Origin of the sequence: uncultured Thiocystis sp., from assembly GCF_903866365.1 — a bacterium.
Lineage (GTDB): Bacteria > Pseudomonadota > Gammaproteobacteria > Chromatiales > Chromatiaceae > Chromatium.
In genome coordinates this window covers 1-55,865 of record NZ_CAIPNF010000217.1, presented here as the reverse complement: position 1 = coordinate 55,865, position 55,865 = coordinate 1, and the positions used below count along the sequence as shown (strand labels likewise).

51 protein-coding genes are annotated in these 55,865 nt (G+C 63.4%); 13 read left to right on the top strand and 38 right to left on the bottom strand.

All coding sequences use genetic code 11. The features are described from left to right. Nucleotides 1-477 precede the first annotated feature (477 nt). The 3 genes from kdsB to QZY07_RS12445 form a co-directional block, all read right to left on the bottom strand. Nucleotides 478-1,248 (bottom strand): 3-deoxy-manno-octulosonate cytidylyltransferase, encoded by a 771-nt coding sequence (kdsB, locus tag QZY07_RS12455; RefSeq protein ID WP_295403016.1) that lies wholly within the window; start codon nucleotides 1,246-1,248, stop codon nucleotides 478-480. Beyond that, nucleotides 1,241-2,296: a tetraacyldisaccharide 4'-kinase gene (lpxK, locus tag QZY07_RS12450; RefSeq protein WP_295403014.1), complete on the bottom strand. Its 1,056-nt coding sequence runs from the start codon at nucleotides 2,294-2,296 to the stop codon at nucleotides 1,241-1,243. The genes kdsB and lpxK overlap by 8 nt, the downstream gene beginning before the upstream one ends. A gap of 240 nt (nucleotides 2,297-2,536) precedes the next feature. Next, nucleotides 2,537-3,451, bottom strand: a complete 915-nt coding sequence (locus QZY07_RS12445; protein WP_295403012.1) for a sulfite exporter TauE/SafE family protein — start codon at nucleotides 3,449-3,451, stop codon at nucleotides 2,537-2,539. A gap of 175 nt (nucleotides 3,452-3,626) precedes the next feature. On the opposite strand from QZY07_RS12445, the gene QZY07_RS12440 reads away from it, so the two are divergent. Continuing rightward, nucleotides 3,627-5,180 (top strand): sigma 54-interacting transcriptional regulator, encoded by a 1,554-nt coding sequence (locus QZY07_RS12440; protein WP_295403009.1) that lies wholly within the window; start codon nucleotides 3,627-3,629, stop codon nucleotides 5,178-5,180. Nucleotides 5,181-5,290: 110 nt separating this feature from the next. On the opposite strand, the gene QZY07_RS12435 is transcribed toward QZY07_RS12440, so the two are convergent. The 6 genes from QZY07_RS12435 to QZY07_RS12410 all read right to left on the bottom strand — a co-directional run bounded on the left by QZY07_RS12435 (nucleotide 5,291) and on the right by QZY07_RS12410 (nucleotide 12,352). Beyond that, complete coding sequence (locus QZY07_RS12435; RefSeq protein WP_295403006.1) at nucleotides 5,291-7,288, bottom strand: methyl-accepting chemotaxis protein; 1,998 nt, start codon at nucleotides 7,286-7,288, stop codon at nucleotides 5,291-5,293. A gap of 92 nt (nucleotides 7,289-7,380) precedes the next feature. Then, nucleotides 7,381-8,706, bottom strand: a complete 1,326-nt coding sequence (locus QZY07_RS12430; protein ID WP_295403003.1) for a transposase — start codon at nucleotides 8,704-8,706, stop codon at nucleotides 7,381-7,383. A 59-nt stretch (nucleotides 8,707-8,765) separates the two neighbouring features. Further along, a complete protein-coding gene (locus QZY07_RS12425) occupies nucleotides 8,766-9,395 on the bottom strand; it encodes an IS607 family transposase (protein WP_295403000.1) in 630 nt (209 codons plus the stop codon). A gap of 100 nt (nucleotides 9,396-9,495) precedes the next feature. Beyond that, nucleotides 9,496-11,280 (bottom strand): lipid A export permease/ATP-binding protein MsbA, encoded by a 1,785-nt coding sequence (gene msbA, locus QZY07_RS12420; protein ID WP_295402997.1) that lies wholly within the window; start codon nucleotides 11,278-11,280, stop codon nucleotides 9,496-9,498. Next, nucleotides 11,277-11,729, bottom strand: a complete 453-nt coding sequence (locus QZY07_RS12415) for a biopolymer transporter ExbD (protein ID WP_295402995.1) — start codon at nucleotides 11,727-11,729, stop codon at nucleotides 11,277-11,279. The genes msbA and QZY07_RS12415 overlap by 4 nt, the downstream gene beginning before the upstream one ends. After that, nucleotides 11,726-12,352 (bottom strand): MotA/TolQ/ExbB proton channel family protein, encoded by a 627-nt coding sequence (locus QZY07_RS12410; protein WP_295402992.1) that lies wholly within the window; start codon nucleotides 12,350-12,352, stop codon nucleotides 11,726-11,728. Before QZY07_RS12410 ends, QZY07_RS12415 begins: the two co-directional genes overlap by 4 nt. 457 nt (nucleotides 12,353-12,809) lie before the next feature. On the opposite strand from QZY07_RS12410, the gene QZY07_RS12405 reads away from it, so the two are divergent. The 7 genes from QZY07_RS12405 (at nucleotide 12,810) to QZY07_RS12375 (ending at nucleotide 16,977) form a co-directional block, all read left to right on the top strand. After that, nucleotides 12,810-13,349 carry a glycine cleavage system protein R gene (locus QZY07_RS12405; protein ID WP_295402989.1) on the top strand — a complete coding sequence of 180 codons (540 nt, stop codon included), beginning with the start codon at nucleotides 12,810-12,812 and terminating at the stop codon, nucleotides 13,347-13,349. 112 nt (nucleotides 13,350-13,461) lie between these two features. Continuing rightward, nucleotides 13,462-13,944 (top strand): peroxiredoxin, encoded by a 483-nt coding sequence (locus QZY07_RS12400; RefSeq protein WP_295402986.1) that lies wholly within the window; start codon nucleotides 13,462-13,464, stop codon nucleotides 13,942-13,944. 112 nt (nucleotides 13,945-14,056) lie between these two features. Further along, on the top strand, nucleotides 14,057-15,475 hold the full coding sequence (locus QZY07_RS12395) for a PhoH family protein (protein ID WP_295402983.1): 1,419 nt from the start codon (nucleotides 14,057-14,059) through the stop codon (nucleotides 15,473-15,475). A 96-nt stretch (nucleotides 15,476-15,571) separates the two neighbouring features. Further along, nucleotides 15,572-15,823 carry a hypothetical protein gene (locus tag QZY07_RS12390; protein ID WP_295402980.1) on the top strand — a complete coding sequence of 84 codons (252 nt, stop codon included), beginning with the start codon at nucleotides 15,572-15,574 and terminating at the stop codon, nucleotides 15,821-15,823. Continuing rightward, nucleotides 15,823-16,224, top strand: a complete 402-nt coding sequence (locus QZY07_RS12385) for a PIN domain-containing protein (RefSeq protein ID WP_295402979.1) — start codon at nucleotides 15,823-15,825, stop codon at nucleotides 16,222-16,224. Before QZY07_RS12390 ends, QZY07_RS12385 begins: the two co-directional genes overlap by 1 nt. A gap of 156 nt (nucleotides 16,225-16,380) precedes the next feature. Next, the gene (locus QZY07_RS12380; protein ID WP_295402976.1) at nucleotides 16,381-16,659 is read left to right on the top strand and encodes a type II toxin-antitoxin system RelE/ParE family toxin; all 279 of its coding nucleotides are present in this window, start codon (nucleotides 16,381-16,383) and stop codon (nucleotides 16,657-16,659) included. A gap of 12 nt (nucleotides 16,660-16,671) precedes the next feature. Further along, nucleotides 16,672-16,977 (top strand): HigA family addiction module antitoxin, encoded by a 306-nt coding sequence (locus QZY07_RS12375; RefSeq protein WP_295402974.1) that lies wholly within the window; start codon nucleotides 16,672-16,674, stop codon nucleotides 16,975-16,977. A gap of 144 nt (nucleotides 16,978-17,121) precedes the next feature. Here the strand turns inward: QZY07_RS12375 and QZY07_RS12370 are convergent, their stop codons facing one another. From QZY07_RS12370 to QZY07_RS12355, 4 genes are all read right to left on the bottom strand, one after another. Beyond that, the gene (locus tag QZY07_RS12370; protein ID WP_295402971.1) at nucleotides 17,122-20,298 is read right to left on the bottom strand and encodes an EAL domain-containing protein; all 3,177 of its coding nucleotides are present in this window, start codon (nucleotides 20,296-20,298) and stop codon (nucleotides 17,122-17,124) included. A gap of 43 nt (nucleotides 20,299-20,341) precedes the next feature. After that, nucleotides 20,342-21,226 (bottom strand): cysteine synthase CysM, encoded by an 885-nt coding sequence (cysM, locus tag QZY07_RS12365; RefSeq protein WP_295402969.1) that lies wholly within the window; start codon nucleotides 21,224-21,226, stop codon nucleotides 20,342-20,344. A gap of 313 nt (nucleotides 21,227-21,539) precedes the next feature. Beyond that, nucleotides 21,540-25,997: a response regulator gene (locus QZY07_RS12360; RefSeq protein ID WP_295402966.1), complete on the bottom strand. Its 4,458-nt coding sequence runs from the start codon at nucleotides 25,995-25,997 to the stop codon at nucleotides 21,540-21,542. Next, a complete protein-coding gene (locus tag QZY07_RS12355; protein ID WP_295402963.1) occupies nucleotides 25,994-27,130 on the bottom strand; it encodes a two-component system response regulator in 1,137 nt (378 codons plus the stop codon). The genes QZY07_RS12360 and QZY07_RS12355 overlap by 4 nt, the downstream gene beginning before the upstream one ends. Nucleotides 27,131-27,327: 197 nt before the next feature. Between QZY07_RS12355 and QZY07_RS12350 the strand changes: the two genes are divergently transcribed. Both QZY07_RS12350 and QZY07_RS12345 read left to right on the top strand, forming a co-directional pair. Further along, nucleotides 27,328-28,212 (top strand): Rpn family recombination-promoting nuclease/putative transposase, encoded by an 885-nt coding sequence (locus QZY07_RS12350; RefSeq protein WP_295402960.1) that lies wholly within the window; start codon nucleotides 27,328-27,330, stop codon nucleotides 28,210-28,212. A 103-nt stretch (nucleotides 28,213-28,315) separates the two neighbouring features. Beyond that, the gene (locus QZY07_RS12345) at nucleotides 28,316-28,666 is read left to right on the top strand and encodes an Hpt domain-containing protein (RefSeq protein WP_295402957.1); all 351 of its coding nucleotides are present in this window, start codon (nucleotides 28,316-28,318) and stop codon (nucleotides 28,664-28,666) included. A 20-nt stretch (nucleotides 28,667-28,686) separates the two neighbouring features. On the opposite strand, the gene QZY07_RS12340 is transcribed toward QZY07_RS12345, so the two are convergent. Further along, a complete protein-coding gene (locus QZY07_RS12340; RefSeq protein ID WP_295402954.1) occupies nucleotides 28,687-28,983 on the bottom strand; it encodes a hypothetical protein in 297 nt (98 codons plus the stop codon). A gap of 119 nt (nucleotides 28,984-29,102) precedes the next feature. Here QZY07_RS12340 and QZY07_RS12335 point away from each other — a divergent pair, with 119 nt between their 5' ends. After that, the gene (locus QZY07_RS12335; RefSeq protein WP_295402951.1) at nucleotides 29,103-29,528 is read left to right on the top strand and encodes a flagellar basal body-associated FliL family protein; all 426 of its coding nucleotides are present in this window, start codon (nucleotides 29,103-29,105) and stop codon (nucleotides 29,526-29,528) included. On the opposite strand, the gene QZY07_RS12330 is transcribed toward QZY07_RS12335, so the two are convergent. The 13 genes from QZY07_RS12330 to QZY07_RS12270 all read right to left on the bottom strand — a co-directional run bounded on the left by QZY07_RS12330 (nucleotide 29,518) and on the right by QZY07_RS12270 (nucleotide 44,524). Continuing rightward, on the bottom strand, nucleotides 29,518-31,290 hold the full coding sequence (locus tag QZY07_RS12330; protein WP_295402948.1) for a SpoIIE family protein phosphatase: 1,773 nt from the start codon (nucleotides 31,288-31,290) through the stop codon (nucleotides 29,518-29,520). The genes QZY07_RS12335 and QZY07_RS12330 overlap by 11 nt on opposite strands. A gap of 30 nt (nucleotides 31,291-31,320) precedes the next feature. Then, complete coding sequence (locus QZY07_RS12325) at nucleotides 31,321-32,970, bottom strand: fused response regulator/phosphatase (protein ID WP_363184138.1); 1,650 nt, start codon at nucleotides 32,968-32,970, stop codon at nucleotides 31,321-31,323. Nucleotides 32,971-33,076: 106 nt separating this feature from the next. Next, the gene (locus QZY07_RS12320; protein WP_295402943.1) at nucleotides 33,077-33,382 is read right to left on the bottom strand and encodes an STAS domain-containing protein; all 306 of its coding nucleotides are present in this window, start codon (nucleotides 33,380-33,382) and stop codon (nucleotides 33,077-33,079) included. A 55-nt stretch (nucleotides 33,383-33,437) separates the two neighbouring features. Then, nucleotides 33,438-34,517, bottom strand: coding sequence for a chemotaxis response regulator protein-glutamate methylesterase (locus tag QZY07_RS12315; protein ID WP_295402940.1), 1,080 nt, complete (start codon nucleotides 34,515-34,517; stop codon nucleotides 33,438-33,440). A 57-nt stretch (nucleotides 34,518-34,574) separates the two neighbouring features. After that, complete coding sequence (locus QZY07_RS12310) at nucleotides 34,575-35,768, bottom strand: methyl-accepting chemotaxis protein (RefSeq protein WP_295402937.1); 1,194 nt, start codon at nucleotides 35,766-35,768, stop codon at nucleotides 34,575-34,577. A 65-nt stretch (nucleotides 35,769-35,833) separates the two neighbouring features. After that, on the bottom strand, nucleotides 35,834-36,445 hold the full coding sequence (gene cheD / locus QZY07_RS12305) for a chemoreceptor glutamine deamidase CheD (protein ID WP_295402935.1): 612 nt from the start codon (nucleotides 36,443-36,445) through the stop codon (nucleotides 35,834-35,836). A 12-nt stretch (nucleotides 36,446-36,457) separates the two neighbouring features. Then, on the bottom strand, nucleotides 36,458-37,300 hold the full coding sequence (locus tag QZY07_RS12300; protein WP_295402932.1) for a CheR family methyltransferase: 843 nt from the start codon (nucleotides 37,298-37,300) through the stop codon (nucleotides 36,458-36,460). Then, nucleotides 37,278-39,512: a methyl-accepting chemotaxis protein gene (locus QZY07_RS12295; RefSeq protein WP_295402929.1), complete on the bottom strand. Its 2,235-nt coding sequence runs from the start codon at nucleotides 39,510-39,512 to the stop codon at nucleotides 37,278-37,280. The genes QZY07_RS12300 and QZY07_RS12295 overlap by 23 nt, the downstream gene beginning before the upstream one ends. 106 nt (nucleotides 39,513-39,618) lie before the next feature. Further along, on the bottom strand, nucleotides 39,619-40,122 hold the full coding sequence (locus QZY07_RS12290; protein WP_295402926.1) for a chemotaxis protein CheW: 504 nt from the start codon (nucleotides 40,120-40,122) through the stop codon (nucleotides 39,619-39,621). 28 nt (nucleotides 40,123-40,150) lie between these two features. After that, nucleotides 40,151-42,424: a chemotaxis protein CheW gene (locus QZY07_RS12285; RefSeq protein WP_295402923.1), complete on the bottom strand. Its 2,274-nt coding sequence runs from the start codon at nucleotides 42,422-42,424 to the stop codon at nucleotides 40,151-40,153. Between the two features lie 34 nt (nucleotides 42,425-42,458). Next, nucleotides 42,459-42,824 (bottom strand): response regulator, encoded by a 366-nt coding sequence (locus QZY07_RS12280; protein ID WP_295402920.1) that lies wholly within the window; start codon nucleotides 42,822-42,824, stop codon nucleotides 42,459-42,461. A 237-nt stretch (nucleotides 42,825-43,061) separates the two neighbouring features. Continuing rightward, complete coding sequence (locus tag QZY07_RS12275; RefSeq protein WP_295402916.1) at nucleotides 43,062-43,379, bottom strand: PilZ domain-containing protein; 318 nt, start codon at nucleotides 43,377-43,379, stop codon at nucleotides 43,062-43,064. A gap of 497 nt (nucleotides 43,380-43,876) precedes the next feature. After that, nucleotides 43,877-44,524 (bottom strand): response regulator, encoded by a 648-nt coding sequence (locus QZY07_RS12270; protein ID WP_295402913.1) that lies wholly within the window; start codon nucleotides 44,522-44,524, stop codon nucleotides 43,877-43,879. Nucleotides 44,525-44,746: 222 nt separating this feature from the next. On the opposite strand from QZY07_RS12270, the gene folK reads away from it, so the two are divergent. Next, nucleotides 44,747-45,247, top strand: coding sequence for a 2-amino-4-hydroxy-6-hydroxymethyldihydropteridine diphosphokinase (folK, locus tag QZY07_RS12265; RefSeq protein WP_295402912.1), 501 nt, complete (start codon nucleotides 44,747-44,749; stop codon nucleotides 45,245-45,247). Nucleotides 45,248-45,267: 20 nt separating this feature from the next. Here the strand turns inward: folK and QZY07_RS12260 are convergent, their stop codons facing one another. Genes QZY07_RS12260 through QZY07_RS12235 form a run of 6 tightly spaced genes read right to left on the bottom strand, consistent with a single transcriptional unit; the run spans nucleotide 45,268 to nucleotide 52,111 of the window. Further along, on the bottom strand, nucleotides 45,268-47,079 hold the full coding sequence (locus QZY07_RS12260; protein WP_295402909.1) for a BatD family protein: 1,812 nt from the start codon (nucleotides 47,077-47,079) through the stop codon (nucleotides 45,268-45,270). Beyond that, nucleotides 47,079-49,109: a VWA domain-containing protein gene (locus QZY07_RS12255; protein WP_295402908.1), complete on the bottom strand. Its 2,031-nt coding sequence runs from the start codon at nucleotides 49,107-49,109 to the stop codon at nucleotides 47,079-47,081. Before QZY07_RS12255 ends, QZY07_RS12260 begins: the two co-directional genes overlap by 1 nt. 49 nt (nucleotides 49,110-49,158) lie before the next feature. Continuing rightward, nucleotides 49,159-50,142: a VWA domain-containing protein gene (locus QZY07_RS12250; protein ID WP_295402905.1), complete on the bottom strand. Its 984-nt coding sequence runs from the start codon at nucleotides 50,140-50,142 to the stop codon at nucleotides 49,159-49,161. Continuing rightward, on the bottom strand, nucleotides 50,139-50,633 hold the full coding sequence (locus QZY07_RS12245; RefSeq protein WP_295402903.1) for a DUF4381 domain-containing protein: 495 nt from the start codon (nucleotides 50,631-50,633) through the stop codon (nucleotides 50,139-50,141). The genes QZY07_RS12250 and QZY07_RS12245 overlap by 4 nt, the downstream gene beginning before the upstream one ends. Further along, nucleotides 50,630-51,613: a DUF58 domain-containing protein gene (locus QZY07_RS12240; protein WP_295402900.1), complete on the bottom strand. Its 984-nt coding sequence runs from the start codon at nucleotides 51,611-51,613 to the stop codon at nucleotides 50,630-50,632. Before QZY07_RS12240 ends, QZY07_RS12245 begins: the two co-directional genes overlap by 4 nt. Nucleotides 51,614-51,628: 15 nt before the next feature. Continuing rightward, nucleotides 51,629-52,111: a DUF29 domain-containing protein gene (locus tag QZY07_RS12235; RefSeq protein ID WP_295402898.1), complete on the bottom strand. Its 483-nt coding sequence runs from the start codon at nucleotides 52,109-52,111 to the stop codon at nucleotides 51,629-51,631. 118 nt (nucleotides 52,112-52,229) lie between these two features. Between QZY07_RS12235 and QZY07_RS12230 the strand changes: the two genes are divergently transcribed. After that, nucleotides 52,230-52,820, top strand: a complete 591-nt coding sequence (locus QZY07_RS12230; RefSeq protein ID WP_295402895.1) for a Uma2 family endonuclease — start codon at nucleotides 52,230-52,232, stop codon at nucleotides 52,818-52,820. Here QZY07_RS12230 and QZY07_RS12225 read toward each other — a convergent pair. From QZY07_RS12225 to QZY07_RS12205, 5 genes are all read right to left on the bottom strand, one after another. After that, nucleotides 52,817-53,773, bottom strand: a complete 957-nt coding sequence (locus QZY07_RS12225) for a MoxR family ATPase (RefSeq protein ID WP_363184147.1) — start codon at nucleotides 53,771-53,773, stop codon at nucleotides 52,817-52,819. The two genes, QZY07_RS12230 and QZY07_RS12225, sit on opposite strands and share 4 nt — an antisense overlap. 154 nt (nucleotides 53,774-53,927) lie before the next feature. After that, nucleotides 53,928-54,332, bottom strand: coding sequence for a PIN domain-containing protein (locus QZY07_RS12220; protein WP_295402890.1), 405 nt, complete (start codon nucleotides 54,330-54,332; stop codon nucleotides 53,928-53,930). Continuing rightward, a complete protein-coding gene (locus QZY07_RS12215; protein ID WP_295402888.1) occupies nucleotides 54,329-54,577 on the bottom strand; it encodes a hypothetical protein in 249 nt (82 codons plus the stop codon). Before QZY07_RS12215 ends, QZY07_RS12220 begins: the two co-directional genes overlap by 4 nt. Before the next feature lie 36 nt (nucleotides 54,578-54,613). Further along, complete coding sequence (locus tag QZY07_RS12210) at nucleotides 54,614-55,249, bottom strand: HAD-IA family hydrolase (RefSeq protein WP_295403019.1); 636 nt, start codon at nucleotides 55,247-55,249, stop codon at nucleotides 54,614-54,616. Between the two features lie 54 nt (nucleotides 55,250-55,303). Beyond that, on the bottom strand, nucleotides 55,304-55,865 hold a 562-nt coding region (locus QZY07_RS12205; protein ID WP_363184131.1), incomplete at its 5' end, for an SPFH domain-containing protein.

Genomic DNA, 55,865 nt, shown 5'->3' with positions numbered 1-55,865 from the left:
TGGGCGATAGCCTTTTTCATTAACCGCATTCACGGCTATCTTCCGAAGATAGCTCATGACTTCATCAGGAATAAGCCGAGCGTCTGATAACCAATTAGGTTTCATGATACACCCCGTCATTCTAAATCGATTCAACTTATATTGCTGTAGACAGATGTTTATGAGTTTTGTTCCCATGAAATGTCTGGATGATAAATAGAGATCTATATGCGATAAGCAAATTGCCAGCCACTGATCGCGACGATCAACGTGACGGCATGTCCGAGTAAAACAATCTGGATGGTTTCGGTCATCGCGTGTCTGGCGGTTGATCCGTGGAGATGCCGGGTTGCCAAATACTAACGTGCCCAGGCAACCTGATTCCGCACCCGCGAACCACCGCTTTTCAGCATTTGGGCCTGCTCCTGCTCCGAAATATGCAGACTTCAAAAACTGCGTCAGTCACTTCTTTCGCATGTGGGCCTTTGGTCTTCTCCATCAATAGGCCCCCATCCGCCGCGCCACCCGCGCCAGATCCTCCGCCGTATCCACCCCCTGCCCTGGCTCCTCGGCGGCCACGCCGACATGGATCCGTTCGCCATGCCAGAGCACGCGGAGCTGTTCGAGCGCTTCGGCCTGTTCCAGCGGCGCGGGCGGCCAGGCGACATAGCGCTTCAGGAAGCCGGCGCGGTAGGCATACAAACCGATGTGCCGCAGAAAAACCACCGACGACGGCAGAACGAACTGCCTGCTGCCCAGAAACTCGTCGCGGTGCCAGGGGATGGGCGCGCGGGAGAAATAGAGCGCGAATCCGGCGGCATCGGTCACGACTTTCACCACATGAGGATCGAACAGATCGCTGCTGTCGTGGATGGGATAGGCCAGGGTGGCCATCCCGGTTCCATCGAGTGACGCAAGATTCGCGGCAACCTGGTCGATCAGCGCGGCGGGCATACAGGGCTCGTCGCCCTGGAGATTGACCACGATGGTGTCGTCGTCCCAGCCCAGCCGTCCGATCGCCTCGGCGATGCGGTCGCTGCCGCTGCGATGCTCGACGCTGGTCATGACGGCTTCGACGCCCAACCCGGCGCAGGCCGCGACGATCCGCCGATCGTCGGTCGCCACCACGACCTCGGCAGCCGTGCTCACCAGCGCCCGCTCCACGACATGCTGGATCATGGGTTTGCCGGCAAGCTCGATCAGCGGCTTGCCGGGCAGTCGGGTGGAACCGTTGCGAGCCGGGATGACGATCTTGAAGCGGTTAGACATGCGCGTGTCCTGAGCGGGGGTGAAGGGCCAATGCCGCCAGTTTAGCCTCGAAACGTGCCAGAAACGCCGCGTCCAGGACCGCCCCCACGGGGATAGACCAGTGGTTGTCGCCGGCAAAGGCCGCGCACTTGACGGCGTCCTTTTCGGTCATAACCACCGGACCCTCCGGCCACCGCGCCAGATCGCGGGCCGTGAATTTGTGATGATCCGGGTAGGGCCGCGCGTCGATGTCGAGTCCGGCGTCTGTCAGCAGCGCGAAAAAACGCCCCGGATGACCGATGCCGGCGACCGCGAGCACCCGCTGTCCGCGAAAGTCGGCGAGCGGACGGGTCAGCTCGGGGCGGCGTAGATTCACCGCCGCGCCGGGGACCAGCCGCATCCGGGGTTCAGGACCGGTCCCGCCGTGATAGAGCACCAGATCGACGCGCTTCAGTCGGCTCGGCGGCTCGCGCAACGGACCGGCGGGCAGACAGCGGCCGTTGCCGAAACCGCGGTCGCCATCGACCAGCGCGATCTCCAGATCCCGCGCCATCCGACTGTGCTGGAGCCCGTCGTCGGTGAGCAGGATGTCGCAGCCGCCCAGACGCAGCGCCAGCGCGCCCGCTTCGGCGCGATCCGGTCCCGCCACCACGGTGCAGCCGCTGCGACGCGCCAGCAGGACAGCTTCATCGCCGACCATCGCTGGGTCGCTCTCCGCCTGCACCGGTCGCGGCCAGGTCGCGGACAGACCGCCATAGCCGCGAGTGACGATGCCGGGTGTCCAACCGCGTTCGCGCAGCAGGGACGCAAGCCTTAGCGCCAGCGGCGTCTTGCCGGTCCCGCCCACGGTCAGGTTGCCGACCACGATGACCGGCACCGGCAGACGCCGGGCCTTGAGCCAGCCGAGCCGATAGCCGAGCCGCCGCAGCCGCACGACTGCGCAATAGAGCCAGGACAACGGTAAGAGCAGCAGCGAGAGTAAGAACCAGCCGTGAGCGGCGCCGAAGGGCTTGCCCGGAGCAAGGTCTAAGGGTCGACCATACCAGAACGGGGTGGGATCGATGCGCATGAAGGGCGTCCTTGAAGCGGGCTGGGGTCCGACATCAGATCGGTTCGCGCCGCGTTTTCGTTGTCGGTCTGCGTTTGGGATGGCGTGCGTGCTGGATGAGGAATGACGGTCAAAAGCCGCGATGACTCACTGATCACGCGGCTGCCGGAAGCTTAGCAGACTTGGCCGGAGACGGATGACCCAAACCGTCCCGCTTTTGCATGGGGCTGATCGCCGAGACGAACTCGGATCATCGGCGGATCAGCCGAGAAGCTTGGCCATCAGCACAAACCCCAGAACGAGGGTCAGGACACCCACGGCGCGCCGGAGCACCGTCTCGGGGAGATGTCTGACCGTGGCCGTCGCGATCGGCACCGATAAGAGCGCCCCCGTGGCGAGGGGCAGTGTCAGCGACCAGTCGATCCCGCCCTTGAGCACCAGGTAGGCGCCAAGCCCCACCGCGCAGGTAAAGGATTCGGCCAGGGACGTGATCGCCACCGCGTGTTTTGCGGGCACGCCCGAGACCACCTGCCCGGAGGTAACGAGCGGCCCGTAACCGCCGCCGCTGAGCCCTTTGTTAAAGGCGGCCACCATTCCGATCGCGAGGATGCCACCAGCCCGGTAACGGATCTGTCGACGCGCGGTCAGGATCGTGACCACCCCCATCGCCAGGACGATCCCGGCGATCAGGATCGAGAACCAGTAGGCCGAGATCTTGATCGCGATCAGGACGGCGCCGATGGCGCCCACCGCACTCAGGGCGGCCAGCAGGGCGAAGGTACGACGCGCCTCGCGGTTGCGCAGCAGGTCGATGTTGCCGTCGCGATGATGCATGGCTCCGGCCGCGAGGCCCGTGAGCAACTCCGAGAAGAGCACGGCCGGGACGATCTGCAAGGGCTCGAATCCAGCCAGCAGCAACAAGGGCGTCAGCGTTGTGCCATAGCCCATGCCCAGGCTCGAATCCAGATATTCGCAAGCCAGGGCAGCCACAAAGACAGCCAGCAAGGCGCCGGTTGCGAGCGTCTCCCCGGAGATGACCAACCACCCGGCGTCTTGCAGGGCTCCCTGCAAGAGAATGGCGATCATGGTCAGACCAACCAGCGCGGCCCAGAGATGCAGGCGGCGGCGATAGGCGTCATAAAAAGATTCAACGGCAGAGACAGCGGAACGGACCATGGTTAACTCCTGACAATGAAGATGGATCGGCACTGCCAGAGCTTCAGCATAACCCGTACCAGCATGCTCTTGGTCGAGTTGCCAAGGCGTCGATCCGTCTTGCCGTCGCTGACTGTTTTGTATATCAGGGAAATATCGGTATATTTAACGGAAATACCGTTTCCGACCGACAGCCATGGAACATTTTATCCCCGTCCTCCTAGAGATCTGGCGCCAATGCGCCACTCGTCACCGCATTGACGAGGCGGTGGCCGAGATTGCCGAGGTCATTCACCGACGCATCCCCTTCGATCGCCTGCTGATCCTGCAACTGGATGCCGATCGCGCCTGTTTCCACGCGGCGGCGAGAGTCGGCTGGCCGCTCCTCGCGCCCGAGCCCCCGCCGGTCTCGGGCGCGGGGATCGACTCCTTGCTACGCTGGTGTCTCACCGGTCAAACCATCCGTGGCGCGGCCCTGGACGTCAGCGCTGAAGCGCCCGGATTGCTGCCGCCCAACTGGACGGGAGAGACGCTCGCGATCGGCCTTGTCAGCGATGGGGAGCCACTCGGCGCGCTGATTCTCGGCGCCCAACCCGTCGGAACCTTCACCCTCGATCATGAACCGCTGATGCGCGCGCTGCGTGAGCCCATCGCGGTGAGCCTGCGCAACGACCAACAGTGGCGTGAGCTGACCTCGCTGCGCGAGGCGGCGGAGGCCGATCGACGCTCGCTGCTGACGCGGCTGGGTCGCCAGGACATCACGGACACCCTGATCGGCGCGGGGTCGGGGCTGAAGGAGGTCATGCGAGGTGTTGAGCTGGTCGCCCGATCCAAGGCGCCGGTGTTGATCCTGGGCGAGACCGGTTCTGGCAAGGAGGTCGTGGCGAGGGCCGTGCATGCCGGCTCGGATCGTCCCAAGGGTCCATTTCTGCGCGTCAATTGCGGCGCGATCCCGGCCGAGTTGGTTGACTCCGAGCTGTTCGGTCACGAGCGAGGCAGCTTCACCGGCGCCACGGGGCGGCGCCTGGGCTGGTTCGAACGCGCCGACGGCGGAACCCTCTTTCTCGACGAAATCGGCGAGTTGACCCCCGCGGCGCAGGTGCGATTGTTGCGTATCCTCCAGGACGGAACCTTCGAACGGGTCGGCGGACAACAGGAATTGCATGTGGACGTCCGCGTGATCGCGGCGACCCATCGCGACCTACAGGCCATGGCGGGCGATGGTCGGTTCCGCGAGGATCTTTGGTACCGGATCAACGTGTTTCCCATCCGGTTGCCGGCACTGCGCGAGCGACCGCGGGACATTCCGGCCATGGCGAGCCACTTCGCGCTGCGCGCGGCCGAACGCCTCGGCCTGACACCCCGCCTGCCCACGCCCGAAGACCTGGACCGCCTCATCGACTACCCCTGGCCAGGCACTGTTCGCGAACTCGCCGCCGTGATCGAGCGCGCCGCCATCCTCGGCGGCGGTCACCGCCTGGAGATCGCGCGCGCACTGGGCGCCAGTCCGGTGACTCCAGCGCCCGCCCTCGACCTTCCGCCCGCATCCGCATCCGCCTCCGCGACGATCGAGCCACTCGATGCGATGAACCGACGCCACATTGAGAAGGCCATCGCCCACACACTGGGACGGATCGAAGGTCCATTCGGCGCGGCTCGCCTGCTCGGCATCCATCCGGACACCTTACGCGGGCGCATGCGCAAGCTCGGGATCGACCGGAAGGGTGTTCGTTGCCGAACCGACGGCTGACCGCTGGCGGGTGATCCAGATCGTCCCGCCGCGCGTGGAAACCTCGGCCGCCCAAGCCGGGCCTGCACGCATCGGCGAGAGGCGCGCGGGAAGCAGCCATGCGCCGTCTCTCAGAGCCTGAATTGCCCGACGTTTTCCCTTAGCACGGCGGCCAGGCGTGCCAACTCCTCGCTGGCGGCGGCAATCTGATTGGAACCATCCGCCGTTTGCCCGACGACTTCGGCGATCGCCTGCAGATTCCGATTGATTTCCTCGGCCACGGCGGACTGCTCCTCGGCGGCGCTGGCGATCTGGGTGTTCATGTCATTGATCGCCGTGACCGAGCGCGTGATGGCTCGCAGGGAATCGCTGGTCAGCCGCGCCTTTTCCACACCTCGCCCAGCCTTCTCACGCCCCTTTTCCATGGCCTGCACGGCGCTCGCCGAGCCGCCTTGCACGCGCTCGATCTTTTCGTGGATATCCTGGATCGACGCCTGCGTGCGACTGGCCAAGGTTCGCACTTCCGCCGCCACCACGGCGAAACCCCGCCCCTGTTCCCCAGCACGCGCGGCCTCGATCGCGGCGTTCAGCGCCAGCAGATTGGTCTGCTCCGCAACGCCCCGAATGACGTCGAGCACGGCCCCGATTTCCTGGCTGTCCTCGGACAATCGAGCGATGACCTGGCCGGCATATTCGATGTCCTGGGCCAGGACATCGATAGCCTCAATGGTCTCGCCAACCACCTGACCGCCGGCGTTTGCGGCCCGGTCGGTCTCGCGCGCCGCGCTGGCCGCGCTCGCCGCGTGACGCGCGACCTCCTCGACGGTCGCGGTCATTTCGTTCATGGCGGTCGCCACCTGATCGGTTTCGGATTGTTGCCGCCTGACCTGAGCGCGGGTCTCCTCGGTGGTGGCCGAGAGTTGCTCCGCCGCCGCGGCGACCTGCGAGGACGCCGCGGCGATCCTGTGCATCAGGGTTCGCAGACCGCTCAACATGACTGAAAAGGCGGCGAGCAAACTGTCGGAGTCCCCGGGACGTAGCGGGATATCCAGACTGAAATCCCCCGTGGCGACACGCTGGACGATGGAGACGGCCAATGCCGGCTCGCCGCCCAGTTGGCGAAGCGTGCCCCGGGTAATCAGAAGCGCGACGCCAATGCCCGCCAGGAGCGCGATCAACAGGCCGCCGATCAGTACGCGCCTCGCGAATGCGATCCCTTCCAGCGTGACGCCCGCGCCAGTGAGCGTCGCCTGTTTGGTCTCCTGGATAAAATCATTCGCATGGGCGAGCACCGTCTCATAGATCTTGATTCGTTCCGCGCGGGTCGCCGCCCCCTCCCGCTCGGCCCCGAGCAGTTCGTCGACCGAGGCGCGGTAATCCAGAACCGCCCGCCGGACGATGGCCAGACGCTCAAGATTGACTGGCTGGCGCGTGACACCGATCAGCTCGTCGATCCAGGCCAGGAGGCGCTCCGCATTCTCGGCGGCGCTCTCGATTGCCGCATCGTCACGCGCCGCGATCGCACTCCAGGTTCCGATCAATATCTGATGTGACAGATCAAGAATCCGCGTCGCCGCGCGGATCCGATCCTGCCTGATCTCAAGCTCCTCGGGCGTGTCTCGCGCCTGAATCTGCTGGGACATCGCCTCATACTGAGTCTGCCGATAGGCGACGATGGCCTCCTCGAACAGATTTCCCTGCGTTTCGATTTGCTTGTGTGCCGCCAGCACCCGTTTGACATTCTGCTCTGCGCGGTCGACGCTTTCGCGGTAGCGTTGCACCTCCCCTTGCATGTCTTGCAGTACCGGGAGCAGGCTCGTGTGGCGGTTCGTCTCGGATGCGTCCTGGACACCGCGCTCCAACCGGGCGCTCAATTCAGCGAGCGCGGCGCGACCGTCCCGCAACCAGGCATCGCTATAATTAAAACTGAAGGCCGTGAGATGGTAGCCGGTCAGGAACTGGAGTTTCTGGATCTCGTCAGCCAGATCCCAGTCCGGAATATGCTCATCGGCCAATAAGCGGCTTTCGCTCTTGATGCGCTCCATGCTCAGGATGGCGACGAGGCCAAGTAAAAAGGTGATGAATAGCAGCAGCCCGAACCCGAGACTGAGTTTTGTACCAAGCTTCATTTTCCTCGGCATGTCCATGGTTCCTCCTCTGGTACGCGTCAATAATCAATCAATGATTCTCTACAAACAGATCAGGAAACTGTTCCATTTATTTATCTTGAGCAAACTTGCTCAATGGACTTATCCGCACTTGGTGGACGCGACGGATCGCCCCACTCAAGCCTCTTGACGCTCAGTGGCGCCGGAGAACGTGCCAACAGCAACCGCTTGACGTCCCGATACGGGGTAAACCGCGTAATCTCGGGATCGGCGAGGCGTGCCAGCACATTCAAAGCCGCGTTGTGGTCCGCCTGAAGAACGTCCCCGGTGATCCGGTAAAACTTGTCGCCTACCCGCTTGCCTTGCAGCAAGCCGGTCGACGAGTCCATTTGCGACGTATAGGAAGAATTAACCAAGAGATGCTTGGCACCACGCTGCTCACAAACGGAGTCGATGGCATCGGCTAATGCGCCTTTCGCCCATCCACTCATCCGACGGTTGTATCGCTTCCATTGCACTTTGCTGGCAATCGGCGACGTTAAATCTTCGGAGACCACCAGCGCCGCCTTATCCACGATGGAATGCGCGGACTGATAAGCAATCGTGCGTAAACGTTTTTTCGCGCGCGCCCGGCGCGCATCGATCTTTTTGCGTCCCAGGTTGCAACGACAAATCCGGTCCGCTTTGGCGATTCGACCTGCCGTGCGATGCTTCTTCTCCAGCGCATGCAGTTGATTGCGCGACCGTCCAGTCTGGGCAGCGGCATCGCTGTAATCGGTCAGAACGGCTCCGAAGGTTACGCCATGCGCCTCGCCATCCGAATCCGTAAACGCCTCGGTGTAGCCCTTATCGATCCCAAGTGCCTGTTCGCCGTGCGGACGCCCGGTGGCCTTCTCGGTGGCAGAGTGGATCTCGGTAAAGCCGTCCTTCACGCAAATGCGCAGATTGCAGCCGGTGAGATTGACGTGTTTTCCGTTGCTGGTCGTGATCAGACGGATGTCGCCGCCGACCTGTTTGGCGATCCGAATCGTGATGACCAACCGCCCGTCCACAACGGACGACGACTGTTTGTCGGAGCGCACGATGAATTGATTGGCCGTGTGGCTAACGCCATGCCGGAAGTGCTTGCGCATTTGCCGATGCAAAAAGGGATCGTCCAGCCAGCGGTCGTTCTTGAGCGCGGTATAGAGTCGTTTGCGCTCGACTTGATCGGTCGTGTGAGCGGCGATGGCCTGCCGGACCTTGAGCTTGGCGGCGGCTTTGTAGGTCAGAATGTCATTGACCACATCCTTCGTGGTCTCGTTGCGAATGGTCCCGTCCACTGACAGCCTGCCGTACAGATTCCGCTCGATGATGTCCTTGCGAATGTCCAGGGCAGAGCGCCCGACATTGCCGAGCGCGCCATAGCGCCGCCAGATGTCCCCGCGCAGATCGCCCATCGCCTGACAGATTGGCGTGAGTTCAGGCGGAACATCGGCGCGCAGGGTGCGCGTCACCTTCATTCGCAAAGCGCCTTGGGTTGGATGGCGGAGCATTCCGGAAAATCGGCCTTGATGTCGTGCTTGTATTTACGCAGACCGTACAGGCGGCAGGAAAAGGTGTGCACGATGGCCAACAAATCCTCAACCATTTCCTGCTGGGGCGAGAGCGATTCCTGATTCACCACCACCACCTCGCAGCCGTTGTGTCGGGCGATATGCTCGAACAGGTCAAATCCAAAACGCATGAGCCGGTCCTTGTGAGCAATGAAGAGTTGGCGAAGCTCGCCGCGTTCGATCTGCTCGACCAGGGCGAGAAACCGTTTGCGCTTGAAGTTCATCCCGCCGCCGATTTCCTGTATCCACTCGTCGACCGCGATCCCCGCGCCCAGGCAGTAGGTCTCCATCGCCTTCACCTGCGAGGCCAGATCGTCTTTCTGCCCGGCACTCGACACGCGGCAGTACACCACCACCGCGCGCCGCTCCGGGGCGCCGCCTGTGAGCAGGCGCACGTCCGCTTCGTCGAAGTAGCGATGCCCGGACGGATGACGCTTGGCCACGAGCTTGCCCTCGCGCTCCCAGCGCCGGATCGTCGAGGGCGCTTTCCCGATCCGTTTCGCAAATTCGTTGATGCGGTATATCTTGCTCATAAGAGCAATGATAAATAATTATGGAAAATAATCAAGGAACAGTTGATTGCTCCTCGCCCGCGGTCGGAGTTTTTAACTCGTTCAAGAGGTCGATCTAACGTCAAACCAGCGCCGCCGGAGGTTCGCCTCCGTCATGAAACTGTAGCCGATGCAGCCGGGCGTAATAACCGCCCAGCGCCAACAGCTCGGCATGCCGCCCCTGCTCGACGATCCGCCCGTCCTGGAGCACCAGAATCCGGTCGGCGTTCTCGATGGTGGACAGCCGATGGGCGATCATCAGCGTGGTGCGGCGCGCCATCAATTCGGCCAGCGCGGCCTGGATGTGACGCTCGGACTCGGTATCCAGCGCGGAGGTAGCCTCGTCGAGGATGAGGATCGGCGCGTCCTTGAGCATGGCCCGCGCGATCGCGAGCCGCTGACGCTGGCCGCCCGAGAGCATCACGCCGCGGTCGCCGACAAGGGTGTCGAAGCCCTGAGGCAAGGTTTCGATGAACTCCAACGCATGGGCGCTCTGCGCCACGCGCTCCAGTTCGTCCTGGGTCGGCGGTTCGTCGCGACCATAGGCGATGTTGTTGGCGATCGTATCGTTGAACAGCACCACGTCCTGACTCACCAGCGAGATCTGGGCGCGCAGACTGGCCAGGGTCAGCTCGCGGATCGGGATGCCGTCGATCAGAATCTCGCCCGCCGTGGCGTCATAGAAACGCGGCAGCAGGCTCGCGACGGTGCTCTTGCCGCTCCCGGAGCGGCCCACCAGCGCGACCTTTTCGCCGGGCATCACGAGCAGATCCAGCGCCTCGATCGCCGGCAGCTTGTCGTCCGCGTAGAGATGGCTGACGCCGCGATAGTCGATCCGACCCTCGGCCCGGTCGAGCGTGCGTGTCCCCCGATCGGCCTCTTCTTCCGCATCCAGCAGCTCGAACAGACTCTCGGCGGCGATGATGCCCTGCTGCAATTTGGCGTTGACCGAGGTCAGCCGTTTCACCGGCGGCAACAGCAGCCCCATGGCGACCACGAAGGACATGAAGGTGCCGACCGAGATGTTTTCCTTGAGTCCCTGCATGGTGGACAGATACACCACCACGCCGATCGCCGCGGCCGAGATCAACTGCACCAGCGGCACGCTGGCCGCCTCGGTCGCGATCATCTTCATCTGCAGCGAGCGGGTCTTTTCGTTGATGAGGTTGAACCGCCGCGCCTCGCGCGCCTGACCGCCAAACGCCTTGACCACCCGATGGGCCTCGATCGCCTCCTGCGCGACCTGGGTGAGGTCGCCGACCCGATTCTGGATGCGCCGGCTGTGGCGGCGGAAACGCTTGGTGGCGTATTTGACGGCGCCGGCCATGACCGGACCGATCACCAGGAAGATCGCCGAGAGCGCGGCGTTGATGTAGAGCATGAAGCCCATCAGACCGATGACGGTGAAGCCGTCGCGCACGATGGTCGTGACCGCGGAGGTCGCGGCGCTGGCGACGTTTTCCACGTTGTAGGTGAGCTTGGCCAGGATGTGACCGGAACCGTGGTTGTCGAAATATCGCGTCGGCGCCCGCAGCAGATGCGCGAACATCTGTTGACGCAGATCCGCGACCACCCGCCGCCCAACCCAGCTCAGGAAATAGGTATTGATGAACCCCGCGATGCCGCGGATCACAAAGAGCCCGACCAGAAAGAGCGGCATGGCGCGCACCATGTCCTCGTTGCGCTCCACGAAACTGCCGTCGATCAGGGGTTTCATCATGGCCGCGAACAAGGGTTCGGTGGCGGCGAAGATCAGCATGCCGACGATGGAGAGCGAAAAAATCCGCCAGTAAGGCTTGACGTAATGCAGCAGGCGACGATAGATCTGATGGGCGTCGGCGTTGGTGAGCACGGGTTCCTTGCTCATGGAGCCACGCCTTCCGGCCGGGTCGCGGCGAAAGCGATGCGGACCAACCCCGCCTGACTGGCCGCATCCATGGCCGTCATGACGGCCTGATGCGGAGTATTGGCATCCGCCTGGATCAAAACCGACGGTGTTTCAGCTTCGCTTAAAACTCGCGGCTGGCGCTCCTGAAGCGCGCCGGTTAGCGCCCGCACAAGGGTCAGTGGCTTCTCGTCGACCAGTGCCTGATCGTTCAAATAAAAGTGCCCCGCCCGGTCGATGACGATGCGGAGCATCTCGGGCGCTTCCTCTGGTTTCGACTCGCCCTGTGCCTCGGGCAACTGCACGCGCAGCCGCGCCTCGTCCTTGAAGGTAGTCGAGACCATGAAAAAGATGAGCAGCAGAAACACCACGTCGATCAGCGGTGCCATATTGATGTCGACCGATTGGCGGCGACGCGGACGCAGATTCATGTCGGGTCATCCTGCTCTTCGCGCTCGCCTTTGATGACCTCGACCAGACGCAGTGCCTGCTCTTCCATCTCGATCGCCAATTGATCCACGCGACCGTCGAAGTAGCGGTGAAACATCAGCGCGGGGATCGCCACGCACAGCCCGGCGGCGGTCGTGAGCAGAGCCACCGAGATACCGCCGGCGAGCAATCCGACGTTGCCGTTGCCAGCGCTCTGAATCACGCTGAAGATCTGGATCATCCCAAACACGGTGCCGAGCAGTCCAAGCAACGGCGCGATCGCCGCGATGGTCCCCAGGGTGTTCAGAAAGCGTTCCAGTTCGGCGACCACATGACGACCGGTATCGGCGATCGCTTCCTTCATCACCTCGCGGGAGTGATGACGATTGACCAGGCCGGCGGCGAGCATGCGCCCGAGCGGCGACGCCTCCCGAATCGCCTCGATGCTCTCATCCGTCAGTTGGTTGACGCGGTGTAACTGCCAGATCCGCGTGATCAGATGCGTTGGCATGACGCGCCGACGACGCAGGGTCCAGGCACGTTCGATCACGATCGCGGTGGCGATCACGGAACAGGCGGCAATCGGCCACATCAGCCAACCGCCGGCAATCATCAATTCAAGCACGGGAAAACTCCTCGAGGTCACTCGCCGATCTAAACCGTGTCCGGCATGGCCTGCATCGTTTGGATATCCGTTCGGCCTCGCCTGAACCCCAAGAAAATGCACGTTCCTTTTATCGGCATGATACTCGAAGCGGCAGACTCACTGTATCGCGAGTACGAACGCCATTGGGGGCACCTCCATAAAGAGCTTGTCGATGCCCCTAAACAACTGAATTGCGCTGCGGTTTAGCGATGCAACCCTTTCGTTTGCACCACGCGGGAGGCAAACTCGGAACGTTGCGCGTGGCGGCGCGAAACACCGCCGTCCCCGACCTTGTCGCCGTGTCTCCCGCCAATGCCACTGCCAACAAGCATCGCGCAAATGTCTCTCGCTGACCCGTCGATATGGTCATCAGTTGCTCCATGCTACACTCGCCCTTAATTCCTTAATTTCCTCATCACCAACCGTCGGCAAGGACATGACCAGGCAGAAAACCTACCTTGTGATCTCGGCACTCGGCGAAGACCACCCCGGCATCGTCAATCAGATCTCCAGGGCCGTGCTCGAACATGGCTGCAATATCGAGGACAGTCGCATGACCGTCCTTGGCGGAGAATTCGCGGCGATGCTGCTGGTGGAAGGCAAGTGGAACACACTGGCCAAGATCGAGAACACGCTCCCCGAGCTGGAACGCCAGCTCGGCATGACGATCATCTCCAAACGAACCGGCGAACGCGCCACCAATCGCAACCTGCTCCCCTACGCGGTCGATGTGGTCTCCATGGACCACCCCGGCATCATCAACAATCTGGCGGGTTTTTTCGCGGACCGCAAGATCAATATCGAGGACATGGCCACCAGCACCTATGCCGCGGCGCATACCGGAACCCCCATGTTCTCGGTGCACATGACGGTCGGCATTCCGGCTGACATCCATATCGCCGGGCTACGCGAGGAATTCATGGATTATTGCGATGGACTCAACCTGGATGCGGTCCTCGAACCCCTGAAAGGCTGACGTCAGTCGACCGTCTGAGCGGAATCACTCGAAATCCGGACACCCCTTTGTCATCCAGCGCGGTCGCGGGCCGCGATCCATCCTTTCACCTCGAAGACCGGAGCATCACACCATGACCGCATCGATCGGCGAAACGATTCCAGATCTTGAACTCCCCGCCACCGGCAACCGGAGCGTCAAACTCTCCGATTATCGGGGCAAGCACCTCGTCCTCTATTTTTATCCCAAGGCGAGCACCCCAGGCTGCGCCCAGGAGGGTCAGGACTTCCGCGACGCGTTCGAGGAATTTGCCGCCGCCAACACGGTCATCCTCGGCACCTCGCGCGACAGCCTCAAGGCACAAGACGCATTCAAGGCCAAACAGGGCTTCAACTTCGATCTGCTGTCGGATCCGGACGAAGCGCTGTGCCGGGCTTTCGATGTCATCAAACCGAAGAAGATGTTCGGCAAGGACACGGTCGGCGTCGAACGCAGCACCTTTCTGATCGACGCGGCTGGCGTCCTGCGCCAGGAGTGGCGCGGGGTCAAAGTCAAAGGCCATGTCGCGGACGTCCTGGACGCCGCCCGCGAACTTGCCGCGCCGCCTCCCGCATGACGCGCTTGAACGATTTGATTTTCTGGATGTAAAGCGCGTCTCGCCAACCGCCGTGGTTGCTGTGATGCCTGGGTCACCAAAAACCATCCCTGTCACTCTGGACGCGGTTTACATGATCAAACGCGAAAACGACAAACCTTGTCTGTTCGTCCTCGACACCAACGTGCTGATGCACGACCCGACCGCCATCTTCCGCTTCCAGGAACACGATATCTTCCTGCCGATGATCGTCCTGGAGGAACTGGACCGCGGTAAAAAGGGCATGTCCGAGGTCGCGCGCAACGTGCGTCAGGTCAGCCGTTTTCTCGACCAGCTCATGTGCAACGCGGACAAGCAGGAAATCGACGCGGGTCTGCCGGTCAGTCCCGCCGCGGTCAACGGCGGCGGCATCGTCCAGCCGGCGACCGGCCGGCTGTTTTTCCAGACCGAACCGCTCGATCTCAAACTGCCAAACTCGCTGCCCGGCACGGTGCCGGACAACAACATCCTCGGCACCGCCCAGGCGCTGCGCGAGGTGCGCACCGACCGCCAGGTGATCATCGTCTCCAAGGACATCAACCTGCGCATCAAGGCCGCCGTGCTCGGGATCCCCGCCGAGGACTATTCCAACGATCAGGTGCTCGACGACGCCAGCCTGCTCTATACCGGCCTGGAAGTCCTGCCGGAAGACTTCTGGGAGCACCATGAGAAAACGCTCGATGCCTGGAAGGAAGCGGGCCGGACCTTCTATCGAATCCAGGGTCCGGACATCGCCGACTGGTATCCCGCCCAGTGCGTCAGTCTGGGCGAGGACGGCGCCTTCGAGGCGATCGTGCGCGAGAAGCGCACCGACACCGAGGCGGTCATCGAGCTGGTCGACGATTATCGCCTGCCCCGCCACAGCGTCTGGGGTATCAATGCGCGCAATCGCGAACAGAACTTCGCGCTCAACATGCTGATGAATCCCGAGCTGGACTTCGTCACCCTGATCGGCGCCGCCGGCACCGGCAAGACCCTGCTCGCGCTGGCCGCCGGCCTGACGCAGGTGCTCGATCGCAGTCTCTATCGCGAGATCATCATGACCCGGGTCACGGTTCCGGTCGGCGAGGACATCGGTTTCCTGCCCGGCACCGAGGAAGAGAAGATGACGCCCTGGATGGGCGCGCTGATGGACAATCTGGAGGTTCTGAACCGCCCCGAGGGCGGCGAATGGGGCCGCGCGGCGACCAACGACCTGATCCGCAACCGTATCCGCATCTCCTCGCTCAACTTCATGCGCGGACGGACCTTTCTCAACAAATACATCATCCTGGACGAGGCGCAAAACCTCACCGCCAAGCAGATGAAGACGCTCATCACCCGTTCGGGTCCAGGGACGAAATTCGTCTGTCTGGGCAACATCAGCCAGATCGACACGCCCTATCTGACCGAGACCACCTCCGGCCTGACCTACGTGGTCGATCGCTTCAAACATTGGCCGCACAGCGGACACATCACGCTCATGCGCGGAGAGCGCTCGCGGCTCGCCGATTTCGCCTCGCAGGAGCTTTAAAGCGACGCGGGGAAGGTCAAGCGCATCTAGCGTGAGCTGGACGCACGACAGAACCCTGCTGAAGGACGTCAATGAAACGCCCATGAGGACGCACCGATGCTGCATACCTTAAAAGCAACGCTCTCTCCATCCGGTCAACTCATCTTCGATGAAGAGGTGCGGATTACCCGGCCAATCGCCGTGCTGGTGACCTTGCTGGACGATCTTCAGGCTTCCAATCAGGCAACACCTGAACCGGATCCACTCGCTTGGTCCTTGAACGACGAAGAGCGGAGGATCTGGGAGGAACTGCCAACCTTTCGCGCCCTGCATCCAGTCACCCTGGATACGCTGGACATCAAACCCTGATGTATCTGCTCGACACCAATATCCTCAGTTACCTGATGCGGGGTCATCCAGGAGTACGGGCGAGCTTCGAGACGGTCAGGCGCTCCGCTGACGCGGCATTCGTCCTGAGTCCTGTCGTTGACTATGAGATCCGCCGCTATCTGCTCCTCAAGGGCGCGACTCGCAACCTGGCGCAGTACCAGTCTCTCACGGCGCTGTGGCTGACCCCCGCCTTCGATGATGCGCATTGGGAACACGCCATTCGCCTCTGGGCCGAGCGTCACCGGATCGGCAAACCCATCGCGGATGCCGACCTGCTCATCGCGGTGACTGCGCTGAGACAGCGTGCCGTGCTGATCACGAACAATATCGCCCATTTCGAAGGACTCGGGTTAGATCTCGACGATTGGAGCGTGCCTTGAGGGCGAATCCCGCCGTTGTTGCCCGCGACGAATGGGGCCGCGCGCCCACCAACGATCTCGTCCGCAACCGCATCCGCATTTCCGCGTGGCTCCCCCGCTCAATCTAGCCGCGTCGACCGTTTGACGTATGACGCGCGGCGTCATATCGTTTGACCCATGATCAAATCGTTCTGCTGCAAAGACACCGAAAAGCTGTTCGGCGGCCACTGCCCGCGCGGCTTCCGCGCCTTCCAGCGGGTTGCGGAACGTAAGCTAACGCAACTGCACGCAGCCACCACGCTGGAGTTCTTGCGCAGCCCGCCGGGGAACCACCTGGAAGCCTTGAGCGGCGACCGGGCGGGACAGCACAGCATCCGCATCAACGACCAATGGCGACTGTGCTTCATCTGGCGCGACAGCGACGCCTATGCCGCGGAAATCGTGGACTATCACTAAGGAGACGACCGCATGAACCCCATCAATGGTCTGCGTCCGGTGCATCCCGGCGAGATTCTGCGCGAGGACTTTCTGATTCCGCTTGGCCTGAGCGTAAACGCGCTGGCGTATGCCTTGCGTGTGCCGGCCACTCGCTTGCATGCGATCGTTAAGGAGCGGCGCGCGGTGACACCTGACACTGCCTTGCGTCTTGCGCGCTATTTCGGCGGCGACGCGCAGTCGTGGTTGAGTCTGCAGGCCAGTTTCGACCTGAAGTTGACCGAGCAGGCGGTGGGGTCTGACATCCTGCGTGATGTCAGACCGCGTGAGGCGGCTTAATGTCTTGTTGTTGATATTGACTTAATGTTCGGTTAGACAATCATCAGATCCCACAGAAGGCGCTGGGACACGTCTCGCCGATTCAAGCGATCAAAGACTGGTCACACAAGTGCTCGGAACGATTCAAAAAGAGGATCTATCGCCTCACGGGACTTGAGAACGACCAGCAGACGACTGCCACTCGCTCCAGCGCGGATCGGTGCGCCAGGTGGCTACCCAGCCGGGTAGCTCGTGCGCCGGTAGTGGATGGGCGATGCGGTAGCCCTGGGCCAGTTCGCAGCCAAGTTGCAGCAGCCGCTCGCCCTGCTCCAGGGTTTCCACCCCTTCGGCGATGGTTTGGCGGCGGAAGGCGGCGGCCAGACCCAGAATGCTCTCGATGATCGCCAGGTCATCCGGGTTGTCGAGCATGTCCCCGACGAAGCTGCGGTCGATCTTCAGCACGGTGACCGCCAGGTGTTTCAGATAGGTCAACGAAGAGTAACCGATGCCAAAATCGTCCAGGGCGCAACTCACCCCGAGCGCGAGGCAGTCCGCGACGACCTGGGCGACGTGAACCAGATCCTGCATCGCGCTGGTTTCCAGAACCTCCAGCGCGAGGCTGGACGGTTTGACCCTGGGATGCGCCGCCAGGAGGGCACTCAGACGCGCGACAAAGTCCGCCTGCTGCAACTGGCGAGCGCCGATATTGACGCTGACCGGGAGGTCGAGTCCGCTCGCCTGCCAGGCCTCCATCTGCGTCAGCGCGGTCTCGATGACCCACTCGCCGAGTTCGACCGCCAGCAGATCGTCCTCGATCGCCGGCAAAAACTCCTGCGGGAGCAGGAATCCGCGTTCCGGATGCCGCCAACGGATCAAGGCCTCGGCTCCGATGACCTCCCCGCTACGCAGGTTGACCTTGGGCTGGTAATAGAGCACGAATTCGCGCGCGGCGAGGGCGTGGCGAAGGCGCTCCAGACTTTCATGTCGATCGCGATGACGACGATCCTGCTCGACGTTGAAGACATGGTAACGATTCTTGCCGGTCCGTTTGGCCTGATACATGGCCTGGTCGGCCTGGCGGAGCAGGTGATCCGCATCGAGCGCGTCCGTTCCTTCGCCGTCGCCCGTGATCGGCTGCGGATGGAAGGTGACGCCGAGGCTGGCCGAGACCTGCACCTCGACCTCGCCGAGGGGCACCGGCGCGGCGGCGGCGGCGAGCAGGCGGTTGAGCAGCGGCACGCTGGCGGCTCGGTCGCCGAGATCGACCAGCAGGGCAACGAACTCGTCGCCACCCAGCCGGGCCAGGGTGTCGCCTTCGCGCAGCGTCTGCTTCATCCGGCGCGCGAGCGCGATCAGCAACTGGTCGCCGGCGTCGTGCCCGTGGCGGTCATTGATGGCCTTGAAGCCATCCAGATCGAGATAGACCACCGCCAGGTGTTGTCCCCGTCGCTGGGTCTGCGCCATGGCCTGCTGGAGACGGTCGAGCAGCAGCACGCGGTTGGGCAGCGCGGTCAGCGCGTCGGAATAGGCGAGGCATTCGAGCTGCCGTTCATGCTCCTTGAGCGCGGTGACGTCGTCAAAGACCGCCACGACCTCGCCACTGGGCAGACGATACACATAATTTTCATACCACCGGGTCAGTCGTTCGTCCTGATAATGCGCGGCGGGGAAGCGCTCCGGGATTCCGCTGGTCCAGACCCGTCGCAAGACCTCCAGCAGGCCGAATGACTCGACCCCCGGAAAGACCTCGGTCAGCAATTGTCTGATCAGTTCCTTCCGCGTTAGACCGCTGACCTGCGCGGTCACATAATTGACATCCCTGAACACGAACTCCTGTCCCTGGTCGCGGGCAGCATAGATCGCCACACCGCTGCCGATATGGTCGAACAGGGTGCGATACCGCGTTTCGCTCTCGCGCAGACGCTCTTCGGCCTCTTTGCGTTCGGTGATGTCCTGGGTCGTTCCGAGGATCCGTTGCGGCGCGCCGACCTCGTCACGGATCAGCGTGCCCAGGGAATGCATCCAATGGAGGCTTCCATCGGGCCAGACGACCCGGTAGGTATTGTCGAACTCGGCTCCCTCTTCCAGCGTGCGACGCAAGACCCTCATGCCCTGCTCGCGGTCGTCGGGGTGGACGCAGGCCTGGACGTCCGCGATCATTCCCCCGAAATCGGCAAGGTCAATGCCGAACAAGGCCGCGTGTTCCCCCGCCCAGGCCACCCGGCCGGTGGCGATCTCCCAGTCCCAGATCCCCATCGTGGCGGCCTGCAGGGCCATGTCCAGTTGCTGCTTGCTGGCTCGCAGCGCCGCCTCGATCCGCTTCTCTTCGGTGACATCCGTCAGAATGCCGTTCCAGAGTACGCTTCCGTCCGGTTGCGGAAATGGCGTGGCCTGGCCGCGCACCCATTTGAGTTGGTCGGGTTGACCGCTAGGGTGGATGCGATGTTCATGGCACCAGGGCGCGAGGGTCTGGCTCGCGCGCTCCACCGCGACCCGATGGGACGGGCGATCGTCGGGATGGATACAGTGGGTGAGCGCATCCGGGTTCGCGCAGGCGATTTCCGCCGTGACGCGATACAGGGTTTCGATGCCTGGACTGAGATAGAGAAACCGCCAGGTGCCATCGGGTCGGACCAGGAATTGATACACCACCCCTGGAATCGCCGTCATGAGCGCATTCAGCGCATCCAGTTCGGCCTGTTTGCTCGACGAGATGTCGATGATCGCGATGCGACAAACGGGCGAGCTATCGATCTCCCTGGCGATGGTGGCTTCGAGCCGCGCCCAGAGGATCGCGCCGTCCGGTTTCGCCATACGCAGCTTGCACATCCGCGGCTGAACGACGGGCTCCGAGGGCGGCGCGGCGTTCGCGGGCGCCTCAAAGAGCTGTTTGTGGAACCGGTAGTAGACATCCTGATCCTCCCTGAAAATGAATCGGGAGATCGGCTGACCGGTCAGCGCGCCGCGGTTCAGACCCAGCAGCCTGGCGACGGTTAGATTGGACTCGCGGATCAACCCCTGTTCGGAGATGGAGCAATAGCCGACCGGCGCCAGATCGTAGAGGTCGAAGTAGCGGGTCTGCATGGCCTCCATCCTGGCCTGCACGCGGCGCAGTTCCTCGTTTTGCATCTCCAGCTCGACCTGATACACCGCAAGCTCATTGACGGTCCGCTGGAGGTCTTCCGATGACAGTGCCGCGCCCGCCTCCGGCGACGGGTTCGCGGTTGCGTGCGCGATCCGCTCGGCCCGCTGTCGCAGGGTCGGTTCCGCATCCGGTTCCGAGCCCCCGCGCCGCATGCTCTGGGGGGCGGTCGATTCTGGTCGGTCATCCGGCTCTGTCATTGCGCGTCCCTATCGTTTGAAATGGCATTTGTCTGGCGACGGTTTAAAACACCCCGGTCGACAGATAGCGATCACCCCGGTCGCAGACAATGACAACGATCGTCGCGCCGCTGACCTCGGCTGAGAGACGCAGCGCCGCGGCAATCGCGCCACCCGAGGAGATGCCGGCGAAGATCCCCTCTTTCGCCGCCAGCTCGCGGGTGGTCTGCTCGGCCAGCGTCTGCGAGACATCGATGATGCGGTCGACCCCGGCGGGATCATAGATGCGCGGCAGATACGCCTCCGGCCAGCGGCGGATGCCAGGGATACTGGAACCCTCCTCCGGCTGCACGCCGACGATCTGGATCGCCGGGTTCCGTTCCTTGAGAGATCGCCCGGTGCCCATGATGGTGCCCGTGGTGCCCATGGCGCTGACGAAGTGCGTCACCCGCCCGTCGGTATCATGCCAGATCTCGGGACCGGTGGTCTCGTAATGGGCGGCGGGATTGTCCGGGTTGGAAAACTGATCGAGCCGGATGCCCTCGCCGCGCGCCTCCATGGCGTTGGCCAGATCGATGGCCGCCTCCATGCTGCCCTCCTTGGGCGTCAGCACGATCTCGGCGCCGAAGCTCTTCATCGCCCCGCGCCGCTCCGCGCTCATGTGTTCGGGCATGATGAGCCGCATGCGATAACCCCGAATGGCCGCGGCCATCGCCAGCGCGATACCGGTGTTGCCGCTGGTCGCCTCGATCAGGGTATCGCCGGGCTTGATCGTGCCGCGCTCCTCGGCGCGCCGGATCATGTTCAACGCCGGGCGATCCTTCACCGATCCGGCGGGGTTATTGCCTTCGAGTTTGGCGAGAATGAGGTTGTCGGTCGCGCCGGGCAGACGCTGCAAACGGACCAGCGGCGTCTTGCCGACGAATTCTTCGATGGTTGGATAGGGCATGGGATTGACTCGATGTCAGGATGACGATGGTCTTAAGTGTAAAACCGATTGCCGGACCATGCGCGGCGTTTCCAAGGCCGAGGTTTCGCCGCCACGTCTCGACTCCTGCCCCGCGAAGGAGTTCCGGATCATTCAGAGCCGGCCAGGGCATTCGCCCCGTCCGGAGCGTTTTCCGGCGACGAATGGTGCCTGAAGCGAGCGGGAGACCCTCACCTAAGGCGATTTGTGGGAAAGCGTCTATCCGGATGGCGTCCGAACCGGCGCGAATCCCGACTTAAACGCGCCGGACTGAACCGCGCTCGCGATGACGGACCTATTCGTGACCTGGTTCGACTGTCGCGGTCGACGACACCTCCGACTCCCGGACCAAACGCAGCGTTTCCAGCGCCTGCGCGTAATCGAAATTCCGAATCTGCTGGTCCAGGGTGCGGGCCGCGGCGCCCAGGGCGGAGAACAACAGCCCACGGGATGATTCGAACAACTCGTTCGCCTCGGTATCGCTGCTGACCAGCAGCGCGTCCAGTCGCGTCAACACCTCGGTGACGCGCGTCCAATCCACCGTCCCGGCACCACCCTTCGCGGTGCGTTGAAGCGACTCCGGCGCGATCGCGGGCAAGCGGTTCCGCAGCCCCTCGGTCAATGCCTTGAGCGTCCTGGTCAGCGCCTCCAGCGCCCGGTCGCGTTGTTCGGCTGGCGCGCCCTGCCGGACGAGGCGTTCCAGTTCGGCGGCCCGATCGCGCACCCCCTCGGCCCCCAGCATGGCGCTCACGCCCTTCAGCGAATGGGCCATTTGCCGCGCCGCCGCGAGATCGCCCGCCGCCATCCAGCCGGCGATCCGGGTCGCGTCATCCCCATGGATCGCGAGAAAGGTCGCCAGCAAACGTAAATAATGGGCCACGTCACCGCCCAGGAAACGCAACCCCACCGCAACCGTCAGCCCAGGGATGGACGCGAGCACGTTCAGCCCGTCCGACGCATCGACCGGCGCGTTGCGCGCGTCGGCGTCCGCTGCGGCGTCATCGGCACCCCCGTCCGCCTGACGTGGCGGCGGGAGCCATTTCAGGAGGGTTTTATAGAGTTTGTTCGGCTCGATAGGCTTGGCCAGATGATCGTTCATCCCGGCCTCCAGGCAGCGGCGGCGGTCTTCGTCGAAGGCATTGGCCGTCATGGCCAGGATCGGGACGGACTGGCGCCCCGGCAACTGACGGATCGCGCGGGTCGCCTGCAAGCCGTCCATGACCGGCATCTGGATATCCATGAGGATCAGGTCGTAGTCCGTCAACTGGGCCATCTCCAGCGCGACCCGGCCGTTGTCGGCGACGCTCACGCGCAGGCCGACCGCGTCCAGTAACTGGCAGGTCACTTCCTGGTTGATGAGATTGTCCTCCACCAGCAGGATGCGCGCGCCCTGGCGCCGTTCCAGTTCCCGTGCCAGCATCTCCGGCAGCACCGGACCACGGCCTTCGGCGTGGCCCAGCAGCGCGGCGGCCAGGGCGTCGTGGAGCACCGAAGGCGTCACGGGCTTGGCGAGAATTTCGGTGATGCCGGCGCGCGCGGCCTCGTCGCGCAGAAGGCTGTCGCCATAGGCGGTCACCATCAGAAAGTCGGGGTGACGCGCCAGTGCCAGCGATTGCAGTTTCAAGGCCGTATCGATGCCGTCCAGACCCGGCATTCTCCAGTCGATCATCAGCAGTCGATAGGGATCGCCGATGCGGTCGGCCGCGACAGCGGCGGCCAGTCCGGCCTCGCCGTTCGCCGCCGTGTCGGCGCGCATGCCAAGCTCGGCGAGCAGGCTGGCCAGGATGTCGCGGGCATCGGCATGGTCGTCGATGACCAGTACCCGCATGTCCCGGAAGGGTTCCAGCGTCCGCGACGGTGGCTGGCGATCGCTGGCGATCTCGAAGGGAAGCTCCAGCCAGAACAGACTGCCCCGGCCGGGCGCGCTGGTCGCGCCGATGCGCCCGCCCATCAGTTCGGTCAGGCGTTTGCTGATCGCCAGACCCAGCCCGGTTCCGCCAAAACGGCGGGTCGTCGACTCGTCGGCCTGTTCGAAGGCACGGAACAGACGCGCGACCTGGGCGCGCGTCATGCCGATACCGGTATCCGACACCTCGACCCGCAGGAGCAGGCGCTCGGGCGTTCGCTCCAGCACCTGGCCCCGGATGGAGAGACCGCCCTGTTCCGTGAATTTCACGGCATTGCCGACCAGATTGAGCAGAATCTGGCTGAAGCGGACCCCATCGCCGCGCAGCGCGGGCGGCACATGATCCAGATCCACCAGCACGTCCAGACCCTTGGTCGCGAGGCTGTCGGCGAGGAGGTCGCAGACATGATCGATGACCCGCGCCGGCTCGAAATCCTGGACCTCCAGCGTCATCTTGTTCGCCTCGATCTTGGAGAGATCCAGGATGTCGTTGATGATTTGCAGCAGATGCCGGGCGGAGTCGGAGAGTTTGTCGAGCTGGCCGAGCTGGCGGGCGGTGAGCGGATCGCGCCGGATCAGATGGGCATAGCCGATGACCGCGTTCATGGGGGTGCGGATTTCATGGCTCATGTTGGACAGGAAGGCGCTCTTGGCCAGATTGGCGGCCTCCGCGGCAAGCTTCGCCGTCTCCAGTTCGGCGGTGCGGGAGACCACCAGATCCTCCAGATGCAGACGATAATCCTCCAGCTCGCGCGTCGTGTTGACCCGCTCGGTGATGTCCTGCACGATTCCCAACCCGGCGATGGGCCGGCCATCGGCGGCGAATTCGAGTTCCGCCCGCTCCTCGACCCAGCGCGTTTCCTCGCCGACCGAAACGCGGTGGACGATCCGGTAGGGCTCGCCGCTCAAGGCGCGCGTCCAGGCGTCGAGCACCGGCGCCCGGTCGTCCGGATGAATGCAGCCGAGAAACGTTTCCAACGTCAGGGGCGTACCGGCGGGCAGACCGAAGATGCGATAGGTTTCCTCCGACCAGACCAACTGATTCTGAACGACATCCAGACGCCAGTGACCCGTCTGGGAGACCGCCTGGGCGCGATTGAGAAAGGACTCGCTCTGGCGCAACGCGCGCACGACCTCCACACGCTCCCGATTGAGCAGCGCCATGCCGAGCTGATCGGCGACCTGGCAGCCGAACGCCACCTGATCCGCGCTCCAGGCGTAGGAACGTCCGACCTGCTCGAAACAGATCATGCCGCGCGGCTGTCCACCGGAGAAGATGCCGCAATCGAGCATCGCGGTAATCCCCCGTGGCTTGAGATAGGCGTCCACATAGCCCGCGGTCCGCGGATCGGTCAGGGCGTCGCTGGCGTCGACATAGCGATCGGTCTTGATGATTTGAAACTCGGCGCGAAACTGGGCCTCCTCCAGCACGTCGCCGGCACAATGCCGCCCGCTGGCGGCATCGTACAGATCGACGCATTCGAGTTGGGTCGTGTCCACGTTGAAGCGCCAGACGGACACCCGCGCGATCCCGAGCGCCGCACCGAGCCGTTCGGTCAATTCCCCCGCGAACCGTTCCAGTTCGCCATTGATGCCGGCTTCCGCGACGCTGAGTTCGCGGATCAGCCGGGTCTGCAACTGGAGCCGTTCGGCGCGCTCCCCTTGCTCGCGCTCGCGGGCCTTCTGCTCGGCGATGTCGCGCCAGACCGCCGAAATCAGCGGACGTCCGCCATGGTTCACCATCCGAAACGTGATGGCGACCTCCCGGAACCCGCCATCCTTGCAGCGGTGGCGGGTCTCGAATCCGGCGGCCCTGCCGTCGAACAGGGCGGCGACATTCGCCGCGATCCGTTCCGCCGAGTGATCGGTCTGAATGTCGGCCACCGAGAGTCGCGCGAACTCCTGGCGGGTGTAGCCGAGTCCCTGATGGGCGGCGGCGTTGAACTGAACGAAGCGGTTGGTCAGGGGGTCCACCAGCAGGATGGCGTCCGTGGTCTGGCCGAACATGGTTTCGACCAGCGTCTCCTGCTCCCGGAGCACGCGCTCCGCCTGACGGCGATCGACGATGTCGACCAGGCGGCGCACGATGGTTTGCGCCAACTGCACTTCTTCCGGCAGAAAGGGAGCGTCATTCAATCCCGGCGGCGGTGCGCGGTCGTAGGCGAGCGTCAGATGCATGGGTTCGCCCTGTCCGGTCCGGTCTTCCACCGTCAGCATCCAGTCCTTGACGGCAAAGCCCGGCGTACCGTATTCGCGTGCGCCCCAGGCGATGCGAGCGGTCACCAGCGCGGGAAATTGCAGGGCGGGGCCGAGCAGCGTCAGCACGCGACCGACGATCGTCTCGATCGGGGCGACGGGATCCTCGGAGACACGAAAGACCTCATAGAGACAGCGCTGCTCCTTCACGCGCTCGCCCAGCAGGAAACGCTCCCGTTGCAACTGCGCCTCGGCCCGTATGCCGCCGGTGATGTCGCGGATGATGGTGACGCAGCCCTGACCGTCGGCCACGCGGCTCACCCGAGCATCGTAATACCGCAGACCATCCGGCATCGGCAGCGCATAGTCGAACAGCACCAGCTCGCCGGTGCACAGCGCGGCGGTCAGCTTCTCGTTGAACCGCGCGGCGACCTCGGGCGGCAGCACCTCCTCGACCCGCTTGCCGAGAAAGACCTCGGGCGGGACATAGAGCGACACGTCCCGGCGCGTCCGGTAGTCCAGCAGGGTGCCATCGGCATCGGTCAGAAAATAGAGATCCGGGATCGTCAGGCAGGATTCCAGGACGAATTCCTGCAATTGCGCCCGGCGCTCGGCCACGCGCGCGTCGGGGGGAAGGTCGGTCGCGCTCATGCGGTCTCTCGTGGCAGGGGATCGGCGAACCGCTCCTGGACCTCGGCGAAGGCGTCTCGAAGCGCGACGAAGGCGTCGACGACGGCCGGATCGAAATGCCTGCCCCGCTGTTCGAGGATGAAGTTGGCCGCCGCGTCCGGTTCCCAGGGGGTCTTGTAGACGCGGCGCATGGTCAGTGCGTCATAGACATCGGCGAGCGCCATCAGGCGGGCCGGCAGCGGGATCGCCTCCCTCGCCAGCCCCTGCGGATAACCGGTGCCGTCCCATTTCTCGTGATGTCTCATGGCGATGACTTCGGCCACTTCCAGCATGGCCAGCGGTCGCGGCTTGGCGTCGTCCGTCCCGCCCGCGTTCAGGAGTAGCGACTTGTCGATGGCGCGCCGAATCGCCTCGGCGCCAAGGCGGGCGTGTGTCTTCATGATCTCCCACTCCTCGGGGTCGAGCTTGCCGGGTTTCAGTAAAATCCGATCCGGAATGCCGATCTTGCCGATGTCGTGCAGCGGAGCGGCCTTGACGATGACGCTCAGACGCAACGGGTCGAGATCCGAAGCAAAATCCGGATGGCTCTGAAGCTGGCGGCCCAACAGATCGACATAGGTCTGCGTGCGCAGAATATGATTGCCGGTCTCGGTGTCGCGCGTCTCGGCCAGTTCCAGGATCACCGCCAGGCTGACGTTCTGAATCAGCAGATTCTCGCGGGTGCGCCGGTCGATCTCGGTTTCCAGCCACGCATTCTGCACCGACAGCCGATCGCGGGATTGTTTGATTTCCAGATGGGTGCGCACGCGCGCAAGCAGGATCGCGGGCTTGACCGGCTTGACGAGATAGTCCACCGCGCCGAGCCGCAGCCCCTTCTCCTCATCGATGTCGTCGCTCAAGGCCGTGACGAATATCACCGGGATCCGCCGGGTTCGCGCATCCGCGTTTAATCGGGCCAGCGTGGTATAGCCATCCATGCCCGGCATCATGACATCCAGCAGGATCAAATCCGGACATGGCGCGACGAGGACCGCCGCCAGTGCCTGCTCGCCGGTCTTGCAGGCGCGGACCTGATAGTCCGGATTTAAGAGTTTCGTCAACACCGACAGATTGGCCGGCTCGTCATCGACGATCAAAATTGTTGGCTTTAACATGGCCACTGACCCGAGAAATCCGCCTCATGTCGCACGGACGACCAAGATGAACCGCGTCCAGCGTGAAAACGTCATTATCATGCCGCAATCGCTTGTCCGTAAGAAAATTTATCCGCGCTCGCCCTGCAAGCAAGGGCATCCGAGCGGGCGAGACGGTTATACTCTGGTGACTTCAGACACCCTGACCGCCTCCCGCCATGCCCGCCGTTGCGCCTGACGCGCTGCTCGATCCCAAGAATGACTACGTCTTCAAGCGCCTCTTTGGCGAGGCCCCCGAGCTGCTGGTGTCGTTGATCAACGACCTGCGCCCGGATCTGCCCGAGATCCGTTCGGTGGAGATCCTCAATCCCGGCATCAACGCCGAGGAATTGCGCGGCAAGTACATCATCCTCGACGTCCTGGCGCGCGATGGCGAGGGGCATGCCTACAATATCGAGATCCAGGTGCGCCGTTATGTTGCCTGGCACCAGCGGGCGCTCTACTATCTGGCGCGGATGCTGGCGCATCAATTGGAGCAGGGCGAGGACTACGCCACGTTGCGCGCGGCGGTCGGCATCCATCTGCTGGACTTCGACCTGTTCGCCGACACGCCGGAGCAGCGCGCGCAGTCGCGGTGGCGTTTCGAGATGCGCGACGCGGACCAACCCAGCGTCATCCTGGGGAACCGACTCCAGTTGAACCTGATCGAATTGAAGAAAGCGGACCGGCTCGGGCTCGGTGCCGATCCGCTGTCCGCGTGGATCACCTTTTTCGAGCATTGGCGCGAGGAGCAAACCATGGCCGCGATCGAACATGCCCCGATTCAAGAGGCGCTGAACCGCGTGCGTCAGTTGAGCGCCGACGAGGAAGCGCGGCGCCTGGCCTTCGTGCGCGAGCGGGCGCTGCACGATGAGGTGTCCTTGCTCAAGGAGGCGCGCGAGGAGGGCGAGCGGCTCGGGATGCAGAAAGGCCGCCTGGCGGCGGCGCAGGACACCGCCCGCAACCTCATCGCGCTCGGCGTGCTCAGCGATGGGCAGATCGCCCAGGCCACGGGACTGCGCGTGGCACAGGTCGAGGCACTGCGCTCTGCCGACCCGTCCTGAGCCTGACACCGTTCGGCGGTGTTACGAGATCCCGACTGAAATTTCGGCGCGTCTGTACTAGAGTTCGCCACTCCATCGGCCGGAATGAGACACCGAGATAACCATGACCGACGCAACTGGAACCGCCGCCCTGCCCACGCGGGACGCCGCAGCCGCGCGCGTCAGCGCCGGCGGCGATGACGCGCTCGCCGATGAATTGCTGGAGACGCTGCTGGCGGGACTCCCCGCCGAGCTCGCGGATCTGCGCGCTTGCCTCAGCGATTCCGATTGGCTGGGGCTGGCCGAATCCGCCCATCACATCCGCGGCGCCACGCGGTATTGCGGTGTCCCGGCTCTGGATGCGGCCATCGAGGCGCTGGAGCGGGCCGCCCGCATCGGCGATCCGGCGCGGAGCGCGGAGACCTTTCGCGACGTGGAAACGCAGACCCAACGGTTGCGCGCGCAGACCGGCTGATGCGCGTCCATGCGGTCTCCTCATCGACTGCCAGGAACCCGGATTTCCGCCGCTGTCGGCGATGTCGGATCCACGGCATCGACCAATCCATTCTTCCGCAGCACGTCGTGTACCTTGCGCGCCATCCTGATCAAGCGGGACAGATCCTTCAGGGTCGGCTTGACGCCCGCGTTCAATCCGCGCTCGCAATCCTCCAGTGCAGAGGCCAGAAAGTCGAGCAGCTTCATGGAACATCCCTGGCAGGAACCCGAACAGATCCGCGCCTCGGGGGCATCGAAAGGGATCGACGCGCGGATTTGTCCGATCAGCGTAGACATTGCCGTCACAATAGCCGGCTTGGGTACGCGAGTTTGCCGTTGACGCATCTCAGCCTGTGCCATGATTACGCTCGTTGCGACACCGACGCCACCCTTTCAACTCCGAAGGACAGACCAGCATGAAACCGACCAACCTCAAGACCGCTTCTTTTCTGACCTTGCTGCTGTGCTTGCCGCCCGCGCTCGGACAGGCAAGCGAGAAGGCGAGCGGCGACAAGGCAGGCGCCTATCCGGGTTATCTGGCGCTCGCACCCTCGCTGGTCGTCAATTTGGCGAGCGAGCGCAAGACCAAGTATCTGCGGGTCGATATCCAGTTTTACCTCGACACCGCCGAGGACGCCGAACGGGTGACGCTGCATCTGCCAGTGATCCGCAACCGTCTGATCACCCTGCTCGGCGGACGCGAAGCCGATCAGATCATGTCCACGGAAGCGCGCGAGCAATTGCGCGCCGAATTACTGGAAAAGCTGCGCGAGACCCTGACCGAGGTGGCAGGCGCGCCCACGATCAGAGAACTTTACTTCACCGGATTTATTATTCAATAGGGATGGCGGGCAGCGGCGGATCCGACGACCAGCGATAAACGGCCTCGACTTGCCGCCCACCCTCCAGATAGGTCAGAGACTCGCACAGTTCCCGAACCAGCGCGATGCCGCGCCCCCAGGGGCGCGCCGGGCTGGCTTCGGCGCCGACCCAGTCGGCTTGCTCGAACCCCTCGCCGCTGTCGCGCAACCGGATCTTCAGACGCCCTCCTTCCGCCCCTTCCGCCAGTGGCTCATGGCTGATTTCCAGACAGAGCCAACCCGTGCAGCCCGCCTCCAGCAAGTCGGCCCGCCGACCGTAATACACCTCGAATCCATCCGGGGCCGACTTCAAGGAGGAGGGCAATTGCAGAATGCCATGCTCCAGCGCATTGGAATACAACTCGGCAACGATGGTTTCCAGCGCCCCCAGATGGGCATCGAGTCCGTCCAGAAATCCCAGCGGCCGGAGCATCGACTCCACCGAGCGCAAACCGCCCAGATGCGCGTCCTGCAATTCCAGCGACCAGGTCCAGCCGCCCGCCGTCGATGAGGGACTGGCGATCCGCGGGGCCGCGAACAATTGGGCGTTCAGCGGGATCTCCAGAATCGCGATGTCGTCGGACGGCACGGTCTCCAGGCAATGCGCATCCAGTGCCGCGAGCAACTCCGGAAAGATCGCGTGAGCATGCCGCCAAGCGTCCAGCAGATGCCTGAATCGGGAATGTCCGAAGGGGATCCCCGTCCGGTCTCTCGCCTCCAGCAGCCCATCGCTGAAGATCAGCAGGCCATCGCCGGGCCGCAGTCCGATCCGATGGGGCGTCTCTCCGTCGGGTAATTCCGGCAGGATCCCCAGGGGCAATGCGTGGGATGCCAGTTCGTGCAGGGCGTCCCGGCTACGCAACCAGGCGCTCGGCATGCCGGCGTTCCACCAGCGCAGTTCCTGACCGCTGCCCGGAATGGACATCAGACAGGCCGCCATGAAGCGGTCGGTCGGCAAGAGCTGATAGAGTTTGCGATTAATTTCCGCGAGGACGTCCAGATCCTCGACACCCTTGCGGGTCATGGCGTGAAAGGCATCCACCACCGGCAGCGCGCCGATGGCCGCCGCCAGGCCATGTCCGGTGAAGTCGCCCACCAGGACACGCAATCCGCCATCGGGCAGGTGCTGGGTGAGCACCAGATCGCCGCTGAACATGGCGGCCGGACGCTGCATCAGACCGAGTTGGTCGGTGGCGACGTTGCGGTTCTTGATCGCCCGGCTGAAGACGCGCTCGGCCAGTGCCTGCTCCTGACGCTCCCGTTCCAGCAATTCGGCCAGCGGCTGGTTTTCCGCGACGATGCGGCGATGGAGGTCGCGCATCCGCTCCATGGCCAGGATGCGCGCCCTCAGCACGGCCTGGCTGAAAGGTATGATCAAGACATCGTCACCGCCTGACCGGATGCCGCGCAGCAGCGACTCTTCATCCCGCAGGGCGGTCTGGAAGATCACCGGAACGAAATCCGATCCAGACATGGCCTTGATTCTGCGCGTCGTCTCGAAACCATCCATCAGAGGCATCACGACGTCCATGAAGACGAGATCGGGGCGTTCGCTCTCGAACAGGCTCAGCGCCTCCGGTCCGCTGCCGGCTTCCAGCGTTGCGAATCCCTCATGTCGCAGCATGCTGCTCAGCAACTGCCGGCCGACTGGATCGTCTTCCACGATCAACGCCAGTCCTCGCCCGCCAGCCCGCGCCGACAGGGGCTCCGTTAACCAGCCGCGTGTCTGTTCCGATGACGACATTGCGTGATCTTTCCTAGAGAATCAATTCGATTACCATCGATAGATCGCCTCAACCCGAGAGCCATTCCCTCGATAGGTCACGGAGTCGCAGAGATCCCTAACCATGGCGATGCCGCGTCCCCAGGGGCGCATGGGATCCGGTGCCAGCTCGAACACCTCACGCTCGCTGAAACCGTCGCCGGTATCCGTGACCTGAATCCGCACGCAATCGCCATCCTCGCCGGGTTCATAACGCAGGCTCAGGGTCACGCGGCCGCGACAACCGCCCGCCAGGCGCTGCTCGCGCTGGCGATAATAGGCATCGAAACCATCCGGGGTCGACTTCAATGACGAGTCGAGTTTCAGAATGCCATGTTCCAGGGCATTGGAGTACAGCTCGGCCAGAATGATCTCCAGCGCGCCCGCCTGCGATTCGAGTTGATCGAGGAACCCCATGGGTCGCAGGGCCGCCATGATCGACGGCTGACCGCCCAGGCGTCCGTCCACCAGTTCCAACGACCAACTCCAGCCGCTCCTGCCGTGCACGGAATCCAGGGCCGGCTTCGGGGGCGCGAGCAACTCGCAATCCATGGGAATCTCCACGGCCGCGATATCGTCGCTCTGCTCGGTCTCGGCACTGTGCGCGTCGAGCGCGGCGATCAGTGCCGGAAGCAGCGGTCGAGCGAATTCCCAAGCGTTTAACAACGCCTGAAATCCGGTATTGACGAACATTTGCCCCTGCTCATCGCTCGCTTCCAGCAGCCCATCGCTCATCAGCAGCAGGCGGTCACCCTGACCCAAACGGATCCGCTTAGGTGCCTGCTGCGCGGGAAGTTCCGACAGGATGCCCAACGGAAGCGCGTGGGAGTGCAGTTCATGCAAACCATCGCTGGTTCGCAGCCAGGCACTAGGCATGCCACCGTTCCACCAGCGCAGTTCGCTGCCATTGCCCGAGAGCGTAATCAGACAGGCCGCCAGAAAACGGTCGGGGGGGAGGATTTGATAGAGCTTTTGATTGATTTCCGCGAGCACGCGGGCATCGTCGACGCCCTTGCGGGTCATGGCGTGGAAGGCGTCGGCCACGGGCAAGGCGCCGATCGCCGCGGCCAGTCCATGCCCGGTGAAATCGCCCACCAACAGACGAAATCCGCCATCCGGAAGATGCTGGGTCAGCACCAGATCGCCGTTGAAGACCGAGGCCGGACGCTGGACCAGGCCCAGCCGGTCCATGGCGACGTTACGATTCATGACCACGCGGCTCAAGACCCGTTCGGCCAGTGCCTGCTCCTCGCGCTCCCGCTCCAGTAACTCGGACAGCACCAGTTGCTTGGCCGCGATGGCGCGCTGCAGATCGCGCACGCGCTCCATGGCGAGGATGCGGGCCTTGAGCACCATGAGGCTGAAGGGTTTCGCGAGAAAATCGTCCGCGCCAGCCTCGGTGCAACGCATCAGGGACTCTTCGTCCTTCAAGGCGCTCAAGATGATCACCGGGATAAAATCCATCCCGGACATCGCCTTGATTCTTCTCGTGGCCTCGAAACCGTCCATGCCCGACATCATGATATCCATGAACACGATATCCGGCCGATCAGTCTCAAAGAGCGCCAGCGCTTGCGCGCCGTCGCTGGCCTCCACCGCGCGAAAACCTTCGCGCTTCAGCATCAAACTCAGGAGACGGCGATTCGTCGGATCATCGTCCACGATGAGCGCACATCCCCGAGCGCCGGTCTCCGTCCTGGACCGGGGATCTGCTGTCATGTCATGCAAGGGTGCTGCGGGAGACTCCAGGGGTGTCATGCTCGAATCTTCAATCCAGGTTGAACAGTTTTTCGAAATTCGCGATCTTCAGCACCCGTCGCACGTCTTCGCCGCAACCGCTGATCGCCACCCGCCCCGCGTCCCCCCCCGCGAAATCGCGCAACAGCAGCAACATACCGAGGGCCGAGCTGTCCAGATAGGAGGCTCCGGACAGATCGACGACGAAGGTCTTGGATTTCGGGTCGATATCCCGATAGGCGTCCCGGAACGCCTTATGCTGCGCGAAATCGAAGCGTCCATCGATCGCGATGGTCACCTGGGACTTCTGTTCATCGATTCGACGAATGACACTCATGATTGATCTCCCGGATTTTCTCCGTGTTGTCTGATTTGGCCCAATGTGGCCTTAGTCATCGCCCCGGCACCGTCGCGGCCCGATACAGGGCGTTCGCGATGTCCGCCAGCGGCAGGATTGCGGACGCCGCGCCGCGTTTCACCGCCTCGCCCGGCATGCCCCACACCACGCTGCTCGCCTCGTCCTGGGCGATGGTCTGCACGCCCAGATCGTGCAATTCCTTCAGACCCTGGGCGCCATCCGCGCCCATGCCCGTGAGGAGCGCCGCGCTGGCCTGCTTGCCCGCCGCCTGGGCCACCGAACGAAAGAGCACGTCCACGCTCGGTCGGTGACGATTGACCAGTTCGCCGTCGCTGAGCCGACAGACATAGCGACCGCCCTCGCGCGCCAGCAGCAGGTGCCGGTTGCCGGGGGCGATATAGGCATGGCCGGTCATGACGCGATCGCCCTCCGCGGCCTCCTTGACGACCAGACCCGTCTGGCGGTTCATGCGCTCGGCGAAGGCCGCGCTGAACCCCGCTGGAATATGCTGGGCGATGACGACTCCAGGGGTGTCCGGCGGCAGGCGAAGCAGCACCTCTTTAATCGCCTCGGTGCCCCCGGTGGAGGCGCCGATGGCTAGGACGCGATCCGTGACGCGAAACGATTGGAGCATGCGCTCCGGAATCCGCTCTGTCACGAACGGAGCGCATGCCGCAGCCGGCGCGACCTGTCCTGGCCGCGCGCGAACCTTGGCCTTGGCGGCCATCCGAATCTTGTCGATCAGTTCGCCCGCATAATCCTGTAAACCTTGTTCCCGAGCCAACTCGGGCTTGCGGACAAAATCGACCGCTCCCAATTCCAGTGCCTGCAGCGTCACCTCGGCGCCGCGCGCCGTGAGCGAGGAGACCATGACTACCGGCATGGGCCGCAGCCGCATGAGATTGCGCAGGAAGGTCAACCCATCCATGCGCGGCATTTCCACGTCAAGCGTCAGGACATCCGGGTTGAGAGCCTTGATCCTGTCGCGGGCGACGTAGGGATCCTCCGCCGTGCCAACCACCTCGATGCCGGGGGCCGCGTCCAGAATCTCGGTCAGGATCCCGCGCACCAGGGCCGAGTCATCGACGATCAAGACACGAATGGATTCAGTCACATCGACTCTCGCCACGCCTGAGTTGAAAAAACACTGGTCAAGATCTCCGGCAATCGCCTAGAAAAGCTCGATGTCGCCTTCGTGCATGGATTTCTGAGTCGCCGGGCGATGATCCGCCGCGATCAGTTGTTCCCGCAGACCTTCCAGGCGCATCTTGGCTTGCGCCACATCCTCGGGCGAGCGCGCCTGGCCCAAGGGGATCAGCCGCAATTCCGCCACGAACCGATCCAGAAAATCGATGCGCATCCGCGCCTGAACCAGCACCTGACGGGTGATGTCCTCGAACTGAAGCAGGCGGATCGCCGCGCCCACGTTACCCTGCACGCGCTCGACCACGAAGGTCAATTCCCGCAGACCCTCGGCCAACATGGTATTCGCCCCCTGCACCTGTTGGATCATTTCGTCCATGGCGCCCTTGGCCGTGATCGAGGAACTCATATCCTGCGAGGCCATCCGACCGACAATCCCGCGGGTCTCGGCAAAGACCAGTTGCGCCTGCTCGACCTGGAGACGGATCTGATCGTTGAACTCGGCGGCGTCCTGGGAGAGCTTGCGCACCTCCTGGGCAACCACGGCAAAGCCGCGCCCAGCCTCGCCCGCCCGCGCCGCCTCGATTGCCGCGTTGAGCGCCAGCAGATTGGTCTGCCGCGCGATTCGCTTGGCGCTTTCGAGCCGGCCAAAGATCTCGTTCATCTGCGCGGAGAGGTCGTCGATCTGGTGGGCGATCTGAACGCTGTGCTTGCCCATGTCGATCAAGCGATCGATATTTTCGGAAAGCAGTTGACTGTTCGCCGTCAGAAAGGCGTTCACATCGATCATATTCGTCTTGTCGGCGTCGCCCTGGCCGTTCTTCGAGACCAATCGCAGCACCAGTTCATGTTGCGCCCTGGACTCGGAGGAAAGCCCCTCGAAGCTGCTCTGTAAATCGCTGGCGGCGTGCCCGATCAGATCGGTCGCCTGGGCCACCAGATCCCGCAACTCGGTCATCTGCGGGCCAACCAGCCGATCGGTTTCCACCACGAGATCCCATAACTCCCGTTCGGCCTGGCGATTTGCAGTGACGTCCGGCGCATTGCCCGAGGCCGTCCCGGCTGTCGGTCGGGCGATCCGCCACGCGACCGCCACCGACCAGGCGAGGGTCAATAACAACACCCCGGCCCAGGCCGGCAGAAGGTCAGGCAGCAGCAGCGTTTGCAGCAGAACCAGGATGCCGAGCAGGAGCGGCGGCCAGTATGCAATCAATTTGTCCATTCAATCATCTCCTGATCGCGCCGAGCGGATGCCGCGACAGCCGCGAACGACACAACGGCCTTGGTTTAGGAAAACAGCTCCACGTCGCCCTCGACCCTGGACTGGCGGAGGGTTTCGCTATAATTGAGTTCGCGCTCGATGATGGTGTCGTTGTGCATGCTGCGCAGCTTTCTCACCAGCACCCGTCCGCTGGCGTGAAAGAAATACACCTTGCGCGGGTGATTGCCCAACAGATCCTTCGCCACCACCGGGATCGCCTCGGTGGTCAGATAATCTAGCACGAAGCGCGCGTTGCGTTCTCCGACCACATGATTCTTGAAGCCGGGCAACACATTGCCCCCGCCAAACACCTTGGCCTCCAGGTTGGAACGCCGTGCGCCCATCTTGAGCAGTTGGTTGATGAGGATCTCCATCGCATAGTCGCCGTAACGCATGGAGCGGCCAAAGCGGCTGTCTTCGTCGCGCCGGTCATCGGGCAGCATGAAATGGTTGATCCCGCCGATCCCGCTGACGCGATCGCGCACGCAGGCGGCGACGCAGGAACCCAGCACGGTCACCATCAGCAGCTCGCGCGCGGACACATAATATTCGCCAGGCAAGATCTTGACGGCATCCAGGTTGAAATGGCGGTCGAAATAGAGATTGGGCGCCAGCACTTCCTCGCATTGATGTGCCATCTCAGACCTGCCTCAGGTGTTCGCCAGGGGGGAATACACGGTCTTTCCCTGTAGCCGAAAAAGATTCGCGACATGGGTCAGACTCTCGGAATGACCCACGAAGAGCCGACCATCCGGGCGCAGCAAGGGATGGAAGCGTGCCAGAAGCCGGTATTGCGTTGGCTTATCGAAATAGATCAACACATTCCGGCAGAAGATCGCATCGAAAGGCCCCTTGATGGGCCAACGATCACTCAACAGATTCAGCGGATGGAAACTGACCAGGGCGCGCACCTCCGGGCGGATCCGCGCCATCCCCTCCTGGGAGCCCTTGCCGCGTAGGAAAAATCGTTTCAGATCCCGTTCCGGAAGTTTTTCCACCCGCTCCATCGGATAGACGCCCTCGGCGGCCTGCCGCACGACGTTGGTATCCAGATCGGTCGCCAGGATCTTCACCGGCGGCGTCCAGGAACCGAGCGCATCGATGACCGTCATGGCCATCGAATACGGCTCCTCGCCGGTCGAGCAGGCAGAGGACCAGAGCAGGATCGGGCTTCGCCCCTTGCGTTTGGCGTCGATGACCTGTTCCGCAAGGACTGGAAAATGATGCAACTCCCGAAAGAAAGAGGTCAGATTCGTGGTGAGCGAATTGATGAAGTGCTGCCACTCATCGGGCTCGCGATTCAGATACTCAAGATAGTCTTCAAACGAGGTCAGACCCGTCGCCCGCAGACGCCGGGCGATCCGGCTATAGACCATATCGGCTTTACCGGAATTCAGCGAGATCCCCGCATGCTCGTAGATGAGACCACGGATGCGCTCGAAGTCGTGCGTGGTGAATGGGAATTCGCGATTAAAATTCTGACCATTCATCATCGTCGGAGGTCTTGATCGGCTGTCGGGAGGCGAGCGTTGTTTTCGCGACAGGCGCGGTGGACATCCTTGGCGTGGTGGCCATCGGCGTCGCACGCAACGCCATTGAACGGGAAGGATCCTGACCGACCTTGAAGACCGAAACGGCCTCGCCAAGCTGTCGGGCCTGGTCCGCCATCGCCTCGGCGGCCGCGGCGGCCTGCTCCACCAGGGCCGCGTTTTGCTGGGTCGTATCGTCCATCTGGATGATCGCTTGGTTGATCTGTTCGATGCCCGAGGATTGTTCCACCGACGCCGCTGAAATATCGGCCACGAGATCGGTCACGCGCTTGATCGCATCGACGATTTCCCGCATACGCTGGCCGGCTTCATTGAACTGGTGCGTGCCGGCGTCGACCTTGGACACGCTGTCGCCGATCATGAGCTTGATTTCCTTGGCGGCATTGGCCGAGCGTTGAGCCAGATTACGCACCTCCGCGGCCACCACGGCAAAGCCCCTCCCCTGCTCGCCGGCCCGCGCAGCCTCGACCGCCGCATTCAGGGCCAGGATATTGGTTTGAAACGCAATGCTGTCGATGACACCGATAATATCAGCGATCTTCTTGCTGGATTCGGCAATCGCGGCCATGGTCTCCACGGAGGCGTTCACCACCAACCCGCCCTTCACCGCCACGTCGGATGCCGAGACGGCAAGCTGGTTGGCCTGACGGGCATTGTCCGCGTTCTGCCTGAGCGTGCTGGTCAGTTCTTCCATGGAACTCGCGGTTTCTTCCAGCGAACTGGCCTGTTCCTCGGTACGCTGACTCAGATCCTGATTGCCGGTCGCGATTTCATTGGACGCGGTGCCGATGGTCTCAACCGTTTCCCGAAGGCGGAAAACCAGCTCCCTGAGGTTAACGACCGTCGTATTGACCCCGGCGGTGGTCTCGCCGAAGAGTCCCGGATAGTCCTTGACGATGGTCTGGGTCAGATCGCCCTCGGCCAGCGCGCTGGCCACGCGCATCACATCCTTGAGGCCCACCTCGGTGGTCTCGGACATCTGGTTGAGGAGCTGGGCGATGTCAAGAACAAACCCCTGCTTGCCGGTCAGCTCCAGTGTGATGCTGAAATCGCCCTGATTGGCGGCATCCACGATCTGGCGGATCTCGTTCACCACGCTGGTCAAGGCCATCACGGTGCCATTGATGCCGTTTTTCATCTCGCCGAACAGTCCCGGATAGTCACCGGAAATAGTCTGCGACAGGTCGCCGACGGCCAGGGCATTGGCGATCCGAGTGACATCCTTGAGGCCGATCTCGGTCGTTTCGGCCAAGCGGTTGAGCCCTTCGCCGATCTCCCTGCCGAAACCCTGCTTATCGCCGAGCGCCAGACGCTGACTGAAATCGCCCCGCGTCGTCGCCTGGACGATCGCGGCAATCTCCTCGACCAGCCGCTTCAGTCCTTCCTGCATCTGCTTGAGCGAAACCAGCAGGCTGGTGGTGTCCCCGTCCCGGATGGCGATGCGGTGCGACAGATCGCCGGCGGACACCGCCTGAACCATGAACGCGGCATAATCGGGTTCGCCGCCGAGTTGCTTCATCAATGCGCGGGTGATCCAAACACCGGTCACGATGCCGAACAGGAGCGCCAGCGCGGACAGCAGCAGCATGGACAGGATGGCGGCATCGACATTCGTTTCGGCCTGTCGGCCACCCTCCTCTATATGTTTGGTTTGGTGTTTAATGAGATCCGTGGCCGCGTCGAAATAGGCACGTTGTAACGTGCGAAACTCACCCAGCAGAAGGGTCTTCGCCTCATCTTTCTTACCCTCGCGAATCAGTGAAACGAGGCGATCCTGAGCGCGGAGAAAGGGCACGCGGGCATTCGTCAACGCCGCCAGTCGTTTGATACCCTCGGTGGAGGCGACGGTCTTTTTGAGTTCATTCAGGTTCTCGTCAATCGCCTTTCGGGTGTTGTCAATCCGGTCAAGCTCGCGCGCAATCGTGGTCGAGTCGTCGAATATCAGCGCATTGCGCACCGCCCGCGCCGCCTCATTGATGTTGTCGATGACATTGTTGGCCCAGACCGTTTTTGGAAAAAGATCCTGAACGATCTGATGCACATCCTCATTCAGCGTGCGGATGCTGCTGTAACCGACAAGGGCAACCAGACCCAAGAGCATCAGCATGGCACCGAACCCCAACTCCAGTCGTGTCACCACTTTCATCTTGGCCATGTTTCCGTTCTCTTAATTCTTTTTTCAAAAAGTTGACGCCAAGCGCCGTCAATGACCTTACTGAGTCGGTCCATACCCATGCACCTGAAAGGAAACTCCCGAGCCATCACGCCATATCGATCCGCGCCTGTTCCACCAGCCCCATTTCGCCGCTCGTGATGAGCTTTTCGATATCCACCATGATGACCATGCGATCGTCCAGGGTGGTCAGTCCGTCGATGTAGGCGGTATCCATCAGCGCGCCGAATTCCGGGGCCGGCCGGATCTGCTCGCGCTTGAGCGCGATGACATCGGAGACGCCGTCCACCACGATCCCCACCACCCGATCGGCCACATTGAGGATGATGACGACGGTGAATTCGTTGTATTCGACCTGACCCAGATTGAACTTGAGCCGCATGTCGAGGATCGGCACGATCACGCCGCGCATATTGATTACGCCCTTGATGAAGGCGGGCGCGTTGGCGATCCGGGTCACGGCGTCATACCCCCGGATCTCCTGCACCTTGAGAATATCGATGCCATACTCTTCGTCCCCGAGGGTGAAGGTAAGAAACTCCCTCGCCCCCTCGGGGTTAATCATGGCTCCGTCCTTGCGTTCGTCGTTCATCGTGGTTCACCCCTTCGCTCACGCGGATTCAGGAATTCTTGCGGTTCAGACGCACCAGCGCGTCCACGTCGAGAATCAGGGCGACCCGTCCGTCGCCCATGATGGTGGCGCCGGACACGCCGTCGACCTTGCGATAATTGGTTTCCAGGCTCTTGATGACGACCTGATGCTGGGCCACCAGTTCGTCCACCAGCAGCGCGGCGAGCCCTTCGCTGGTGTCGACGATGACCAGGATGCCATCCTCGTGGCGCGGCGGTTGCCCATCGAGATGAAACACCTCGCGCAATACGACCAACGGCAGATAGTCGCCATTGACGTGCGCCACCCGCCCCCTGCCCGCCACTGTCTTGAACTGATCCCTGGTGGGCTGGAGCGACTCCTGGATGGCGGTCAGCGGCAGGATGAAAATCTCCTCGCCCATCCGCACCGAAAGACCGTCGAGAATCGCCAGCGTCAGCGGTAACCGGATGGCGATATGGGTGCCGTGGCCCGCCTGCGAGTCGATCTCGACGCGGCCGTTCATCGCCTCGATATTGCGCCGCACGACATCCATCCCGACGCCGCGCCCCGAGATATCGGTCACCCGTTCGGCGGTCGAGAAACCGGCGTGGAAGATCAACTGCCAGACCTCCTTGTCCGATGGGTTCTCGGGCATCGGGATACCCTGCTGGGCCGCCTTGGCCAGAAGTTTTTCGCGATCGAGACCGGCACCATCGTCACGCACCTCGACCAGGATACTGCCGCCCCGATGACTGGCGCGCAGGGTGATCTCGCCGGTCTCCGATTTACCCGCCTCGCGGCGACGTTCGGGCTGTTCGATGCCGTGATCGATACTGTTGCGCACCAGATGATTCAGGGGATCGGCCAGTCGCTCGATCAGGCCTTTGTCGAGTTCGGTATCCTCGCCGATCAGTTTCAACGTCACCTTCTTACCCAGGTTGGCGGCGATATCGCGCACCACCCGAGGGAAACGGTTGAAGACGAAACTGATCGGCAGCATCCGGATCGACATCACCGCCTGCTGCAAATCGCGCGAATTACGCTCCAGGTTGGAGAGACCGCCGAAAATCCGCTCATACATCACCGGATCCAGATCGGAGGCCGACTCGGCAAGCATGGCATGGGTAATCACCAACTCACCGACCAGATTGATCAGCTGGTCCACTTTCTCCACGCTGACCCGGATCGAGGTATCCGCCACGGCCGGCCGCTTCGGTGCGGCACCAGGCCCTGGAGCGCCAAGGCCAGACGTCGGAGACGGTCGCTCGACCGTCGATTCGGCTGAAGGCGCAGCGTTCCCATCGGCAATCCGCGGCGTACCGGGGGCCAGATCGAAAAACCCGTAACCCTGTTCCTGCTCCGCACGCCCCTGATTCGCGACCGCGGCAACCTGCTCCATGCCAGGACTTCCGCCGAACAGGCCGAAGCCGTCGAGATCCTGATCCAGCGCCTGCTCGCTTCCAGGGGCGCCGGCAAAGAAACCGAATCCCAACTCTTCATCGGAATCGGTTTCCACCGGATCCAGCGCCCGCTCGCTCCCTGGCGCGCCCGCGAAGAATCCGAAACCAGGGTCTCCATCGCGATCATCGGCATTGGCGAGAGAGGCGGGCGAAACGTCCGTGTTGGCCGTGATCGAAATACGCTCCGGATCGCACACAAAGGCAAAGGTTTCGAGGATTTCCTCCTTTCCGAACCACGTCTTGATGCGCCAGACGCAAACCTCGGCATCACCCTCCGACAGCCATTCGACTGAACCCATTTCAGCCAGGACATCCCTCAGCGCATGCAGGTTGGCGCCGGACTGGAAGTCAATGGCGTCCGGCCGAAACTCGATCAGCCAGATCGACGCTGTCGCGGCGGTCCCCGGCAGGGCTGGCGAGGGCGGTCGCGGCGCGGGGCTGGCGGGGGTCGCGGCAATCTCGGATAAGGATTCCAGACGGGCGGACACCTCGGCGATCTGCGGATCCGCGTATTCCGCACCCTCCTGATGCGCCGCCAGTTGCGCCTTCAGCACATCGCAGGCGCCGAGGAAGGCATCGATCATCTCGACGGTGGGGCGCGTCTCCTGCTTGCGCAGACGGTCCAGCAGCGTCTCCAGGACATGCGTCAACTGGGCCATGTCCAGAAAGCCGAAGGTGCCGGCGCCGCCCTTGATGGAATGCGCGGCCCTGAAGATGGCGTTGAGCGTCTCCAGATCGGGCGCGTCCACATCCAACTCCAGCAGCAGGGCCTCCATCGCGGCCAGATGTTCGCCGGCCTCGTCGAAGAACACCTGATAGAAGCGACTCATATCGATGGTCATGCCCGTTCCCCTCGCTGGCGGATGAACCGCGCGCTCAACCGATCACTTTGCGGACAACGTCCAGCAATTTTTGCGGGTCGAAGGGCTTGACCAGCCAGCCCGTCGCACCCGCCGCGCGCCCCTGGTTCTTCATCGTGTCGCTCGATTCGGTGGTCAGCATCAGGATCGGCACTGACTGGTATTGAGGAAGGGCACGGAGTTGCTTGATCAGGGCCAGACCGTCCATGCGTGGCATGTTCTGGTCGGTAAACACGAGATCGAAACGCCCGGCACGGGCCTTATCGAGGCCATCCTGTCCGTCGACCGCCTCGGTCACCGTGTAACCGGCGTCTTTCAACGTATAGGACACCATTTGACGGATGGACGCGGAGTCATCCACCGTGAGGATTGTCTTCGCCATGGCATGCACTCTGGAAATCGCTTTGATTCTGCTCCCGAGGTGCCGCCGCCCAGCGGCGTACCTCGCGCCCTGATCCCTGCCACGGATGCGGAAACCGCGCCAGAGCCGGTGCACACTCTAACCTGTTTGCATGGCGGACAGCCAGTGATCGGCGGTCGATTCGGATCGCAGCGAGAATAGCGGAAATTGGAAGACAATCATGCCGTTCAAGGCATAGAGGGGCGTGGCGGACAGCCGTCAGTCAAGTTGGGACAATAAATTTCCAATCGGCTGCCAGGTTGATGCGTCGAGCTCGCGAAACATCAAACCCAAACCACTGCCGCGGCGGTGGACCACGAATGCCGAGAGCCGGATAATTTGCCCGCCATCCGGCATTTCAATGGCGAGTTGGATATCGACGCAACCATTGCCATGTTCATGATCGCAAGCGAGCGTTTCGATGAACATCCCACCTCTGCCGACATTCACCGCGACGCCCGATTGGCTCGGTCGATCCTGAAACCGCAGCTGCACGGGGAGAGCGACGTTAACGCGTTGGCCCAGTCGATGATCCATCGGTTTCACAGATGTCCTGGCAGGCCCCACGTGTTACGTCAGCGTTTGGCATACCTTAGAGTTCAGGACAGATCGCCTGGCGGTGGACGCCAGGCAATTTCGTGGCTGGTTAGTGACCGCGCCAAGACACCGACGTGATCTGGCGAGGGCCGCGAGCATTTGGCTCAACCCGGAGCGGCGTGTTGAGCACCTCCCAATGGTTCGCGGATGCCGCGTCTCTCCAACGCTCCGCTTCCTGTTTGACCTGCACGGAGACCGACGAAAGCGTTCCTGGAGTCGCGCCCTGGATCTTGCTGTCGAGTTTCATCATCATGCCTCGCGAGGATAGAGGTAGGACTGTCACCGCCCAGTTTGGCGCAATCCCAAGTTCAGACGCGCAACGCCTGACTGGCGTTGGTCGTTATCGGCATTTTCCAAGGCGGTCCTTTCAACTCAAGCGTCCATATCTTTGATCAAGCATAGTTTAGTACATGATTTCAAAGTATCCGTAAAACTACTCAATCGATTGGTTCGCGAGGACATTGGCGCTTCGCTGAAGCCGCTTCGCAAATTGCCGAGAAACGACACAATTCGGCGAAGTTCGCCGCGGACATTTTTAGCATCATGCGTGAGCGATGGTTTTCTACGGTACGATGACTGATGGCAAGTTCGCGGGCAATATCCTTATTGGTCAGCCCTTGGGTGGTGAACGACATGATCTCTTGCTCACGAGGCGTCAATTGGCGGAAACGCCGCAGGATCTCGCTTTCCGTGGTGGCCTCCGCATGCCGCTTGCAATCCTCATTCAACGCCGTCTCGACCCGCTGAAGCAAAGTTTCCCGATTGGCGGGCTTTTCCAGAAAATCGATCGCACCACCCCGGATTGCCCGCACGGTCGTCGGGACATCGCTGAAAGCGGAGAGAAAAATGATCGGTAAGAGACAATGACGCTCCAGGAGCAGATTCTGCAGATCGATCCCGGTCATCTCGGGCATTCGCTGGTCCAACAGCAGACAGCCACGTTCCAGGGGCGATAAACCATCCAGAAAATCTTGAGGAGAGGCGAAACTCCTGACTCGATAACCGGCCAGTTCGAGAATCAAGGCGAGCGATTCCCTTATCGCCTGATCGTCATCCACAATAAAAACCGTCTGTACTTCGTTCATTCGGTGGCCTTCTGACAATCGACAGGAAAAAGGGAACCGGGCCGTGCGCCCTTGATCGCCCTTGATCGCCCAAGCATTTTAAGCCGCGCCGGCGTCACATGTCTTGAGCGAAAGCCAACCTGCCCAACCAGTCGAAACGGCGTGGAATGTTGCGAACACAGTTTAACAATAGACGATCGGCGCCAGGCGAAACCGTGCATCCTGTCGCGGTATCATACCCGGATGATGCAGAACACCTGTGCCTATCTTGCTATTGGCTCCAATCTCGACCCGCTGCGGAACATTCGCCGCTGCCTGGATCTGTTGCGGACGATCCCCGATTCAAGGATGGTGGCGGAATCCTCCTGGTACCTGACCCGCCCCTGGGGGATCGTGTCGCAGCCGGATTTCGTCAACCTGGCGGTCGCCCTGGAGACACGGCTTTCGCCACGGCAATTGCTCGCCGAGACACAAGCCATCGAGACCCGCCTGGAACGTCTCCGCGACCTGAAAAACGGCCCAAGGACCATCGATCTGGATCTTCTCTTCTGCGGTGACGCGATCCTCGATGACCGCGATCTCAAAATTCCGCATCCGGGTTTACTGCTCCGTGATTTCATGCTGGTGCCGATGATCGAAATTGCACCCGAGACCATTCACCCGGAATTCGGACTCCCGATCGGCGAGTTGACGCAGAAGATCCAGTACCATCAGATCATTTCGCGCTTACCCCACGCACAATAAACGCATTCGATACCGCCGGCTTACGTGCGCGGGTAAAGTTCCGGAAGCGGATCGGCTGTCCGCGTCGTTCCGTCCTTCACCGTGCCGCCGAGCCAGAGCGCCAGCGTTTGCCAGGCCGCCGCGCCATCCCAAACCTCGCCGGGCGGGGCATAGATGGCGCGGTCGATCGCATTCAGGAGATCGCCGCTCGCCTCCCCACCCAACCGGCTGGCGAACTCGCTCAGTCCTTGCGGAGCATGATCGGGCCAGCGCGCCCGCGCCCAGTCGAGAAGTGCCGCGCGCGCGGCGCGCGCATCGCCGGCCAGACAGCTCTTTTCGACCTGGCGGCGGGCCGCGTTCAGGGACGCGGCTCGCCGGTCTTGCGCTTCATGAATCGGCTTGGCGACGGTCAGCCGCGCACGCCGCTCCCGACGCCACCAGAGGAGCGTTCCCAGCCAGGCCAGTCCCAGCAGGAGCGTGAGCCAGGGCCAGAAACCGGTCATGCCGACGCCGGGCTCTTCCGGCGACCTGGGTTGCCGCGCCGCATCCAGGGAGGATTCGACGCTTTCCGTCGGCTCGGTTGTGGATGCGATGTCGGTCGCGGGCGACGGCGCGGCGCCTCCGGATGGCGCGGCGGCCACCTCCAGGGTACGCGCCGGGACGACGGCAACCCGCGGCTCGTCGGCGACCGTGTCCCACCAGGGCAGCCGAATCTCGGGCAGGGTGAGCGCGCCGGCGCGCGTCGGCACCAGCGCGACCTTGAAACTCTTAATGGCCGTGGGGACCGACGCACCGGACAGATCCTCGCCCTGAGGTTGATCCGGATAGACCTGAACGCCATCCAGCGCGCCGAGATCCAGCGTCGGCAACTGGGCCGCGGTCACGCCCTGGGCGGTGACGGTCAGGGTGCGGGTCAGGGGTTCGCCCACCCGCAAGGTCGGCTGACTGGGTGTCCACTCGTCGGCGATCTGCACCGAGGTCGCCGGCAGCCAGGGCGTCTCGGAACCGTCCGGCTGGGCGCGGACCTGGATCGCCAGATCCCCCGCCCGGTCCACCAGCCGCCGCCCCGGATTGCCCAGACCCGGCATCGTCGGAAAGCCCTGAAAGAGCGACCCGCCAAACGCCTGATCCAGATCCGCGAAGGGGTCGCGCTGACGGCCCGCGCGGGTCTCGGGGATCACGGCCTCCAGCCGCGGACCCTGGATGGCGAGCGGACCGCTGCGATTGGGAATGACGCGATAACGACGCTCGATCGCCAGATAGCGCTGACCGTCGACGAACTCTTCGCCGCCGCGATCCTCGCCGATCCGTTCGATCGTCGCCCCCTCGGCAACCGGATCGGACAGTGTGGCTCGCAGCGGTTCGTCTTGAAAATACGCCCGCACCCGATACTCGAACGTCTGTTGAACATAGGGCGTTTTGGTGTCGGCATCGGCCTCCAGGAAAATGGGCCTGGATCCAGTCTCCGGGTCGCCGCTATTCGCTTCGGTGACCTCGACCGTCAGACTCTGGCTGAGTGCGTTTCCGAACGAAAGGGACGGAATCGACAAGGTACCGATTCGCTTGGGCGCCAGTTCCAGGGTCCACTGGCGGGTATGGGACATGGCGCCATTGACGATGCTCGTTGTCTTGCTTTGTCCGCGGCTCAGGATGTCGAAATCCTGCGTCAACGGCGCGAAATCGGGCTCGCCGCTCGTGGTGCCGTCCGCGATCAGCCTCAGGGTCAGGGTGTCCTGCGCGGTCAGACGGTGGCGATCCAGTTGCACCTGGAGAGTGGCAGCCCACGCCAGCGATGTCGCAAGCAGCAGGATCGAGAGACCGGACAGCAGTTTCAGTGGTCGGCGTTTTGGCATCACGGCAAACGTCCCTCTCGACGCAAATGTTGTAACAGAAAGCGTTGGCGCAGCAGTCCGGCCGGATCGTCGGGCACGCGTCGCAGTTGCGCCTCCATGGCCTGTTGCCGTTCGCGCTCCTGGGGGGTGAGCGAATCGGTGGCGCTGACAGAGGACTCAGGCTGCCCGGCCGGTCGCCGGTCAGCCGGGGCGGTCACGGTGGCGCCCGCAGTCTCGGCCTGTTTGTCGCTTGCGGGCTTGGATTCGTCCTGTTTTGTCCCGGCGTTGAGTGCGTCCGGGCTAAAATCGCTGGCGTCCGGGGGATTTGAATCAGGTTCCGACGCAGCAGCCGTCTCCGCGTCCGAGCCTTGTTTGTCGCCCTGGGGCGTCTTCTGTTCGCCCGCTGGTTCGGCATCTTCATTCGACGCGGATGCCGCCTCCTCGTTTTGATCGCCCCGCGAGTTAGTCATTTCCTGCTCGGATGCCGGATCGCCTTGGGTGGTCTTCTGCTCGCTGGATCCCGCCTCGCTCCGATCCTGCCCTTGATCCTGTTTCGGATCCTGCTTCTGATCCTGCTTCTGATCCTGATCCCGCCCGTCCCCCGAGGACTCGTCGCCATCTCCCTTCGATGGCCCTTGTTGCGACGGGTTCTGTTGTTGATCCGACGGGTTTTGTTGTTCGAGAAGCCTGCGTACCAGTTCCAGATTATGCCGGGCGTCGGCCTGATCCGGGTTGTGTTTCAAGGCCGCTTCATAGGCATCGACCGCTTCCTGAAACTGGCCGAGACGCGCCAGCGCGTTGCCCCGATTGTAATCCGCCTCCGGATCTTCCAGACCCGCGAGATCCTCCAGCGCGGCGGGATAATCGCCCGACCGATAGCGCGCCGCCGCCCGCCAGGAGGGGTCGCGAAACTGATCGGCCGCCGCCGGTGCATCGCCGGCCTCGAACTCACGCGCGGCCCGCTGATCGGGACGCGACCAGAGATCCGACCAGCCGACGGCGAATCCCGGACGCGGCGGCAGAATCAAGGCAAGCAACAGGACCGGCAGCAACCAGCCGCGCCGAAAGGCCAGCGCGGCCAGCGGCAACAGCGCCAGGAGGAGCCAGGGGCCTTCCTCGCGCCATTGATCGGCGGTCAGGGCCGTCTCTGCGATCCGTTCGCCCGGTTCCGGCCCAGCCGCGATCAGCGCCAGGGTATCGCGATCGCCCACCTCGGCCTCCAGATAACGGCCTTTGCCCGCCCGAGCCAGTTCGCGCAAGGTTTCCGGTTGGAGCCGGGCGAGCTGGAGACCGCCCGCATCATCCTGGAGGAATCCGCCCGTGCTGGACGGCACGGGCGCGCCTTTCGTCGTCCCCACCGCGAGCACCGACAGGCGGTGACCGGCGGCCTGGAGTCGCTGGGCGATCTCCAGCGACGCGGCCAGCTCGCCAACTCCGTCAGTGATCAGGACGATGTCCCCGCCCTCCCCTTGCGCGCGCTCCAGCATCTCGCCCGCCTGTTTGAGCGCCAGATCGGTGCGACGCGGCCCCGGGACCGGGATCAGATCCGTCGTCAACTGCGGAACCTGCGCGGCGATGGTTCGGGCATCGCCAGTGAGCGGCGAGACGACGAACGGCTCGGGACCGAAGGCGAGCAGGGCCACCTGACCCTCGGTCGATGCGTTCAGGAGATCCAGCAGCTCGAAACGCGCCCGCGCCAGCCGCGAGGGCGGCAAGTCGGCCGCGTTCATGCTGGGCGAGAGGTCGAGCAGGATGACCCTCTGACTGGCGGTGGAGAAGACGGGCTGCGGCAGTCGCTCCCAGACCGGACCCGCCAGCGCCAGCGCCGCCAGCGACCAGCCGAGTCCCAGCAGGACGAGCGGCCAGCGTCGGGATTTTCCCTCCTCGCCCACCAGCAGATGCGGCAGCAGATGCGGATCGACCAGATCCCGCCAGATCGACGCGCCGGCTTGCCGCTGTCGCCACAGGATCGCGAGCAGCAGCGCCAGTGGCAGGATGGCCAGCAGCCAGAGCGGACGGAGAAAATGGGCATCGAATGGCATGGCGGTCATTTTGTCGTCGTCAGTGGAGGTGTTCGCGTTGGGCTCCTGGGATCAGGCGCTAAACGCGCCCACGCCGAGCGGACCCAACCGCCAGCCCGACCGTCAGAAACAGGGCGGCGGCGGCCGGCCAGACGAACAGCGCGCGCTGGGGTCGAAAGGTCCGTTCGTCGCGCTCATTGGGTTCCAGTCGGTCCAGTTCCGCGTACACCGTCTCCAGTTCCTCGCGATTGGTCGCCGAAAAAAACCGCCCGCCGGTGATCTCGGCGATCTGCTTAAGCGTGGCTGGATCGTAGTCGCTGCCCTGGCGCATCAGGCGGATCCCGAAGGGTGTCCGAATCCCCATCTCGCCGCCGCCAATGCCGATGGTATGGATGCGCACGCCAGCCTGCGCCGCGAGCTTCGCGGCGGCCAGCGGATCGAGCGTGCCGGCGGTATTCTGGCCGTCGGTCAACAGCACCAGCACCCGCTGACCCTCGGGCTGTTCGCGCAGCCGCTTGACCGCCACCGCGATGGCGTCGCCGATGGCGGTCTCGCGCCCGGCCAGGCCGACCACCGCCTCGTTCAGCAGGGTGGCGACCGTAGCCCCATCGAAGGTCAGCGGCGTCTGAAGATACGCCTGAGTCCCGAACAGGATGAGCCCGAGCCGGTCCTGGTCTCGCCGCTTCACAAAATCGGTCGCCACCGCCTGCACCGCCGCCAGCCGGGTGACCGCGCGACCATTGAGTTCATAGTCTTCCTGTTCCATGCTGCCGGAGATGTCCAGCGCCAGCATCAGATCCCGTCCGGCGACCGGCAGACCGATGGGTTCGCCGATCCACTGCGGACGCGCGGCGGCCAGCACGAGCAGGGTCCAGGCGAGCACGGCCAGCAGCAGACGCGGCCAGGACGCGCCCGGCGACCGTGCGACCGTCACCGCCGGCAGTTCGGCATAGAACGGCAGCCGCAGCGCCGCCCCGACCCGAGAGCGGGCGCGCGGGAGCAGGGTCGCCAGGAACGGCAGCGGCAGCGCGAGCAGCACCCAGGGCCAGTCCAGTGTGATCATGGGCGAGGTTTCCGGTGAGCGTGAATCCAGTCGGCGGCCAGCCTGCTGAGTGGTTCGGGACCGACGTCCCGCTCGGCGTCGGCGTCCGGGCGATAGGCCGACTCCGCGAGCACCCGACCCGCGCCCTGCGTAAAACCGCCCCCGCCCCCGGTGGCGTCCAGAAAGGCCAGCCAGGCAGCTCCGCTGAGCCCGGCGACCTGCTCGCGCGGATACCGGACCAGCGCCAGACGGCGCAGCAGTTGAGAGACGCCCGCGACAAACCGGCGTCGATCGCCGTCGGTCGCCAGCGCCTTCCCGAGAGCGTCGAGTTGCCGAAGCGCGGCGCGCGTGCTCGCGCCCTGTCGATCCCAGCGACGCCAACCACGGATCGCGAGCCACAGGCCCACCAGAATCAGCCCAGCCAGCAGCCACCAGCCGGGCGCGGGCGGCCACCAGGACACCGGGTCGGGCAGATGCCAGTCGCGCAGATCGGACAGCGGATCGGGGTTCATCGCGGCGCACCCGCCACGCCAGCGCCAAACCGCGCGCCCAGTCCGCGCGCTAGCGCCGGTCCCACTGGTTCATGGGTCGCCAACCGCAGCAGATGGGCGCGGTCGCGTTGCGCCAGTCGCTGCAAGGTCTCCAAGCGACGTTGGAAATGTCCCCGATAGGCGTCCCGCAGGCGTGCGCTGGTCAGATCCAGGATGCCGGTTCGCGCCTCGGCGAGCGGGGCCTGCCGCGCGCCGTCCGCCACCGGGTAGCGTCCGGGCGGCGGCGCTTCGGATTCCAGCGCGTCATGCACCAGAATCAGCAGCAGTTCGCTGCCGGCCGCCAGTTGCGCGAGCCAGCCACTGTGCTCAAGCCGGATGTCCGCGAAATCGCTGATGACCGCCACCAGACTGCCGGGGCGAATCAGACGGGTCAGATGTTCGGCGGCCGCGACGATGGAACCATGACCGTTCCCGCCAGGCTCGCCTGGAGCTGCGGTCAGCCGATCGAGCAGCGGGAGCAGCCCGGCCCCACGAGCTGCGGGCCGGCGTTCCAGATGGCGGGTTTCGTCGAACACCAGCCCGCCGACCCGATCGCCCCGGTCGACCGCCGCCCAGCCGAGCAGCGCCGCCGCCTGCGCCGCAATCACGGACTTGAAGGCGACGCGGGTACCGAAGCGCATGGACACGCCCTGATCCACCAGCAGCCAGACCGGGCGCTCACGCTCTTCCCGAAACAGCTTGACGTGGGGCGTACCGGCGCGGGCCGTCACCCGCCAGTCCATGTTGCGCGGATCGTCGCCCGGTTGATAGACGCGCGATTCGTCGAACTCCATGCCACGTCCGCGAAAGCGCGAGAGATGGCCGCCGCTACGGGTCGCGAGCACCCGCCCGCGCGGCGCAAGATCGAGCCGCCGCGCCTGTCCGCGTAGGGCGATCAGCTCCTTGAGATCGGGACGGAGGCCGGCGGTCGCGGCGGTCTGGCGTGGAATGACAGTCATCATGAAGGCAGTGGAGGATCAGTGGTCCTGTGTGTCGGGTGCGGGATAAAAGCGGTTATCGAGCAGCTGATTGGCAAGATAGGGGCAATCGGCCGGAAAGGTCTCCGGCGGCAGGCCGGTTTCGTCGCTGGCCAATTGAACGGCATCGATATAGGCCTCGGCGATGGTTTCGGCCAGCAATGACTTGAGACCGGGCGATTTTTTCAAATGCTTTGTCACGCGGTTGCGCTGCTCGATGATGGTGGCGCGCCAACTGCGGCCATCGAATTCGCGCCAGCGCTCGGACAGGGTCTGGAGTTGATATTCCCATTTCAACAGATGCGCGAGCAGGATGGTCAGCCGGTTTTCCAGTTCGTGCTGATCGCTTTTGCTCATATCGCTCAGTTCTTCCAGCAGATGCTCGACATCCAGTTCCGCGTAGCGCCCGGCGCGCAGCAGCTCGGCATTCCGGGTTGCCCAGGTGGAATAATCGGTTTGATAGAGTGTGCTGAGTTCGGTCATTTCGTTTACCTGGAAGAATTTGGAGATTGCCTCGGATCGACAGTGAAAAACTCCGGGACAACCAACATTCACGAACAAGCCTATCATTGCGTGATCGCAACCCAACGGAGACGCCTCGATGTCACTGCAACCCAAGCCGAGACCGACGTTCGAGGATTGGCTTGCGGCGGAGCGCGACGCGCTCGACTCCCGTTCCGAATACCTCGACGGCGAGGTCTTCGCGATGGCCGGCGCGAGCGAGAACCACAATCAGATCGTCTGCAATCTGGTGCGCGAGATCAGCTTCCAGATGAAAGGGCGTCCCTGCCGCGTCTATGCCAGCGATCTGAAGGTCCGTATCCCCGCCGGCAATGCCGGCACCTATCCGGATCTCGTCGCCTTGTGCGGCGAACGCCGGTTCGACGATGGACGCCGCGATGTCCTGCTCAATCCCAGCCTGATCGCCGAGGTGCTTTCGCCATCCACGGAAGCCTACGACCGTGGCGACAAGTTTGCCCTCTATCGACGGATTCCGACTCTGCAAGAGTACCTGCTCGTGTCGCAACAGCGGGTGCATGTCGAACGGTATAGCCGCGAACCCAACGAGCGCTGGGTTCTGACCGAGTTTACCGCCATGAACGACAGTGTCGCGCTCGCGAGCCTGGACTGCGCGCTGCGCCTGGACGACCTGTACGACAAGGTCGAATTCGACCCGCCAAACGCCGCTTAAGGCGCCGGCACCCGCGCCAGCAGCGCGGCAATGAAATCGTCGGGCCGCCGCCCCTCCGCCTCGGACTCATAGGACAGCAGCACCCGGTGGCGCAGAATATCGGGCGCGACCGCCTGGACATCCTCGGGCGAGACATAATCGCGACCGTTCAGCCAGGCCAGCGCGCGCGAACAGCGATCCAGCGCGATGGTCGCGCGCGGGCTGGCGCCGAAGCGCAGCCAACCGTCCAAATCCCTGGAATAGGCGCCGGGGTTGCGGGTCGCCATGACCAGATGCACCAGATAGTTCTCGATCTCGGGCGCCATGTAGAGCCCGAGAATGGCCTGCCGCGCGGCGAAGACCTCGGCCTGACTGACCACCACGTCGGGGCCGCCCGGCCGCTCGCCGCGCGCCTCGTCGCGATTGAGCCGCAGGATCGCGCGTTCCGTCTCCAGGTCCGGATAATCGACCCGCACATGCATCAGGAAGCGGTCAAGCTGCGCCTCCGGCAACGGATAGGTGCCCTCCTGTTCGATCGGATTCTGGGTCGCCATGACCAGGAATAGGCGTGGCAGCGGATAGGTTTCGCGCCCGACCGTCACCTGACGCTCGCCCATCGCCTCCAGCAGGGCCGACTGCACCTTGGCCGGGGCGCGATTGACCTCGTCGGCCAGCAGCAGATTGTGAAAGATGGGTCCGCGATCGAAGCGGAAACTGCCATCGTTCGGCCGATAGATCTCGGTGCCGGTGAGGTCCGCCGGGAGCAGATCCGGGGTGAACTGGATACGATGGAAATCGCCCTCCAGTCCGGCCGCCAGATCCTTGATGGCCGTGGTCTTGGCCAGACCCGGCGCGCCTTCCACCAGCAGATGCCCATCGGCGAGCAGCGCGATCAGCAGCCGGTCGATCAGGGTGCGCTGACCGAGGATGGTCCGGGCGATCCGCTCGCGCAGGGCAGCGAACCGGGCCGCCAGATCGGTCGGGGAGGTGGCGTCGGGAACCGCCGCGAGCGGGGCTGGTTTGAGATTTTGGTCCAAGGTTGTTGGTTCTCCATCTGGATTCGATCTGTTTAGCCGCCGGGCCTTTCGAGTTGGCGGGTCGTCGCATGAATCTTGCCGGTCGAGCGCCTCACCCTGGCAACACCTCGAATCCCATGTCGGCGAAATGGGCATCGAAGGTAAAGGCGCGATTGATGCCGATCCGACGCATAAGTTGAAAGCTCACGCAATCGACCAGGCTCAAGCGACGACGTTCAGCCGTCAAGAGCGCCTGCATGGCAGCCTGATGATCCGCGGGCGTGACCCACTCCAGCACGATGACCGGCAGAAGATCGTCAATCAACACGCGCAACGCCTCCATCCCCAGACGCGCCTGAACCAGCGCGCAAGACTCCATGAGGATGTAGTTTCCGGTCACCAGGCGTGGCGGACGACGGCCAGACAACCAGTCGATCCAGGCGATCCGCGCCCGTTCATGAGCCAGATCGTCGCGGTCGAGGAGTGCGTAGAGGGCCGACGTATCGACGAAAATCACGCCCGATAGCTCTCGGCCAGATAGTCGTCATGCCGGGCGGAACCGTCGCGCGTCCCCGAGGCAAAACGTCCGGCGGCCATGATCGCGCGCCGCCTCTTCGCCTCATCGCCGCTTCCTGCCTGGTTGCGCTCCCACTCGCCGACGGCCTGCCGCACGAGCGCGGACACCGACACCTGCTCCTGTGCGGCATGGCACCGGAGCGACTGAAGCTGATCTTCGGTGAACTGGATCTGGACCCGAATCATCGGAATGCCATCAATGATCAAATGAATGATGGCATTTTAGGGAACCTCGGCCGACTCGACAAGTCGTTCCAGCAAATCGCCAGGACGCTGAAGGAGCATGTCAGGTCCGGCGGCGGCCAGTCGCTCCAGCGACGTATAGCCCCATCCAACCGCGGCGAACCGGACCCCGGCGGCGCGAGCGGCCTCCAGATCGCGCAGTTCGTCGCCGACATAGAGCAAATCCTTCGGCTGAATCCCCTGCCGGCGGAGCAGAACGCGCAAGGCGGTGGCCTTGCCGAATAGTCCGGTGCCCGCGACGATGAAATCGAACCCGTCCAAACCATGCCGCTCGCAATAGGCAAGCACACTGGATTTTGCGTTCGACGACAGCACGCCGAGTCGGAAACCGCGTCGGGAGAGTTCCTCCAGCACCCCGGCAATGCCTTCGATCGGCGGCGTTTCCAGCAGTTCCGCGCGCATCGCGCCGCGCATCCGGCTCGCGAGTCGGGGCACCCGATGCAAGGGAACGCCCAGCACCCGGATCACCTCGCGGACATGCAGCCCGCGCAGTTCGTCGAGCCGCTCGCGGGTCAGCGGCGCGCAACCGAATTGCGGGCCGACGTGCTGGAAGGCATGGAAGGCGGCATCGACGCTGTCGACCAGCGTGCCGTCGAAATCGAAGCAGACGATCATTGACACCGCGTTCGGCGTCCATTCACGAGCAACGCCTGTCTCGCCACGCACGATCTAACCGACCTGAACCATCAACTCCGCCCCCGCCGGCAGCATCTCGACCTTCGCCCCCGAATGGATAAGCTGCTCGGTCTCCATCACCTCCATCACCGCATCCAGCACCTCGGGATCCTGTTGGGCAATGGCGTTGAGCGCCTCGCCGACGATCGCGGGACGGGTCGCGGCGGCCTCCGCCATCTGTTGCGAGACGTTGAAGGCGGTTTCGCTCTTGATCAGACCGACCCGGTTTTCGCCGTCCTGCTTCATGGCGCTGGTGACCTGCACCAGACGCTTGACGACCTTCTCGGTGATGTTGTCGACCATCTGCCGATCGGTGAAGGCAACTTTACGGATGTAGACCGAGCCCAGTTGATAGCCCCATAGCTCGGAGAGCGGCGACACGGTGGCGCGCACCCGCCGGCTCAGTTGATGACGGTCCTCCAGCATCTTGTCCATCTCCAGATTGCTCAGGGTGGAGATGGTGGAACTGGCCACGTTGGCCTGGAGCGAGGCGTCCGGATTGGCGTTGCGGAAGAGATAGGCGACCGGATCGCTGACCCGCATCTCGTACCAGATG

Coding starts and splice junctions, on each gene's coding strand:
- QZY07_RS12360 (WP_295402966.1), bottom strand. CDS start 25,997: ATGAGCGCGACCGACCTTCCCCCCGACGCGCGCGTGGCCGAGCGCCGG.
- QZY07_RS12240 (WP_295402900.1), bottom strand. CDS start 51,613: ATGATGACTGTCATTCCACGCCAGACCGCCGCGACCGCCGGCCTCCGT.
- QZY07_RS12270 (WP_295402913.1), bottom strand. CDS start 44,524: ATGAACGAAGTACAGACGGTTTTTATTGTGGATGACGATCAGGCGATA.
- QZY07_RS12400 (WP_295402986.1), top strand. CDS start 13,462: ATGACCGCATCGATCGGCGAAACGATTCCAGATCTTGAACTCCCCGCC.
- QZY07_RS12210 (WP_295403019.1), bottom strand. CDS start 55,249: ATGATCGTCTGCTTCGATTTCGACGGCACGCTGGTCGACAGCGTCGAT.
- QZY07_RS12380 (WP_295402976.1), top strand. CDS start 16,381: ATGATCAAATCGTTCTGCTGCAAAGACACCGAAAAGCTGTTCGGCGGC.
- QZY07_RS12415 (WP_295402995.1), bottom strand. CDS start 11,729: ATGAATCTGCGTCCGCGTCGCCGCCAATCGGTCGACATCAATATGGCA.
- kdsB (WP_295403016.1), bottom strand. CDS start 1,248: ATGTCTAACCGCTTCAAGATCGTCATCCCGGCTCGCAACGGTTCCACC.
- QZY07_RS12260 (WP_295402909.1), bottom strand. CDS start 47,079: ATGCCAAAACGCCGACCACTGAAACTGCTGTCCGGTCTCTCGATCCTG.
- QZY07_RS12440 (WP_295403009.1), top strand. CDS start 3,627: ATGGAACATTTTATCCCCGTCCTCCTAGAGATCTGGCGCCAATGCGCC.
- QZY07_RS12335 (WP_295402951.1), top strand. CDS start 29,103: ATGAAACCGACCAACCTCAAGACCGCTTCTTTTCTGACCTTGCTGCTG.
- cysM (WP_295402969.1), bottom strand. CDS start 21,226: ATGCCCTATCCAACCATCGAAGAATTCGTCGGCAAGACGCCGCTGGTC.
- QZY07_RS12350 (WP_295402960.1), top strand. CDS start 27,328: ATGCCCGCCGTTGCGCCTGACGCGCTGCTCGATCCCAAGAATGACTAC.
- QZY07_RS12435 (WP_295403006.1), bottom strand. CDS start 7,288: ATGAAGCTTGGTACAAAACTCAGTCTCGGGTTCGGGCTGCTGCTATTC.
- QZY07_RS12425 (WP_295403000.1), bottom strand. CDS start 9,395: ATGAGCAAGATATACCGCATCAACGAATTTGCGAAACGGATCGGGAAA.
- QZY07_RS12345 (WP_295402957.1), top strand. CDS start 28,316: ATGACCGACGCAACTGGAACCGCCGCCCTGCCCACGCGGGACGCCGCA.
- QZY07_RS12275 (WP_295402916.1), bottom strand. CDS start 43,379: ATGGATCATCGACTGGGCCAACGCGTTAACGTCGCTCTCCCCGTGCAG.
- QZY07_RS12290 (WP_295402926.1), bottom strand. CDS start 40,122: ATGAACGACGAACGCAAGGACGGAGCCATGATTAACCCCGAGGGGGCG.
- QZY07_RS12330 (WP_295402948.1), bottom strand. CDS start 31,290: ATGTCGTCATCGGAACAGACACGCGGCTGGTTAACGGAGCCCCTGTCG.
- msbA (WP_295402997.1), bottom strand. CDS start 11,280: ATGAGCAAGGAACCCGTGCTCACCAACGCCGACGCCCATCAGATCTAT.
- QZY07_RS12405 (WP_295402989.1), top strand. CDS start 12,810: ATGACCAGGCAGAAAACCTACCTTGTGATCTCGGCACTCGGCGAAGAC.
- QZY07_RS12245 (WP_295402903.1), bottom strand. CDS start 50,633: ATGAACCCCGATCCGCTGTCCGATCTGCGCGACTGGCATCTGCCCGAC.
- QZY07_RS12255 (WP_295402908.1), bottom strand. CDS start 49,109: ATGACCGCCATGCCATTCGATGCCCATTTTCTCCGTCCGCTCTGGCTG.
- QZY07_RS12235 (WP_295402898.1), bottom strand. CDS start 52,111: ATGACCGAACTCAGCACACTCTATCAAACCGATTATTCCACCTGGGCA.
- QZY07_RS12310 (WP_295402937.1), bottom strand. CDS start 35,768: ATGGACAAATTGATTGCATACTGGCCGCCGCTCCTGCTCGGCATCCTG.
- QZY07_RS12340 (WP_295402954.1), bottom strand. CDS start 28,983: ATGTCTACGCTGATCGGACAAATCCGCGCGTCGATCCCTTTCGATGCC.
- lpxK (WP_295403014.1), bottom strand. CDS start 2,296: ATGCGCATCGATCCCACCCCGTTCTGGTATGGTCGACCCTTAGACCTT.
- QZY07_RS12280 (WP_295402920.1), bottom strand. CDS start 42,824: ATGGCGAAGACAATCCTCACGGTGGATGACTCCGCGTCCATCCGTCAA.
- QZY07_RS12395 (WP_295402983.1), top strand. CDS start 14,057: ATGATCAAACGCGAAAACGACAAACCTTGTCTGTTCGTCCTCGACACC.
- QZY07_RS12215 (WP_295402888.1), bottom strand. CDS start 54,577: ATGATTCGGGTCCAGATCCAGTTCACCGAAGATCAGCTTCAGTCGCTC.
- QZY07_RS12430 (WP_295403003.1), bottom strand. CDS start 8,706: ATGGGCGATCTGCGCGGGGACATCTGGCGGCGCTATGGCGCGCTCGGC.
- QZY07_RS12320 (WP_295402943.1), bottom strand. CDS start 33,382: ATGAGTGTCATTCGTCGAATCGATGAACAGAAGTCCCAGGTGACCATC.
- QZY07_RS12295 (WP_295402929.1), bottom strand. CDS start 39,512: ATGGCCAAGATGAAAGTGGTGACACGACTGGAGTTGGGGTTCGGTGCC.
- QZY07_RS12355 (WP_295402963.1), bottom strand. CDS start 27,130: ATGTTAAAGCCAACAATTTTGATCGTCGATGACGAGCCGGCCAATCTG.
- folK (WP_295402912.1), top strand. CDS start 44,747: ATGATGCAGAACACCTGTGCCTATCTTGCTATTGGCTCCAATCTCGAC.
- QZY07_RS12375 (WP_295402974.1), top strand. CDS start 16,672: ATGAACCCCATCAATGGTCTGCGTCCGGTGCATCCCGGCGAGATTCTG.
- QZY07_RS12385 (WP_295402979.1), top strand. CDS start 15,823: ATGTATCTGCTCGACACCAATATCCTCAGTTACCTGATGCGGGGTCAT.
- QZY07_RS12370 (WP_295402971.1), bottom strand. CDS start 20,298: ATGACAGAGCCGGATGACCGACCAGAATCGACCGCCCCCCAGAGCATG.
- QZY07_RS12300 (WP_295402932.1), bottom strand. CDS start 37,300: ATGATGAATGGTCAGAATTTTAATCGCGAATTCCCATTCACCACGCAC.
- QZY07_RS12390 (WP_295402980.1), top strand. CDS start 15,572: ATGCTGCATACCTTAAAAGCAACGCTCTCTCCATCCGGTCAACTCATC.
- QZY07_RS12445 (WP_295403012.1), bottom strand. CDS start 3,451: ATGGTCCGTTCCGCTGTCTCTGCCGTTGAATCTTTTTATGACGCCTAT.
- QZY07_RS12230 (WP_295402895.1), top strand. CDS start 52,230: ATGTCACTGCAACCCAAGCCGAGACCGACGTTCGAGGATTGGCTTGCG.
- QZY07_RS12285 (WP_295402923.1), bottom strand. CDS start 42,424: ATGACCATCGATATGAGTCGCTTCTATCAGGTGTTCTTCGACGAGGCC.
- QZY07_RS12250 (WP_295402905.1), bottom strand. CDS start 50,142: ATGATCACACTGGACTGGCCCTGGGTGCTGCTCGCGCTGCCGCTGCCG.
- cheD (WP_295402935.1), bottom strand. CDS start 36,445: ATGGCACATCAATGCGAGGAAGTGCTGGCGCCCAATCTCTATTTCGAC.